This is a genomic window from Streptomyces sp. NPDC096013 (assembly GCF_044763565.1).
Classification (GTDB): domain Bacteria; phylum Actinomycetota; class Actinomycetes; order Streptomycetales; family Streptomycetaceae; genus Streptomyces.
Window position 1 is genome coordinate 132,198 of sequence record NZ_JBIWGK010000010.1, and the last position, 56,399, is coordinate 188,596.

50 protein-coding genes, 1 tRNA gene and 1 riboswitch (1 of these 52 only partly in view) are annotated in these 56,399 nt (G+C 70.7%); of the genes, 31 read left to right on the top strand and 20 right to left on the bottom strand.

Annotation, left to right across the window (positions count from 1 at the left end):
* Nucleotides 1–353: 353 nt before the first annotated feature.
* A complete protein-coding gene (locus ACIRB1_RS30410) occupies nt 354–1,292 on the bottom strand; it encodes a M56 family metallopeptidase (protein ID WP_352184936.1) in 939 nt (312 codons plus the stop codon).
* Between the two features lie 478 nt (nt 1,293–1,770).
* Nucleotides 1,771–2,985, bottom strand: coding sequence for a fumarylacetoacetase (fahA, locus tag ACIRB1_RS30415; protein ID WP_403467661.1), 1,215 nt, complete (start codon nt 2,983–2,985; stop codon nt 1,771–1,773).
* A 196-nt stretch (nt 2,986–3,181) separates the two neighbouring features.
* On the opposite strand from fahA, the gene ACIRB1_RS30420 reads away from it, so the two are divergent.
* The gene (locus ACIRB1_RS30420; protein ID WP_403467662.1) at nt 3,182–4,444 is read left to right on the top strand and encodes an ATP-grasp domain-containing protein; all 1,263 of its coding nucleotides are present in this window, start codon (nt 3,182–3,184) and stop codon (nt 4,442–4,444) included.
* Nucleotides 4,445–4,670: 226 nt separating this feature from the next.
* A complete protein-coding gene (locus ACIRB1_RS30425) occupies nt 4,671–5,879 on the top strand; it encodes an NAD(P)-binding domain-containing protein (protein WP_403467663.1) in 1,209 nt (402 codons plus the stop codon).
* Between the two features lie 329 nt (nt 5,880–6,208).
* Here ACIRB1_RS30425 and ACIRB1_RS30430 read toward each other — a convergent pair whose 3' ends face one another.
* A complete protein-coding gene (locus tag ACIRB1_RS30430) occupies nt 6,209–7,402 on the bottom strand; it encodes an arabinogalactan endo-beta-1,4-galactanase (RefSeq protein WP_403467664.1) in 1,194 nt (397 codons plus the stop codon).
* 657 nt (nt 7,403–8,059) lie between these two features.
* The gene (locus ACIRB1_RS30435) at nt 8,060–10,066 is read right to left on the bottom strand and encodes a beta-galactosidase (RefSeq protein WP_403467665.1); all 2,007 of its coding nucleotides are present in this window, start codon (nt 10,064–10,066) and stop codon (nt 8,060–8,062) included.
* Between the two features lie 199 nt (nt 10,067–10,265).
* On the opposite strand from ACIRB1_RS30435, the gene ACIRB1_RS30440 reads away from it, so the two are divergent.
* From ACIRB1_RS30440 to ACIRB1_RS30460, 5 genes are all read left to right on the top strand, one after another.
* On the top strand, nt 10,266–11,600 hold the full coding sequence (locus ACIRB1_RS30440; RefSeq protein ID WP_352184805.1) for a substrate-binding domain-containing protein: 1,335 nt from the start codon (nt 10,266–10,268) through the stop codon (nt 11,598–11,600).
* Entirely contained in the window at nt 11,597–12,586 is a 990-nt protein-coding gene (locus tag ACIRB1_RS30445; protein WP_403467666.1) for a carbohydrate ABC transporter permease, read from the top strand. Before ACIRB1_RS30440 ends, ACIRB1_RS30445 begins: the two co-directional genes overlap by 4 nt.
* Nucleotides 12,583–13,464, top strand: a complete 882-nt coding sequence (locus ACIRB1_RS30450; RefSeq protein WP_352184807.1) for a carbohydrate ABC transporter permease — start codon at nt 12,583–12,585, stop codon at nt 13,462–13,464. Before ACIRB1_RS30445 ends, ACIRB1_RS30450 begins: the two co-directional genes overlap by 4 nt.
* A gap of 72 nt (nt 13,465–13,536) precedes the next feature.
* Nucleotides 13,537–14,565, top strand: coding sequence for a LacI family DNA-binding transcriptional regulator (locus ACIRB1_RS30455; protein WP_403467667.1), 1,029 nt, complete (start codon nt 13,537–13,539; stop codon nt 14,563–14,565).
* 106 nt (nt 14,566–14,671) lie between these two features.
* Nucleotides 14,672–15,478 carry an HAD family hydrolase gene (locus ACIRB1_RS30460; protein WP_403467668.1) on the top strand — a complete coding sequence of 269 codons (807 nt, stop codon included), beginning with the start codon at nt 14,672–14,674 and terminating at the stop codon, nt 15,476–15,478.
* A gap of 114 nt (nt 15,479–15,592) precedes the next feature.
* Here the strand turns inward: ACIRB1_RS30460 and ACIRB1_RS30465 are convergent, their stop codons facing one another.
* The 3 genes from ACIRB1_RS30465 to ACIRB1_RS30475 form a co-directional block, all read right to left on the bottom strand.
* The gene (locus tag ACIRB1_RS30465) at nt 15,593–16,066 is read right to left on the bottom strand and encodes a transglycosylase SLT domain-containing protein (protein ID WP_352184810.1); all 474 of its coding nucleotides are present in this window, start codon (nt 16,064–16,066) and stop codon (nt 15,593–15,595) included.
* Between the two features lie 3 nt (nt 16,067–16,069).
* A riboswitch (cyclic di-AMP (ydaO/yuaA leader) is annotated at nt 16,070–16,271 on the bottom strand.
* A gap of 231 nt (nt 16,272–16,502) precedes the next feature.
* Nucleotides 16,503–18,497 carry a CocE/NonD family hydrolase gene (locus tag ACIRB1_RS30470; RefSeq protein ID WP_403467669.1) on the bottom strand — a complete coding sequence of 665 codons (1,995 nt, stop codon included), beginning with the start codon at nt 18,495–18,497 and terminating at the stop codon, nt 16,503–16,505.
* Between the two features lie 16 nt (nt 18,498–18,513).
* Entirely contained in the window at nt 18,514–20,019 is a 1,506-nt protein-coding gene (locus ACIRB1_RS30475; protein ID WP_403467670.1) for a peptide MFS transporter, read from the bottom strand.
* Between the two features lie 204 nt (nt 20,020–20,223).
* Between ACIRB1_RS30475 and ACIRB1_RS30480 the strand changes: the two genes are divergently transcribed.
* Nucleotides 20,224–21,234: a polyprenyl synthetase family protein gene (locus ACIRB1_RS30480; RefSeq protein ID WP_352184813.1), complete on the top strand. Its 1,011-nt coding sequence runs from the start codon at nt 20,224–20,226 to the stop codon at nt 21,232–21,234.
* Nucleotides 21,235–21,241: 7 nt separating this feature from the next.
* On the opposite strand, the gene ACIRB1_RS30485 is transcribed toward ACIRB1_RS30480, so the two are convergent.
* Nucleotides 21,242–21,772 carry a hypothetical protein gene (locus tag ACIRB1_RS30485; RefSeq protein WP_403467671.1) on the bottom strand — a complete coding sequence of 177 codons (531 nt, stop codon included), beginning with the start codon at nt 21,770–21,772 and terminating at the stop codon, nt 21,242–21,244.
* A 407-nt stretch (nt 21,773–22,179) separates the two neighbouring features.
* Between ACIRB1_RS30485 and ACIRB1_RS30490 the strand changes: the two genes are divergently transcribed.
* Genes ACIRB1_RS30490 through ACIRB1_RS30500 form a run of 3 tightly spaced genes read left to right on the top strand, consistent with a single transcriptional unit; the run spans nt 22,180 to nt 25,291 of the window.
* On the top strand, nt 22,180–23,397 hold the full coding sequence (locus ACIRB1_RS30490) for an outer membrane lipoprotein carrier protein LolA (RefSeq protein WP_403467672.1): 1,218 nt from the start codon (nt 22,180–22,182) through the stop codon (nt 23,395–23,397).
* Nucleotides 23,398–23,448: 51 nt separating this feature from the next.
* A complete protein-coding gene (locus ACIRB1_RS30495; protein WP_403467673.1) occupies nt 23,449–24,423 on the top strand; it encodes an ABC transporter ATP-binding protein in 975 nt (324 codons plus the stop codon).
* The gene (locus tag ACIRB1_RS30500) at nt 24,410–25,291 is read left to right on the top strand and encodes an ABC transporter permease (protein ID WP_403467674.1); all 882 of its coding nucleotides are present in this window, start codon (nt 24,410–24,412) and stop codon (nt 25,289–25,291) included. The genes ACIRB1_RS30495 and ACIRB1_RS30500 overlap by 14 nt, the downstream gene beginning before the upstream one ends.
* A 14-nt stretch (nt 25,292–25,305) precedes the next feature.
* Here the strand turns inward: ACIRB1_RS30500 and ACIRB1_RS30505 are convergent, their stop codons facing one another.
* Together ACIRB1_RS30505 and ACIRB1_RS30510 are read right to left on the bottom strand one after the other, a co-directional pair.
* The gene (locus tag ACIRB1_RS30505; protein WP_403467675.1) at nt 25,306–25,923 is read right to left on the bottom strand and encodes a flavodoxin family protein; all 618 of its coding nucleotides are present in this window, start codon (nt 25,921–25,923) and stop codon (nt 25,306–25,308) included.
* A gap of 183 nt (nt 25,924–26,106) precedes the next feature.
* Nucleotides 26,107–26,664 carry a DUF6668 family protein gene (locus ACIRB1_RS30510; protein ID WP_403467676.1) on the bottom strand — a complete coding sequence of 186 codons (558 nt, stop codon included), beginning with the start codon at nt 26,662–26,664 and terminating at the stop codon, nt 26,107–26,109.
* Between the two features lie 251 nt (nt 26,665–26,915).
* Here ACIRB1_RS30510 and ACIRB1_RS30515 point away from each other — a divergent pair, with 251 nt between their 5' ends.
* Nucleotides 26,916–28,313 carry a tetratricopeptide repeat protein gene (locus tag ACIRB1_RS30515; RefSeq protein WP_403467677.1) on the top strand — a complete coding sequence of 466 codons (1,398 nt, stop codon included), beginning with the start codon at nt 26,916–26,918 and terminating at the stop codon, nt 28,311–28,313.
* Between the two features lie 14 nt (nt 28,314–28,327).
* On the opposite strand, the gene ACIRB1_RS30520 is transcribed toward ACIRB1_RS30515, so the two are convergent.
* The 3 genes from ACIRB1_RS30520 to ACIRB1_RS30530 all read right to left on the bottom strand — a co-directional run bounded on the left by ACIRB1_RS30520 (nt 28,328) and on the right by ACIRB1_RS30530 (nt 30,937).
* The gene (locus ACIRB1_RS30520; RefSeq protein ID WP_352184821.1) at nt 28,328–28,810 is read right to left on the bottom strand and encodes a VOC family protein; all 483 of its coding nucleotides are present in this window, start codon (nt 28,808–28,810) and stop codon (nt 28,328–28,330) included.
* A 38-nt stretch (nt 28,811–28,848) separates the two neighbouring features.
* Nucleotides 28,849–29,838 (bottom strand): EamA family transporter RarD, encoded by a 990-nt coding sequence (gene rarD / locus ACIRB1_RS30525; RefSeq protein WP_352184822.1) that lies wholly within the window; start codon nt 29,836–29,838, stop codon nt 28,849–28,851.
* A gap of 244 nt (nt 29,839–30,082) precedes the next feature.
* Nucleotides 30,083–30,937 (bottom strand): SDR family oxidoreductase, encoded by an 855-nt coding sequence (locus ACIRB1_RS30530; RefSeq protein WP_403467678.1) that lies wholly within the window; start codon nt 30,935–30,937, stop codon nt 30,083–30,085.
* A 96-nt stretch (nt 30,938–31,033) separates the two neighbouring features.
* Here ACIRB1_RS30530 and ACIRB1_RS30535 point away from each other — a divergent pair, with 96 nt between their 5' ends.
* The gene (locus ACIRB1_RS30535; RefSeq protein WP_403467679.1) at nt 31,034–31,480 is read left to right on the top strand and encodes a winged helix-turn-helix transcriptional regulator; all 447 of its coding nucleotides are present in this window, start codon (nt 31,034–31,036) and stop codon (nt 31,478–31,480) included.
* Nucleotides 31,481–31,483: 3 nt separating this feature from the next.
* Here the strand turns inward: ACIRB1_RS30535 and ACIRB1_RS30540 are convergent, their stop codons facing one another.
* From ACIRB1_RS30540 to ACIRB1_RS30560, 5 genes are all read right to left on the bottom strand, one after another.
* The gene (locus ACIRB1_RS30540; protein ID WP_403467680.1) at nt 31,484–32,563 is read right to left on the bottom strand and encodes a 2-oxoacid:ferredoxin oxidoreductase subunit beta; all 1,080 of its coding nucleotides are present in this window, start codon (nt 32,561–32,563) and stop codon (nt 31,484–31,486) included.
* Nucleotides 32,556–34,484 (bottom strand): 2-oxoacid:acceptor oxidoreductase subunit alpha, encoded by a 1,929-nt coding sequence (locus ACIRB1_RS30545; protein WP_403467681.1) that lies wholly within the window; start codon nt 34,482–34,484, stop codon nt 32,556–32,558. Before ACIRB1_RS30545 ends, ACIRB1_RS30540 begins: the two co-directional genes overlap by 8 nt.
* A 296-nt stretch (nt 34,485–34,780) precedes the next feature.
* Nucleotides 34,781–35,440, bottom strand: coding sequence for a response regulator transcription factor (locus ACIRB1_RS30550; protein ID WP_323185555.1), 660 nt, complete (start codon nt 35,438–35,440; stop codon nt 34,781–34,783).
* A 290-nt stretch (nt 35,441–35,730) separates the two neighbouring features.
* A complete protein-coding gene (locus tag ACIRB1_RS30555; protein WP_403467682.1) occupies nt 35,731–37,071 on the bottom strand; it encodes a sensor histidine kinase in 1,341 nt (446 codons plus the stop codon).
* A 279-nt stretch (nt 37,072–37,350) separates the two neighbouring features.
* On the bottom strand, nt 37,351–38,571 hold the full coding sequence (locus tag ACIRB1_RS30560; protein ID WP_352184828.1) for a sensor domain-containing protein: 1,221 nt from the start codon (nt 38,569–38,571) through the stop codon (nt 37,351–37,353).
* A 315-nt stretch (nt 38,572–38,886) separates the two neighbouring features.
* Between ACIRB1_RS30560 and ACIRB1_RS30565 the strand changes: the two genes are divergently transcribed.
* The 15 genes from ACIRB1_RS30565 (at nt 38,887) to ACIRB1_RS30635 (ending at nt 53,747) form a co-directional block, all read left to right on the top strand.
* Nucleotides 38,887–39,333: an NADH-quinone oxidoreductase subunit A gene (locus ACIRB1_RS30565; RefSeq protein WP_403467757.1), complete on the top strand. Its 447-nt coding sequence runs from the start codon at nt 38,887–38,889 to the stop codon at nt 39,331–39,333.
* On the top strand, nt 39,324–40,085 hold the full coding sequence (locus ACIRB1_RS30570; RefSeq protein ID WP_403467683.1) for an NADH-quinone oxidoreductase subunit B: 762 nt from the start codon (nt 39,324–39,326) through the stop codon (nt 40,083–40,085). Before ACIRB1_RS30565 ends, ACIRB1_RS30570 begins: the two co-directional genes overlap by 10 nt.
* Entirely contained in the window at nt 40,082–41,857 is a 1,776-nt protein-coding gene (locus ACIRB1_RS30575) for an NADH-quinone oxidoreductase subunit C (protein ID WP_403467684.1), read from the top strand. The genes ACIRB1_RS30570 and ACIRB1_RS30575 overlap by 4 nt, the downstream gene beginning before the upstream one ends.
* Entirely contained in the window at nt 41,854–42,822 is a 969-nt protein-coding gene (locus tag ACIRB1_RS30580) for an NADH-quinone oxidoreductase subunit H (protein WP_403467685.1), read from the top strand. The genes ACIRB1_RS30575 and ACIRB1_RS30580 overlap by 4 nt, the downstream gene beginning before the upstream one ends.
* Nucleotides 42,822–43,613, top strand: a complete 792-nt coding sequence (locus tag ACIRB1_RS30585) for a NuoI/complex I 23 kDa subunit family protein (RefSeq protein ID WP_403467686.1) — start codon at nt 42,822–42,824, stop codon at nt 43,611–43,613. Before ACIRB1_RS30580 ends, ACIRB1_RS30585 begins: the two co-directional genes overlap by 1 nt.
* The gene (locus ACIRB1_RS30590; RefSeq protein WP_403467687.1) at nt 43,610–44,326 is read left to right on the top strand and encodes an NADH-quinone oxidoreductase subunit J; all 717 of its coding nucleotides are present in this window, start codon (nt 43,610–43,612) and stop codon (nt 44,324–44,326) included. Before ACIRB1_RS30585 ends, ACIRB1_RS30590 begins: the two co-directional genes overlap by 4 nt.
* Nucleotides 44,326–44,745 carry an NADH-quinone oxidoreductase subunit NuoK gene (nuoK, locus tag ACIRB1_RS30595; RefSeq protein WP_403467688.1) on the top strand — a complete coding sequence of 140 codons (420 nt, stop codon included), beginning with the start codon at nt 44,326–44,328 and terminating at the stop codon, nt 44,743–44,745. The genes ACIRB1_RS30590 and nuoK overlap by 1 nt, the downstream gene beginning before the upstream one ends.
* Complete coding sequence (locus tag ACIRB1_RS30600) at nt 44,742–46,736, top strand: NADH-quinone oxidoreductase subunit L (protein WP_403467689.1); 1,995 nt, start codon at nt 44,742–44,744, stop codon at nt 46,734–46,736. The genes nuoK and ACIRB1_RS30600 overlap by 4 nt, the downstream gene beginning before the upstream one ends.
* Nucleotides 46,737–46,742: 6 nt before the next feature.
* On the top strand, nt 46,743–48,341 hold the full coding sequence (locus ACIRB1_RS30605; protein WP_403467690.1) for a NuoM family protein: 1,599 nt from the start codon (nt 46,743–46,745) through the stop codon (nt 48,339–48,341).
* The gene (locus ACIRB1_RS30610) at nt 48,338–49,861 is read left to right on the top strand and encodes an NADH-quinone oxidoreductase subunit N (RefSeq protein WP_403467691.1); all 1,524 of its coding nucleotides are present in this window, start codon (nt 48,338–48,340) and stop codon (nt 49,859–49,861) included. Before ACIRB1_RS30605 ends, ACIRB1_RS30610 begins: the two co-directional genes overlap by 4 nt.
* Nucleotides 49,862–50,049: 188 nt before the next feature.
* Nucleotides 50,050–50,913: a zinc metalloprotease HtpX gene (gene htpX / locus ACIRB1_RS30615; RefSeq protein WP_352184838.1), complete on the top strand. Its 864-nt coding sequence runs from the start codon at nt 50,050–50,052 to the stop codon at nt 50,911–50,913.
* On the top strand, nt 50,910–51,302 hold the full coding sequence (locus ACIRB1_RS30620; protein WP_352184839.1) for a YccF domain-containing protein: 393 nt from the start codon (nt 50,910–50,912) through the stop codon (nt 51,300–51,302). The genes htpX and ACIRB1_RS30620 overlap by 4 nt, the downstream gene beginning before the upstream one ends.
* A gap of 12 nt (nt 51,303–51,314) precedes the next feature.
* Nucleotides 51,315–52,460 carry a barstar family protein gene (locus ACIRB1_RS30625; protein ID WP_403467692.1) on the top strand — a complete coding sequence of 382 codons (1,146 nt, stop codon included), beginning with the start codon at nt 51,315–51,317 and terminating at the stop codon, nt 52,458–52,460.
* A gap of 272 nt (nt 52,461–52,732) precedes the next feature.
* On the top strand, nt 52,733–53,299 hold the full coding sequence (locus ACIRB1_RS30630) for an SMI1/KNR4 family protein (RefSeq protein WP_403467693.1): 567 nt from the start codon (nt 52,733–52,735) through the stop codon (nt 53,297–53,299).
* Between the two features lie 181 nt (nt 53,300–53,480).
* On the top strand, nt 53,481–53,747 hold the full coding sequence (locus ACIRB1_RS30635; RefSeq protein WP_352184842.1) for a GlsB/YeaQ/YmgE family stress response membrane protein: 267 nt from the start codon (nt 53,481–53,483) through the stop codon (nt 53,745–53,747).
* Nucleotides 53,748–54,060: 313 nt separating this feature from the next.
* On the opposite strand, the gene ACIRB1_RS30640 is transcribed toward ACIRB1_RS30635, so the two are convergent.
* Nucleotides 54,061–54,549, bottom strand: a complete 489-nt coding sequence (locus ACIRB1_RS30640) for a YajQ family cyclic di-GMP-binding protein (RefSeq protein WP_352184843.1) — start codon at nt 54,547–54,549, stop codon at nt 54,061–54,063.
* A gap of 234 nt (nt 54,550–54,783) precedes the next feature.
* Here ACIRB1_RS30640 and ACIRB1_RS30645 point away from each other — a divergent pair.
* The 3 genes from ACIRB1_RS30645 to ACIRB1_RS30655 all read left to right on the top strand — a co-directional run bounded on the left by ACIRB1_RS30645 (nt 54,784) and on the right by ACIRB1_RS30655 (nt 56,172).
* Nucleotides 54,784–54,865, top strand: a tRNA-Tyr gene (locus tag ACIRB1_RS30645).
* A gap of 233 nt (nt 54,866–55,098) precedes the next feature.
* Nucleotides 55,099–55,902 (top strand): polysaccharide lyase family 7 protein, encoded by an 804-nt coding sequence (locus ACIRB1_RS30650; protein ID WP_403467694.1) that lies wholly within the window; start codon nt 55,099–55,101, stop codon nt 55,900–55,902.
* A 57-nt stretch (nt 55,903–55,959) separates the two neighbouring features.
* The gene (locus tag ACIRB1_RS30655) at nt 55,960–56,172 is read left to right on the top strand and encodes a hypothetical protein (RefSeq protein ID WP_033282563.1); all 213 of its coding nucleotides are present in this window, start codon (nt 55,960–55,962) and stop codon (nt 56,170–56,172) included.
* 96 nt (nt 56,173–56,268) lie between these two features.
* On the opposite strand, the gene ACIRB1_RS30660 is transcribed toward ACIRB1_RS30655, so the two are convergent.
* On the bottom strand, nt 56,269–56,399 hold the 3' portion of the coding sequence (locus tag ACIRB1_RS30660) for an NAD(P)H-binding protein (RefSeq protein WP_403467695.1). It continues 526 nt past the right edge of the window; only the last 131 of its 657 coding nucleotides appear in the window; the start codon falls outside the window, past its right edge; its stop codon occupies nt 56,269–56,271.

Sequence of the window (56,399 nt, forward strand, 5' to 3'; positions counted from 1 at the left end):
GGGTCCTCACCGGGTGAGTTCGACTCACCGGCACCGGCCCTGACTCGTCAGGCCGAGGTCCTCCCAGCCGACGTCAGTCCAGGGTCCTCACCCGGCGTCCTCGAATCACCGTCACCGGCCTTGACCCATCAGGCCGAGGTCCTCTCCGCCGCCGTCAGTCCAGGGTCCTCACCGGGTGAGTTCGACTCACCGGCACCGGCCCTGACTCGTCAGGCCGAGGTCCTCCCAGCCGACGTCAGTCCAGGGTCCTCACCCGGCGCTCTCGATCCACCGCCCTCACCCTGACCCGTAACGCCAGGTCCCTCCCCGCCGACGTCAGTCCAGGGCCTCCCGGCGCCCTCGATCCACCGCCCTCACCCCAACGCCGTCAGCCCAGGTGCGAACACGATCAGCAGGGGGAGCAGGGGGACCAACGTCGCGACCGTAGTCGTCAGGGCGCGGTGGCGGCGGCCCAGGCGGGGGCGGGGGTCCAGGAGGCGGTCGACGCGTTCGCCGAGGAGGCGGTGGCTGGAGGCGCAGGAGAGGACGCCTCGGTGGTTGTTCAGCTCGATGAGGGCCAACGCCGTCGTCAGGTGGCCGCACTGGCGCGAGGCGGTGTCGTCCGCGGCCAGTTCGACCAGGCGGTGGGTCTGGTCGCAGAAGTGGGCGAACAGCGGGACGTGCGGAAAACCGGAGGCCAGCGCCGTCGAGAGGTGGAGCAGCCAGTCGTGGTGGGCGCGGGCGTGACCGCGCTCGTGAGTGAGGACCGCGTCCAGCTGGTGGCCGGTGAGGCGGTGCAACGCGCCCGTGGTGACGACCAGTTGGGGCGGGTGGCCGGGCATCCACCAGGCGTCCGGGTACTCGTCCTCCAGCACCAGCAGGGGACCGCGCGCCGCGGGCAGCCCGGCCGGCAGATCGGGGGCGCGCTCCCGCAGCTGCGCCCGGGCCTGGCCGCGTCGGCGCCGTGCCTCGGCGAGTTCGCGGGCCAGCATCGCCGTCGTCCAGGCGGCTCCGCAGGCCAGTGACAGCGTCAGGGCGACCGCCCAGGCCGGGGCGGCGGAGAGGTCGTAGGCCGCGGTCACGGCGGGCGGAGCTGGGGCGAAGACATGGTCGCGGACCGTGTGGAAGACGGCGGCGGCACCCAGCACCAGGGCGGCGAGACAGCACAGCAGGACCGTTGCGACCAGGCACTGCCACACCCACAGGCCGACCACGGGTTCCCGTTCGGGCCACACGGCCCGGGTCAGCGCACGCGGGGCCGGCACGGCGGCCGAGAGGGCGACGACGCTCAGCAGGAGCAGGCAGACAGTCATGCCACGGGCTCCGGATCCTGGTCAGCGGAAGGAACGGAAGGTGCGGGAGGCGCGGAAGGAACGGGATGTGCGGGAGGAACTGGAGGTGCGGGAAGTGCGGGAGGTGCGAGACGCGTGGGTCGGACGGGGCGTGCAGGAAGTGCGGGTGGAGCACGAGGCGCGGGTGCGGCTGTACCCGGGGGCGGGCACACGGCATGTGCGTCGCCCGCCGCCAGTATGACGGCACGGACGACCGGCGTCAGGTGTACAACGACCACCGACCGCACCGGCCGCGCGTCCACCGACCGCCCCCGGCCTCGCGACCACCGGACGCCCTCGACCCCGACCACCGGACGCTCCCGCCCCCGACCATCGGACGCTCCCGCCCCCGACCACCGGACGCTCCCGCCCCCAACCACCAGGCGCGCGAGCACCGGACGCCCTCACCGGAAACCGCCGCCCGCACCACCCCGTCCGCAGCCGCCGACCCGCTACCACCTCACCCCCGCCCCACCACCCGCCCGGTGACCTCGCCCAGCCCCACTCGTGTTCCGTCTGTGCCCGGGGCCCACGCCGACAGGGTCACCTCGTCGCCGTCCTCCAGGAACGTCCGCTTGCCGGAAGGGAGTTCGAGGGGGTCGCGGCCGTTCCAGGTCAGTTCGAGCAGGGAGCCGCGCTCGCGTTCGAGCGGGCCGCTGACCGTGCCCGAGCCGTACAGGTCGCCGGTGCGGAGGGACGCGCCGTTGGCCGTCATCTGGGCGAGCTGCTGGGCGGCCGTCCAGTACATGGTGGAGAACGGCGGCTCGGAGACCGTGTGGCCGTTGATCGCGACGGTGATGCGGAGGTCGTAGCCGCCGGGTTCCTCGGCCGAGTCGTCCAGGTAGGGGAGGAGTTCGTGGGTGCGCTCGGGCGGGGCGACCCGGGAGTCCTCCAGCGCGTCCAGCGGGGTGATCCACGCCGACACCGACGTGGCGAAGGACTTGCCGAGGAACGGACCGAGGGGGACGTACTCCCAGGCCTGGATGTCGCGTGCCGACCAGTCGTTGAGGAGGCACAGGCCGAACACGTGCTCGCGGAAGTCGGCGAGCGGCACCGGCGTGCCCAGCGTCGACGGCGCGCCCACCACGAAGCCGACCTCCGCCTCGATGTCCAGGCGGACCGACGGGCCGAAGACGGGCGCGGGGTCGGCGGGGGACTTGCGCTGTCCGGACGGACGTACGACATCCGTGCCCGATACGACGACCGTGCCGGCGCGGCCGTGGTAACCGATGGGCAGGTGCTTCCAGTTGGGGGTCAGCGTGTCGGGGGCGTCGGGGCGGAAGATGCGGCCGACGTTCCGGGCGTGGTTCTCGGAGGCGTAGAAGTCGACGTAGTCCGCGACTTCGAAGGGGAGGTGCAGGGTCACCGACGAGAGGGGGTGGAAGTACGGGGCGATCGTGTCCTGGTGGGAGGGGACCGTCACCCACGCGGTCAGCGCGCGCCGGACGTCCGACCAGGCCGTGTGGCCGGCGGCGAGCAGCGGGCCCAGAGTCGGGTGCGCGAGGAGGGAGACGTAGGGCGAACCGAGGGCCTCCGCCGCCGCGCCCGCGTCGAGGACGTGGTCGCCGAGCCGGACACCGACGGTCCGCTCGTCCGAGCCGATGGGCGAGAAGACGCCGTAGGGAAGGTTGTGCGGGCCGAAGGGATCGCCCTCGGGAAGATCGAAGGGGGGCATGGGTGCTGCCTCACTCTCGTACGTACTCGCATGTGGCCGGGCCACACGTTACGGGTGAGTTGCGCGAACCGGCAGTGTCTAAAGAGTTCGCAATGTCCGAATAGGCCTTGTCGGAAGAGGCAATTCCGGCTTAGCGTCATTTGGGGGACACGGACGGGGTGGGTCCGGTCCGTAGGGGGGACACGTGGGGGGACCCGTGGCCAAGCGCTTCAGCAGCGTGCCTTTCGAGGCCGACCGCGAAGTGCCGGGCCTCATCGTCAAGTTCGGCGACTATCCGCTGCATCACGGCGGGGTGGGCGCGATCCGGAGTCTGGGGCGCCTCGGCGTGCCGATGTATGCGATCACGGAGGACCGTTACACACCGGCGGCCGCGTCCCGTTATCTGGAGCGCGCGTTCGTCTGGCCGACGACCGGCACGGAGGAACCCGGTCGACTGGTGGAGGGCCTGCTGCGCATCGGGCGCCATATCGGCCGGCCCACCGTCCTCATCCCGACGGACGAGGAGGCCGCCGTTCTGATCGCCGAGCATCAGGAGGCACTCGGCTCCCGTTTCCTCTTCCCGCGTGTGGAACCGAAGTTGCCGCGACACCTCGCGAGCAAACAGGGCCTGCACGAACTCTGTGCCGAACACGGCATCGCGAGCCCCACGGCCGCCTTCCCGCAGTCGTACGACGACATCGTCGACTTCGCGGAGAAGGCCCGCTTCCCGATCGTGGCGAAGAACAGGGAGGCGTTCGTACGGCGTTCCCAGCCGGCCGTGAACGGGACGACGAGGATCGCGACCCGCGAGGGGCTGCTCGCGCTGGCCCGGGACTGGGGGGAGCAGCCCGGGGTGATCCTCCAGGAGTACCTGCCGAGGGAGGAGGCCGAGGACTGGATCGTGCACGCCTACTTCGACCAGGACTCCACGCCGCTCGCCATGTTCACCGGCGTCAAGGTGCGCTCCTGGCCGCCGCACGCGGGTATGACGGCGAATGCGTACGTGGTCGACAATCCGGAACTCGCGGACATCGCCGCACGTTTCATCAAACAGATCGGCTTCACCGGCGTCATCGACCTCGACCTGCGCTTCGACCGGCGCGACGGCCAGTACAAACTGCTCGACTTCAACCCCCGCATGGGCGCCCAGTTCCGGCTCTTCGAGAGCGAGTCGGGGGTGGACGTCGTCCGCGCCATGCACCTCGACCTGACCGGCCGCCCCGTCCCCGAGGGCGAACAGCGCGCCGGCCACCGGTACATCGTGGAGAACATCGACCTGCCCGCCCTCCTCGCCTACCGCCGCAGCGGCTATACGACGCCGCACGCGCCGGCGCGGGCGAGCGGGACGGAGCTGGCCTGGCTCGCGGGTGACGACCTGCGGCCGTTCTTCACGATGCTGGCCCGCTTCGTGCGGCCGGGCGCGAGGCATCTGTACCAGCTGTGGCGCACCAACCGGCGCGGCAGCGGCACCAAGCCGTAGTCCAAGCAACGTGATTCCAGCCGTGGTTCGCGCAGTGCGACTTCGGCTGTAGTCCAAGCCGTTTGACGCCGGCAGCAGTTCAGGCAGTGGCTCCAGCAGCGGGCACTGGCTCTGGCGGCACCGGCGGCTCCAGCAGGTGCGGCTTTAGCGGGTGCGGTTCCAGTGAGCGGCTCCGGTGAGCGGTTCCTGTGCGAAGTGACGAATTGACGTCCTGGGGAGGGACTTCGTGATTCAACCGGTAGCAGTCATCGGCGCCGGGCCGTTCGGCCTGTCCACCGCCGCCCATCTGCGGGCACGCGGCATTCCGGTCCGTGTCTTCGGCGAGCCCATGGTCAGCTGGCGCGACCACATGCCCGCCGGGATGCTCCTGAAGTCGACCCCGGCCGCCTCCAGCCTCGACGCCCCGCAGCCCGGCCACACCCTCGCCGACTACTGCGACGCGGCCGGCATCCCCCGCCTGGTCACCGACGAGGACATCATCCCGGTGGAGACCTTCATCGACTACGGCGAGTGGTTCCAGCAGAAGCTGGTGCCCGAGCTGGAGCGGGTACGGGTCGTCTCCGTCGACCGGAAGAAGGGCGGTGGCTTCGAACTCAAGCTGGACTCGGGGGAGTTGTTCACAGCCCGGGCGGTCGTGGTCGCGACCGGCCTCTACGGCCTCGCCCACCTCCCCCCGGAGCTGGCGGCGGCGGTGATCGACGGCCCCGCACCCACCGCCCCCGTCTCGCACAGCTCCCAGCACCACGACCTGAGCGGGTTCAAGGGCAAGGAGCTGATCGTCGTCGGCGCCGGTCAGTCCGCCCTGGAGACAGCGGCGTTGGCGGCCGAGGCGGGCGCCCAGGTCCGGATCGTCTCGCGCGGACACGGCCGGGTGGCGTTCGGCGCCGCGCCGTGGGAGCAGCCCAAGCTGCGTCCCGAGTCGCCCTTCGGACGAGCCTGGTCCCTATGGGCCCTGAGCTACTACCCCCATCCGTACCGCTACCTCCCCGCCCGGACCCGGCACTACCTGGTCCGCCGGGTGCTCGGCCCGCTCGGTGCGTGGTGGCTGCGCGAGCGGTTCCAGGGGAAGGTGCGGGTCAGCGAGGTCGAGCGGATCGTACGGGCGGAGGCGGGTCCGGCGAACTCCGGCCCGACGCTCACCGTCGCGACCCCGGGCGGCGGCACCGAGCGACTCACCGCCGACCATGTCATCGCCGCGACGGGCTACCGCGTCGACATCGCGGCGATGGACTTCCTGGGCCACGAACTCCGCACCCAGCTGGCGGTGAGCCGCGGCACCCCGAAGCTCGGCGCCGGCTATGTGTCGTCCGTCCCGGGCGTCTACTTCACCGGCCTCCCGGCCGCGTCGTCGTACGGACCGGTGATGCGGTTCGTGTGCGGCACGGAGTTCGCGTCACCACGGCTGGCGAAGCATCTGGCGGCGGCGCACGGGTAGGCGACAGGTCACCTGGGCGTACTGCTCCCGAGTGATGGGGAGGGCGCCGAGGCGGAAGGGGTTGAGGCGGAAAGGGGCGAGGCGGAAAGGGCCGAGTCGCCGTTGCCGCGGGTCCCAACCGGGGCCGTTCGCCGCGCTGTTGAGGGCGCTACGACCTACACCGCTCCGGCGCCCTCACCCCCAGCACCGCCCCAGCGTCCCTGCCCCAACGCCACCCCGGCGTCCCCGCCCCCGACACCACCCCAGCGTCCCTACCCCCAGCACCACCCCGGCGTCCCTACCCTTAACGCCACCCCGGTGCCCTCACCCCCGACACCGCCCCGACGTCCTCAACCCCGGTACCCCCCAAGCGTCTTCAACCCCGGCAGTGCCCGGTCCCGGAAGTCGAACAGGGCCAGGTTCTCCCACGCGTTGCCGGATGTCGGGTCGGTCGGGTCCCAGCCGTCGCCCGCGCGGTACGTCCACACGCCCTCCCAGTAGCAGTAGCCCAGGCCCTTGTCGCCGGGAACGTTCGCCATCAGGTCCGCCACCGTCCGCAGCCATGCCGCCTGGCCCGCCGGGGTCGCCGGGTAGCCCGAGGTCAGTTGGGAGGGGTCGTACATGATGTCGTTCGTGGCGTCCTCGCTCTCCAGCGTGAACGGGTACGCCGTCTCGGCGATCAGGACCGGCTTGTCGTAACGGGACGCCAGGTCGGCCAGGTTGGCGGCCGCCGCGTCCGGGGTGCCGTGCCAGAAGGGGTAGTAGGACTGGGCGATGACGTCGAAGTCGACGCCGTCGGCGACCACGTTGTCGTACCACCAGCGGGACGTGCCGTTGTCGCCGCCCGACGCGATGTGGAGCATCGTGCGGATGCGCGGGGTGGTGTCCTGGGCGGCGTTCAGGCCCGCCTTGAGGAAGGTCGTCAGGTTGGCCCAACCCCCGGCGTCGTCACCCCAGTTCTTGCCGGTGGGCCAGAGCAGGCCGCCGTTGATCTCGTTGCCGATCTGCACCAGGTCGGCCGGGGTGCCCTGGCGGCGCAGGGCGCCCAGGACGTCGGCGGTGTGGTCGTAGACCGCCCGCGTCAGGCCCGCCACGTCCAGGTCGGCCCAGGCGGCCGGCTTGGTCTGGTGGGACGGGTCGGCCCAGGTGTCGGAGTAGTGGAAGTCGACCCAGATGCCGATGCCCGCCCGGCGCAGCCGCTTGGCCAGCGGCAGGATGTGCTTCTTGTTGTTGTAGCCGTCGGCGGGGTTCACCCACACCTTGAGGCGGGCGTGGGTGACACCCGCGTCGGCCAGGATGCGGATCGGGTCGTCCCGGCGGCCGTCCGCTCGGCGGTAGACCGCCCCGTGCGCCTCGTCCTTGGGGAGCGACGAGATGTCCATCCCCCGGATCTCCAGCCGGCGCCGGTCGGGCACGCCCCCGCTCGAACCCCCGGTCGACGTACCGGTACCGGTGCTCGCCACCGCCGGGGTCGCACCCAGCACCGGCAGCGCGAGTGCCGCCGCCCCCGCCGCCGCCGCCGTAAGAACACTGCGTCTGCGCATCACGAAGTTCCCTTCACCGAAAGAAGCAACAGAAGTAACTGAGTCCCACCGCACAGGAGTTGGTGGGGCCGACCGGAGCAGCTGGCCCCGGCGGGCTGGTTGGTGAGGCCGGTCGGAGCACCTCGGCCCGGCAGGTTGGTTGTGAGGCCGGTCGGAACATCTCGGCCCGGCAGGTTGGTTGTGAGGCCGGTCGGAGCACCTCGGCCCGGCAGGTTGGTTGGTGTGGCCGGTCGGAGCACCTCGGCCCGGCAGTTTGGTTGGTGTGGCCGACCGGAACATCTCGCCCCGGCAGGCTGGTTGGTGAGGCTGACCGGAGCCTCGCCCCGACAGGCCAGTTGGTGGAGCCGGTCGGAACATCTCGCCCCGACTGGCCAGTTGGTGACGCCGACCGGAGCACCTCGCCCCAACAAGCCGGTTGATGACGCCGACCGGAACACCTCGCCCCCACAAGCCGGTTGGTGACGCCGACCGGAACACCTGCCCCCGGCAGGCTGGTTGGTGAGGCCGACCGGAGCACCTCCCCCCCCCCACGGGCCGGTTGGTGACGCCGACCGGAACACCTCCCCCCGACAGGCCAGTTGGTGACGCCGACCGGAACACCTCCCCCCAACAAGCCGGTTAGTGACGCCGACCGGAACACCTCCAACACCTGAGTCGTCACCGCCGGTCCCGGAACACCTCCACCCCGCCCGCCGGCACCGCCGCCCGACTCCCGTCCGGCAGCACCACCTTCACCTCGGCTCCGGTGTGGTTCACCGCGAAGCGAAACGTTCCCGACTCGCCCTCCCGTACGACGAGTTCGACATCGCGCGGCAGCCCGGCCGGAGTGATCCCGGCGTCCGCGAGGGCGAGGTCCACCACGGCGGCGAGGTCGTCGCCGGTGAGGCGCGTGGCCAGGTACCAGGCCGCCCCCGACCCCACCGCGCGCCGCGTCAGCGCCGGGCCGCCCGACCTGCGGCCACCCTCGAACCGGGCCAGGACCTCGCAGCCGTCGCCCGGCACCACGACCTCCGTCCACAGATCCGCCGTGTAGGAGGCGCCGTCCGCCGCCCGGACCGACACCGTCTCGCCCGGCAGCAGCGGGTCGAACTCCTCGACGGTCAGGCCGAGTACGTCCCGCAGCGCTCCCGGATACGCGCCCGGATGCAGCGTGTCGTTCTCGTCGGCGATCCCGGAGAAGAAGGAGACCAGCAGGGTCCCGCCCGCCGACACATACCGTTCCAGCTCGGCGCCCACCCCGAGCGGCGCCGCGTACAACTGCGGTACCACCAGCAGCGGATACCGCTCCGGGTCCAGGTCGCCGAGCCCCGTCGGCGGCACGAAGTCCACCGTCAAGTGCCGGTCGTACAGGGCCTCGTAGAAGGAGTCCAGCCGCTCGCGCGCGTCCAGGTCCTGGCTCGGCCGCCACTCCAGGCTCTGTGCCCACCAGGAGTCCCAGGACCACACCATCGCCACGTCACCGCGGGTCCGGGTGCCGCGCAGCCCGGCCCGGCTCAGGTCGGAGACCCGGCGCCCGAGTTCGGTCACCTCGCGCCAACCCCGGTTGTCCGTACCGGAGTTCGCCAGCATCGCGGTGTGGAACTTCTCCGCGCCCGACTGCGACTGCCGCCACTGGAAGAACATCGCGCCCTCGGAACCCCGCGCCACATGCCCGAGCGAGTTGCGGGCCATCTCACCGGGACGCTTCGCGGGGTTGTACGGCTGCCAGTTGACCCCGGACGTGGCGTGTTCCAGCAGCAGCCACGGGCCGCCGCCCGCCACCGAGCGCGTCAGGTCGGCGGCCAGCGCCAGGTTCACGTGCGTACGGCGGCCGTCGGTCATCAGGTAGTGGTCGTTGGTGACGAGGTCGACCTCCTTCGCCCAGGCCCAGTAGTCGACGCCCTGGCCCTGGCTCGGCGCGACCATGAAGTTGGTGGTGACGGGGACGCCGGGGGAGAGGCGGTGCAGGATGTCCCGCTCGGCGGTGAAGTTGGCGCGGGCCTGCGCGTCGGCGAAGCGCCGGTAGTCCAGCTGCTGGGTGGGATTGCATACGGACGGGGTCGCGCGGGGCGGGGTGATCTCCTCCCAGTCGCCGTACTGCTGGCCCCAGAACGCCGTTCCCCAGGCGTGGTTTAGGGCGTCGAGGGTGCCGTGGCGCTCACGCAGCCAGTCCCGGAAGGCCGCCGCGCAGATGTCGCAGTAGCAGGCGAGGACGGGGGCGCCGTACTCGTTGTGGACGTGCCAGAGGACCACGGCGGGGTGGCTGCCGTAGCGCTCGGCCAGCGCGGTCGTGATCGTGGCCGCCGCCGCCCGGTACTCGGGGTGGGAGTGGCAGATCGCGCCCCGCGAGCCGAAGGCGAGGCGCACTCCCTCGCGGGTCACGGGCAGCGCGTCGGGGTGTGCGCGGTAGAACCACGCCGGCGGTACGACGGTGGGTGTGCCGAGGTTCACGGAGATCCCGGCCGTGTGCAGCAGGCCCATCACCGTGTCGAGCCACTCCCAGTCGTAGGCGCCGGGGCGCGGCTCCAGGCGGGCCCAGGAGAAGACGCCGAGGGAGACCGCCGTGACACCGGCCTCCCGCATCAGCCGTACGTCCTCTTCCCAGACCTCCCGCGGCCACTGCTCGGGGTTGTAGTCACCACCGAAGGCGAGCGGCAGACGGTCGTGCGGGGCGGGGGACGGCATGGGTTCACTCCCGGGGAATCGACGACTTGGGCGACTGAAATGCTGCTGATTCTGTGATCGTGCACATGAACGATTGTGGCGTCCATCCGTCAGCAACAAGTAGGTAACCCCAGGGTTCATCCATTGACAAGGGTCCGAAACAATTCTCTACTGTGCACGGTCACAGAGCCGGTGACCGGCTCGCACCCAGTCAGGGGAGATGAAGATGTCGATCCACCGCCACCAGTTCAGCAGGCGCAGCATCCTTGCCGGGGCGGCAGCCGTAGGCCTCACGGGCACCCTCGCCGCCTGCGGCGGTTCCGGCGACGACTCCGGCAAGAGCAGCGGGCCCGTCAAGCTGACCTACTGGTCCTGGGCGCCGAACATGGACAAGGTCGCCGCGATCTGGAACAAGAAGAACCCGGACATCACGGTCACCGTCTCCAAGCAGGCCGCGGGCAAGGACATCGTCTCCAAGCTGATCACCGCGAAGAAGGCGGGCAACGCCCCCGACCTCATCCAGGTCGAGTACCAGTCGCTGCCGACGCTGGTCTCCAACGACGTGCTCGCCGACATCTCGAAGTACGCGAAGTCCACCAAGTCCGAGTTCGCCGAGGGGCTTTGGGCGATGGTCACGCTCGGCACCGACGCGGTCTACGCGATACCGCAGGACTCCGGGCCGCTGATGTTCTTCTACCGCGAGGACCTGTTCAAGCAGCACAACCTGACCGTCCCGGCGACCTGGGACGACTTCGCGAAGACCGCCCGCGCCGCCAAGAAGGCCCTGCCGAACGCCTACTTGACGACCTTCTCCTCCAACGACCCCGGCCTGTTCGCCGGGTTGGCGCAGCAGGCCGGTGCCAAGTGGTGGACCGTGGAGAGCGGCGGCAAGTGGACCGTCGGCATCGACGACGCGGCCACGAAGAAGGTCACCGACTTCTGGGGCGGGCTCGTCCAGGAGGGCGCGATCGACAACCAGCCGATGTACACGCCGGCCTGGAACAACGCGCTGAACAAGGGCACCCACCTCGGCTGGGTCTCCGCCGTGTGGGCGCCCGGTGTGCTGGTCAGCTCGGCCCCCGACACCAAGGGCAAGTGGCGCATGGCCCCGCTGCCGCAGTGGAGCGCGGGCGAGGACGTCACCGGCAGTTGGGGCGGCTCCTCCACCGGCGTCTCCACCGACTCCAAGCACGCCGAGGCCGCGACCAAGTTCGCGAACTGGCTGAACACCGACCCCGAGGCGCTCGCCGCCCTGGTCAAGGAGGCCGGCATCTACCCGGCGGCCACCAAGGGCCAGTCCGGCTCGGTGCTCACCACCCCCGCCTTCTTCCCGAACCAGACCGACTTCTACGACACGGCCGCGAAGATCGCCGCGACCACGGCCGCCTCCGCCTGGGGCCCGAACGTCCAGGTCGCCTACGACACCTTCAGCGACGCGTTCGGCTCCGCCGCCAAGGCGAAGAAGGCGGCGCAGTTCGACACCGCGCTGGCCACCATGCAGGCCAAGACCTTCAGTGACATGAAGAAGCAGGGCTTCAAGGTGACCGAGGCATGACCAGCACGCCGCTCAAGGGCTCCGACCGGCTGTCGGCCGGGCCCTTGGCGGACGGCACCGCCACACCCGTCCGCCCCCACCGCGTCCGCCGTCGTGGCCGCAGCGCGCCGTACTGGTTCCTCGTACCGGCCGTGCTCCTGTTCGCCGCCTTCACCGTCGTACCCATCGGGTACGCGGTGTGGCTCAGCCTCCACAAGGTCCAGGTCAAGGGCATCGGCCTCGGCAAGGGTGCCCGACAGCAGGTCTGGAACGGCATCGGCAACTACACCGCCGTCTTCGAGGACTCCGAGTTCGGCCACAGCGTCCTGCGCGCCTTCGGCTACGGCCTGATCGTCATCCCCACGATGCTCGGTCTCGCCCTGGTCTTCGCGCTGATGCTGGACACCCCGCAGGCCCGCAGCGCCAAGTTCGCCCGCCTCGCGATCTTCCTGCCGTACGCCGTCCCCGGCATCATCGCCGCCCTGATGTGGGGCTTCCTCTACCTGCCGACGGTCAGCCCCTTCTACTACCTGCTCCGCGAGTTCGGCCTCCCGCAGCCCGACCTGTTCGACGGCGGCAACCTGTACCTCTCCTTCGCGAACATCGCGGTGTGGGGCGGCACCGGCTTCAACATGATCGTCATCTACACCGCGCTGCGCTCGATCCCGCCGGAGATCTACGAGGCCGCCCGCATCGACGGCGCCTCCGACCTGAAGATCGCCCTGCGGATCAAGATCCCGATCGTGATGCCGTCCCTCGTGCTCACGTTCTTCTTCTCGGTCATCGCCACGCTCCAGGTCTTCACCGAGCCCATGGCCCTCAAGCCGCTGACCAACGGCCTCTCCAGCTCCTGGAGTCCGCTGATGGCCATCTACGACGCCGCCTTCCTCAGGTCGGACATCTACGGCGCCTCCGCCACCGCCGTGGTGCTGGCCCTGGCGACCTTCGCGCTCTCCTTCACCCTGCTGCGCGTCTCCGACCGCTACACCCGGGAGGACCGGGCATGACCCCCCTCACCCTCACCGCCACCGACGCCCGCCCGGGCCTCGCCCGGCGGAAGCGCACCGCGTGGGTGCCCACCCTCGTCCTGATCCTCGGCTCGCTGTACTGCCTGATCCCCGTGGTCTGGGTGGTCATCGCCGCCAGCAAGGGCCGCGGCGAACTCTTCTCCACGTTCACCTTCGCGCCCGGCACCGGCTTCCTCGACAACCTCAGGCAGCTCAGCTCGTACCGGAACGGCATCTACTGGCAGTGGATGGTCAACTCCCTCTTCTACGCGGGCGGCGGCGCCCTCCTGTCCGCCGCGGTCTCGGCCGCCGGCGGCTACGCGCTCGGCCGGTTCGCCTTCAGGGGACGGGAGTTCGTCTTCAAGCTGATGCTGGCGGGCGTCCTCGTCCCGAGCATCGTGCTGACCGTCCCCCAGTACCTGCTCCTGTCGAAACTGGGCCTGGCCGACTCGTACTGGTCGATGCTCCTCCCGTCGATCCTCTCCCCCTACGGCGTCTACCTCGTCCGCATCTACGCGGCCGCCTCCGTCCCCAATGAACTCCTCGAAGCCGCCCGCATGGACGGCGCGAGCGAGTGGCGGATCTTCTCGCGGATCGCGGTGCCGATGATGATGCCCGGGCTCATCACGGTGTTCCTGTTCCAGTTCGTCGGCATCTGGAACAACTTCCTGCTGCCGTACGTGATGCTCGCCGACGACACCAAGTTCCCGCTCACGCTGGGCCTTTACACCCTGCTCAACCAGGGCGCCTCCCAACCCGCGCTCTACACCCTGGTCATCATGGGCTGCTTCCTCGCGATCCTCCCCCTGATCGCGCTGTTCCTGGTGATCCAGCGCTTCTGGTCCCTGGACCTCCTGAGCGGATCGGTCAAGGCCTGAGATGTGCGTCCCGAGGTGTCAGCACTGAGCCGCAACTCCCCCCACCGCAGCCGAACGGGCAGAACGAGGACCATGACCACCAGTCCGAACGGACGCCGCAAACCGCCCACCATCCACGACGTGGCCCGGGAGGCAGGAGTCTCCCGGGGGACCGTCTCCCGGTTCCTGAACGGCGGCCACTACGTCTCACCGGCCGCCCGCACCGCGGTGGAGACGGCGATCAGGAAGACGGGCTACGTCGTCAACCGGCACGCCCGCTCCCTGAGCACCGGCCGGTCGGACTCGGTGGCGTTCCTCCTCACCGAGCCGCAGGAGAAGTTCTTCGAGGACCCCAACTTCAATGTCCTGCTGCGGGGTTGCACCGAACACCTGGCCCGTCACGACATCCCGCTGCTGCTGATGCTGGCCTCGTCGAAGGACGACCGCCGCCGCCTCACGCGGTACATCACCTCGGGCCACGTCGACGGCGTCCTCCTCGTCTCCAACCACAGCGGCGACCCGGTGGCGGCCGAACTCCGGTCCGCGGGCATCCCGTTGGTGGCCTGCGGCAAACCCCTGGGCACCGCCTCCACATACAGCTACGTGGCAGCGGCCGACCGGGAGGGCGCCCAGGACATGGTCCGCCACCTCCTCGCCCGAGGCCGCCGCCGCATCGCCATGGTCACCGGCCCGCTGGACGCCCCCGGCGGCCCCGACCGCCTGGCGGGTTACCGGGACGTCCTGACGGAAGCGGGCCTTCCGCACGACCCGGCCCTCGTGGTGGAGGGCGACTACCGCCGCACGGGCGGCGAGGAAGCGGCACGGCGCCTTCTCGCCCAGGCCCCCGACATCGACGCGGTCTTCGTGGCCTCGGACCTGATGGCCCTCGGAGTGGTCGACACCCTCCAGAAATCCGGCCGTTCGGTCCCGGATGACATCGCTGTCGGAGGCTTCGACGACTCGGCCGCGGCCACCTCCATCACCCCGGCCCTCACGACCATGCGCCAGCCCTACGACCGCATCAGCGCCGAAATGGTCCGCGTGCTCCTCGCCCAGATCGCCGGCGAGGACACGGCCGGCGTGATCCTGCCCACCGAACTGGTGATCCGGGACTCGGCATGACGGCCGTTTGTGTCCAACCAACCGGAACACGGGTCAACGCATGTGAAGGCAGCAGCCGTCCGGTTCGTGTCGAGTCGGTGGGGCTTTCCATCCGTATTCTCTGATCATGGCCGCACCCCTCGCATATGCACTGATCGCCACCGACCTGGACGGGACGCTGCTGCGCGGCGACGACACGCTCTCCGACCGGTCTCTCGCCGTGCTCGCGCGGGTGGCGGCGGCCGGTGCCCGGCATCTCGTCGTCACCGGCAGGCCCGCGCCGAGGGTGCGGCCCCTGCTGGACGTCCTCGGCTCCAAGGGGCTCGCGGTGTGCGGACAGGGCGCGCAGTTGTACGACGCCGGCGCGGACCGTCTGCTCTGGTCGGTCACCCTGGACCGGGAGTTGGCGGAGACGGCGCTCGGCAAGATCGAGGCGGAGGTGGGCCAGGTGTACGCGGCGGTCGACCAGGACGGCGTCGACGGCCTCACGCTCATCGAGCCCGGCTATCTGATGCCGCACCCCACCCTCCCCGCGGTACGGGTGGGCCGGCGGGACGACCTCTGGTGCGAGCCCATCAGCAAGGTGCTGCTCCGTCACCCGGCCCTGGCGGACGACGAGTTGGCGGCCACGGCCCGCTCGGTGGTCGGTTCCCTGGCCTCGGTCACCATGTCGGGCCCCGGCACCGTCGAACTCCAGCCACTCGGCATCACCAAGGCGACGGGCCTCGCCCTGGCCGCCCGGCACCTGGGCCTGACCCCCTCCGACACCATCGCCTTCGGCGACATGCCGAACGACATCCCGATGTTCGACTGGGCGGCCCACGGAGTGGCGATGGCCAACGCCCACCCCGAACTCAAGGCGGTGGCCGACGAGGTGACAACCTCGAACGAGGACGACGGCATCGCGGTGGTACTGGAGAGACTCTTCGGCTGAGGCGCCCCAAAGGGGCGCGGCGCTGTGTCCTTGTGCGGCTCCGCCGCGCGGGCGCGACCAGCCACGACGGCGGTGTCACTCACCACCCGGCCGTCGTGGCTGATCCAACGGTTCCTAGTAGGCGCCGTAGACGTTGTCGATCGAGCCGTACACCGCCGCCGCGTAGTTGCAGGCCGCGGTGATGTTCGCGACCGGGTCGTACGGGTCGAACGAAGTCCCGGCCACGTGGTACGCGTTGAACGTCGGGTCGATCACCTGGAGCAGCCCCTTCGACGGCGTACCGGCCGCCGCGTTGGAGTCCCAGTTGTTGATCGCGTACTGGTTGCCGGACGACTCACGGATCACGTTCCGGTAGATCCCGTTGTACGTACCCGGAATCCCCTTCTGCGCCATGATCGCGAGCGACTCCCGGATCCACCCGTCAAGGGTGTTGGGGTACCCGGCGAGAGTGGTCGAGCTGGTCGACGTGGTGGCCGCGGACGCGGTGGTCGCACCGACGACGGGCAGGGCCAGGATCGCCGCACCGGTGCCGGCGATGACGGCACGGCGGACGAGGCGGGCACGGCGGGACTGAGTGGTTGCACGCATGGCGAGGTTCCTCTCCGTCGCCTGCGAGGTGAGCTGTCGGGTTCGGGCTGGGAGGTGCCCGGCCGCGTCCTCGGACGTGGCTTAACCCCGAGCCGTCCCGGTCGTGACGACCGGTCCGGCGACTTACCTGGTTCCCCCGCTCCTGCCGTGCGAGAAGTTCGTGACTGGGATGCCGGGCGGCGGCAGGATTCGGCGTTCCGCTCGACAGGCCGGGAAACTATGCGAGAGCACATGTCCGGAACAAGTGGCGGAATCACACCTAACCCCTATTGACCTTGGTCTGAGGCGTATGGGGCACTTGATCCTTTGCATGAGCCAAGGGTCAACTGTCAATTGCCGCAAGGGGAAATGGGGACAGGCCGGGACACAGGTCGCGCACAGAAACGCGTGACCCAACTCACGAGAAGATAAAGAACGGCAAATCGGGCATTCAACCTCAACTGGCAGTTCTCGGAATCCTTTTCTCCCAGGTGTGATGGAAGATCACTTCTCCACCCTCGGTGCAGATCACCTCATTTGAGGTGAGAAAGTCCGTTTCGTCGCACGTGATCTCCGACCGGGTCCGCACCCTCGCGTCCCAGCCGAGCTCCGGCCGGTGCAGCCGGATCGACCACTCCGAGAGGGTGCGCGCGGACAGCGGATCGGACTCGTCGATCGTGTACGTCTCCAGCGCGTCCTCGGTGAACTCCAACCCGTCGGGATACACGCGCGTGCCGCCGTACCGGGGGTCCACTTCGAGCCGCCACTCGCCCTTCGCCACGTCCCGCACGACGAGCCGCTCGGGCCGCGGTTCGTCCAGCGTGGCCGGGTGGTTGACCCCGAGCGGCGCGGCCTCCTCGGGCTCCTCGAAGCGGATGTCGTCCGTCAACTCCTGCTCCCGCACCGGGAGTTCGAGCGCGCTGCCCTCGGGGTCCAGCGTGAAGCCCGCCGCGGACCCCGGCTGCGGCCAGATCCACGGCCAGTACGCCGACGACACCGCGAGCCGGATCCGGTGCCCGGGCGGGAACGCGTGCCCGATGCCGTTCAGCTCGAAGGTGACGTCCTCGGTGGTCCCCGGCGTCCAGGGCACCGCCCGGTCCCGCCCGTGCCGCGCCGACAGATTGAGCACGCCCCGGGTGACCAGGGTCGAGGAGCCGTCGGGGGCGACGTCGCAGAGCCGGGCGATCACCTGCCCGCGCGGCACCTCGCAGGTCAGCCGCAGCCGTACCCTCGGCCGTCCCAGCACCCAGGTCTCGGCCGGCACCTCGAACTCGAAGCACGCCGACCGCGCGTCCTCGTCCCGCTGGTCCGGCGGCAGGTCGGCGTCGTTCCCGAAGGGGAAGAACCGGCCCGCGTCCACCCCGGTGTGCATGGGCGAGCGGACGACCACGGGGGCGCCCCGGAGGCCGTACGTCGTCGTCTTCACGTGCGGCGAGGGCCACGCGGGTTCGCCGACCCAGCGGCCCGGGAGGGTGTCGTAGACCGTGGCCGGGGGATGCGAGTCGCTGACGTAGGCCCGTAGGAGGGGGTCCGTCATGACGCCCGTGTCGATGCCCTTGAGGTGCTGGTCCCACCAGCGGAGGGTCTCCTGGAGGAAGCCGATCGCCGGGCCCGGCGGGAGGCCGCGGTCGGGGTACTGGTGGGACCAGGGGCCGATCAGGCCGCGTACGCGGTCCGGCGGGAGGTGTTCGACGAGCCGGAGGACCGTGTCGCGGTACGGGTCGTGCCAGCCGCCGACCGCGAGGACGGCCGCGTCGATCGCGCCGTAGTCCTCGCAGACGCTGCCGTGCTTCCAGTAGTCGTCGCGGAGTTGGTGGGCGAGCCAGGTGTGGATGAACGGGTCGATCTCCGCCAGGCGGCCCAGCCACATGTCGCGCCAGACGAGGCCCGTGTACTGGGGGTCCGGCGGCCGGGCGACGAAGGCGAGCATGGTGGCCGCCCAGGCGTGCAGGTCGACGGCGAGGGCCGAACCGCCCATGTAGTGCACGTCGTTGTCGTAGCGGTCGTCCGTGGAGCAGACGGTGACGATCGCCTTCAGGGGCTCGGGGGCCAGCGCGGCGATCTGGAGGGAGTTGAAGCCGCCCCAGGAGATGCCGAACATGCCGACCTTGCCGGTGCACCAGGGCTGTGCGGCAAGCCAGTTGACGACCTCGACGCCGTCGGCGAGTTCCTGCGCGTCGTACTCGTCGCCGGGCAGGCCCTCGCTGTTGCCGTGCCCGCGCACGTCGACGCGGACGGAGGCGTAGCCGTGGCCCGCGTACCAGGGGTGGCGCTGGGCGTCGCGGGGCGCGGTCCAGTCGGTCAGCCGGTACGGGAGGTACTCCAGGAGCGCGGGGACCGGTTCGTCCGTCACCGGGCGCCACACGCGCGCGTAGAGCCGTGTGCTGTCCGACAGGGGGATGCGGATGTCCTCGTGGAACGTCTCGTGGGGGAAGGACGTACGGATGCGCATGAGGGACCCCGCAGGTTCAGTGGACCGGGTGCATGGTGCGGCGCAGCCAGGGCGCGGCGGCCATCACGGCGAGGCCGGCGGCCACCGCGATGGCTCCGTTGACGCCGAAGTAGGCCGGTTTGGAGACGTCGTCGTAGAGCTTCACGGTCTGGGCCTGGATGCCGTTGGCGAGGGCGAGGGACAGGAACCAGAGGGACATGGTCTGGCTGGCGAAGGCGGCCGGGGCGAGCTTGGTGGTGGCCGACATGCCGGAGGTCTCCAGGAGGATGTCGCCGAGGCCGAGCAGGAAGTACGAGCCGACGATCCACCAGGCCGACATGCGGTAGGCGTCGCCGGTGTGCCCGCTGGTCGGCAGCACCATCAGCAGGAAGGACAGGCCGCCGAGTACGACGCCTATCGCGATCTTGTTGGAGGCGTGCGGCTGGCCGCGGCCCATGCGGACCCAGAGCGCGGCGACCACGGGCGCGAGCCCGACCTCGAAGGCGCCGAGCGCGCTCGCGTACCAGCCGGCGGGGAAGTCGAAGCCGAGGATGGTGGTCTCGGCGTTCGACGCGGCCAGCAGCATCATCGTCGAATACGCCTGGAACAGGATGAAGTTGAAGACCGTGGAGGCCAGGAACAGCACGACGTACGGGCGCAGCCGCCCGCGTTCCTCGGCGCTCACCCGGGGGCTCATGAACATCACCGCGAAGTACACGGCCGGCGCGATGACGGAGACGACCGTGAGGAGGTCGACGAAGCGCCCCATCGTGAGCCAGCCGGCGCCTGCCAGCAGGACGGCGAGTACGGCGGCGGCCAGGATGCCGACGACGATCAGCCGGACCGCGCGGCGCATCGCGTCCGGCGCGAGCGCGAACTCGGCGGTGTTCCCGCGTCCGGCCAGGTGACGGCGGCCCGCGACGTACTGGATCAGCCCGAAGGTCATGCCGACCGCGGCCGCGGAGAAGCCCCAGTGCCAGCCTTTGTGGTCGCCGAGCCAGCCGGTGATCAGCGGGCCCGCGAAGGCGCCGATGTTGATCGCCATGTAGTAGAGCGCGAAACCGGCGTCCCGGCGCTCGTCGTCGGTGCGGTAGAGCTTGCCGACCATGGTGGCCACGTTGGGCTTGAGCAGACCGGTCCCGCCGCTGATGAGGCCGAGGCCCGCCCAGGTCATCGTGGGGGTGGGCACCGCCATCGCGTAGTGGCCACAGGCGATGAGGATGCCGCCCCACAGCACCGCGCGGTACGAGCCGAGGATGCGGTCGGCGAGCCAGCCGCCCGCGACCGAGACGAGATAGACCAGCGTTCCGTAGGCTGCCGACACGGACGCGGCCGTTCCGGACGACATGCCCATGCCGCCGTGCGCGACGGTATCCGCGAAGTAGAGGACGAGGATGGCCTGCATGCCGAGGAACGAGAACCGCTCCCAGACCTCGAGCCCGGAGAGCGTGAGCAGCCCCTTGGGCTGGCCGAAGAAGGCGTGGTCGTCCTCGGGAGGCGGTTCGCTTGCGGGCTGGGCTTCGAGCGCGGTTCGAGACACCATCCACTACTTCCGCGTAAGTCGATAAATATCCGTTCTTATCAGGTGATCAAAAACATACCGGTCGTGATCCGATACCGCCCGTGCTGGACGGGTGGGCGGCATGGGTGATCGAAAGCCGACCGGATACGCTGACTTGAGTGATGGCAGCGACCTATCGACAAACCGTGTGACCGCCCAGGGACACCAGCAGACAGGAGACCCCTCGTGACCGTCGTCGGGCCGTTCGGGCTGAGCGTGCGGGACCAGGCTCTGGAAGCCGATGTCCAGGCCGGATTGGCGGCAGTCGAGGAGGGTCTGCTCGAAGCCACCAAGAGCGAGGTCCCCTTCATCACGGAGGCCGCCCAGCACCTCGTGCGCGCGGGCGGGAAGCGGTTCAGGCCGCTCCTCGTGATGCTCGCCGCCCAGTTCGGCGACCCGTACGCGCCGGGTGTCGTGCCCTCGGCGGTCGTCGTCGAGCTGACCCACCTCGCCACGCTGTACCACGACGACGTCATGGACGAGGCGGCCGTACGGCGCGGGGTGGAGAGCGCCAACGCCCGCTGGGGCAACTCGCTCGCGGTCCTCACCGGCGACTTCCTCTTCGCGCGCGCCTCGCACACCCTGGCCGACCTCGGCCCCGAGGCCGTCCGCGTGCAGGCCGAGGCGTTCGAACGGCTCGTCACCGGCCAGATCCTGGAGACCGCGGGACCGTCCGACGGGCGCGACCCGGTCGAGCACTACCTCGACGTGCTCGGCGGCAAGACCGGCTCCCTGGTCGCGGTCGCCTGCCGCTTCGGCTCGATGATGGCCGGCTGCGACGACACCGTCGTGGACGTCCTCACCCAGTACGGCGAGCGGCTCGGCGTCGCCTTCCAGCTCGCCGACGACGTCCTGGACATCGCCTCCGACGGCCACGAGTCCGGCAAGACCCCGGGCACCGACCTGCGCGAGGGCATCCCCACGCTCCCGGTGCTGCGGCTGCGCGAGCGGGCCGACCGGCTCGGCCTCGCCGAGGACATCGCCCTGTGCGAGCTGCTCGACTCCGACCTCACGGACGATGCCCGGCACGCCGAGGCCCTCGCCCGGCTGCGCGCCCACCCGGCCCTGGAGCAGGCCCGCCGCGACACCGTGCGGTACGCGGAGGACGCCCGCTCGGCCCTCGCCCCGCTCCCGGAGTGCGACGCGAAGGTCGCCCTCCTGGAGATGTGCGACGCGGTGGTGCACCGGGCGGGCTGAGCCCCGTTCAGTAGCCGCCTCCCCCGGATGAGCCGGAGGCGGCGCTCGTCATGGCCTTCGCCCCGCTGGGCGTCACCGCCCACCAGGTGCCGTCCACGCCCTGGCCGTGGGCCTGCTTCGGCTTGGTGTCCTTGTCGTACCGGTACAAAGGCCACCCGGCCAGCGTGAGCTGCGAGCCCCCGCCGGTGCGCTTCACCGTGGAGACGAGGCTCTTGTGGATGCCCTTCACGGTCACGGAGCCCTTGACGGTCGCCGCGGGCCAGACCACGGCACAGGTGCCGTAGCAGCTGACCTTCGTGGGGTGCGCGGAGTCCGCGTCGAAGCGGTAGAGGACGTACCCCTTGCCGTCCGTCACGACCGTGCCGAGCTTGGCGACCTTCGCGGTCATGAGGGTCGTCCCGGAGGTGGCCGCGGCGGGCGTCGCGGCCGGGGCGCCGCTCGCGCTGCCGCCGCCGCTTCCGCAGCCGGCGAGCGTGAGGGTGAGGACCGCGACGCCCGTGGCCGCGTATTCGGTGAGGTGCTTGGTGGTGGCGTGCATGGCGACCCCTTTGGTCGATGCGATGGGTCCGCGTGGTGTGTCGGCGCGGTGTGGTGCCACCTGTTTGTACGTATATAAGGGGTATGCGACTCGATGTGATGCGCATCACTTGGCGGAGGGTGCGGGTCCGGTTGTTCCGGCCTCGCCGTGATCCGATCGGGTGGCCGCGGCCTCCTCACCTCGTGCTGCGGGGAACCCCTACGGGTCGGGGGAGTTGGCGGCTCCGGGTGTCATACCGCAGGAGTACATGGAGTTGCCTCCGGGGTCTGACGCTTATGGGTGGCGGATTTGGTCAGATGGAGAACACGGAAAACACCACTCCTCACCGATTCGGGTGAGAATGGCGGCTCAGGGTGGGACGAGTACAGGACGGACCGGCCGCCGCCGACGACGGAGGTAAGGCAGACATGGCACCGTACGAAACCGACGACAGCACGGACGCCGGCGAGGTCGAGGACCTCCGGTCCGGGCGGCGCAGGGCGGCGCGGTACATCGTCCCGGTCACCGTGGTGGGGGTGGCGGCGGCGACCATCGGACTGGTCCCCGCGCTCGCCGACTCCGGCGACCCGAATCTCCCGAAGGTCACCGCGCAGCAGCTCCTCGACAAGATCGCCAAGTCGGACGTCCAGCAGCTGTCCGGCACCGTGAAGATCAGCACCGACCTCGGCCTGCCCGACCTCGGCGGCCTGGAGAGCAGCATGCTGTCCGGGGCCACGAAGTCCGGCGACGGCTCCTCGGCCGACCCGTCCGCCAAGCTCACCGAGCTGGCCACCGGCACCCACACCCTGCGCGTCGCGGCCGACGGCCCCGACCGGCAGAAGGTCTCCCTGCTGGAGAACGCGGCGGAGTACAGCCTCATCCACAACGGCAAGGACGTCTGGGGCTACGACAGCAAGTCGAACGAGGTCTACCACGGCACGACCGCCGCCGGCGCCGCCAAGAGCGACGAGACCCGGGCCACGCCCAAGGGCCTCACCGACGAGGCGCTGAAGTCGGTCGACGACACCACCTCGGTCACCGTCGACGGCACCGAGCACGTCGCGGGCCGCGACGCCTACAAGCTGCTGATCAAGCCCAAGCAGTCCGGTACGACGGTCGGCACGATCAGCGTCGCGGTGGACGCCAAGACCGGCCTGCCGCTCAAGTTCACGCTCACCCCGGCGAGCGGCGGCGCGGCCGTCGTCGACGTCGGCTTCACCCAGCTCAGCCTCGCCAAGCCGGCCGCCTCGACCTTCGACTTCAAGACGCCCAAGGGCGCGAAGGTCACCACGGAGGACGGCGCGACGAAGGAGACCCCGGACCACGCGGCCCCGTTCGGTGGGCACGACAAGGCGGACAAGGGCCTCGGCAAGAGCGCCGACGCCCCCACGGTCATCGGCAAGGGCTGGAACTCCATCGCCACCTTCGACACCGGCGGCCAGGGCGTCCCGACCGGCTCCTCGGCCGGCGGCGGCGACCTCAGCGGCTTCCTCGGCTCGCTCGGCGACCAGGTCAAGGGTGACTTCGGCAAGGGCACGGTCTTCTCGACCCGCCTTGTCAACGCCCTGGTCACCGACGACGGCAAGGTCTACGTCGGCGCGGTCACCAAGAGCGCGCTGGTGAAGGCGGCGGACGCGGCGAAGTGACCACCGGCGGTTGACCGACCGCCGCAGGGGGACGAGGAATTGAGGGAGCCGATGGGCGAACCGTCCGCCGAGGTGCGGGACCGGGGAGACGCGGGCGGCGCTGTCATCGCCACCCGCGGGCTCACCAAGCGCTTCCGCGGCGGACAGCTCGCCGTGGACGGTCTCGATCTGACCGTCCCGGCGGGCAGCGTCTTCGGCTTCCTCGGTCCCAACGGCTCCGGCAAGACCACCACCATCCGCATGCTGATGGGCCTCATCGAGCCCACCTCCGGCACGGCCCGCGTCCTGGGCCGCCCCATGCCGAAATCGGTCCGCACGGTCCTGCCGCACGTCGGCGCCCTGATCGAGGGCCCCGCCCTGTACGGCTTCCTCTCCGGCCGCGACAACCTCCTGCGCTACGACGCCGCCGACCCGACCGCCGACCCGCGCACCCGGCGCGCCCGCGTCGCCGCCGCGCTGGACCGGGTGGGTCTCACGGCCGCCTCCGGGAAGAAGGCGAAGGCGTACTCGCTGGGGATGAAGCAGCGGCTCGGGCTCGCGTCCGCCCTGCTCCAGCCCCGGCAGCTGCTCGTCCTGGACGAGCCGACCAACGGGCTCGACCCGCAGGGGATGCGTGAGATCCGTTCCCTGATCCGGGAGTTGGCGTCCGACGGCACGACCGTCTTCCTCTCCTCCCACCTCCTCGACGAGATCGAGCAGGTCTGCACACACGCGGCCGTGATGGCACAAGGGCGGCTGATCACCCAGGGTCCGGTGACCGAGCTGGCCGCGGGGACAAGGGGGCGGCTGTTCGTGGCGACCCCCGACACGGCGGACGCGGCGCGGGTGCTGAAGGAACTGGGCCTGGCCGACGTGGTCGCAGCGGACGAGCGGGTGACCGCGGAGCCGCCCGATCGTGAACTCGCCGAGGTGAACAAGGCGTTGGTGACCGCCGGGGTGCGGGTGCGGGGGTTCGGGGTCGAACGGGCGTCCCTGGAGGACGCGTTCGTGGCGCTCACGGGGGAGGGCTTCGATGTCGCAGGCTGAACTCGCCGTGCGGGCACCGCGGATGATCTGGACGTTCGGGCTGCTGCGGAGCGAGCTGGTGACCACGTTCCGGCGGTGGCGCACGCTGGCGTTGCTCGGCGTGCTGGCCGCCGTGCCGATCCTGGTCGGGATCGCGGTCAAGGTGGAGACGCGGGACGGATCGTCCGTCGGGCGGGGGAACGGCGGCGGGGGCGGGGGGCCCGCGTTCATCGCCGAGGTCACCAACAACGGGCTGTTCCTGGTGTTCACCGCGCTGGCCGCGACCCTTCCCTTCTTTCTGCCCATGGCCATCGGAGTGGTCGCCGGTGACGCGATCGCCGGGGAGGCCAGCAGCGGCACTTTGCGGTATCTGCTGGTGGCTCCGGCCGGGCGGACGCGGTTGCTGCTCACCAAGTACGCGACGGTGATGACGTTCTGCGTGGTGGCGACGCTGGTCGTGGCGTTGTCGGCGCTGACCGTGGGCGCGCTGTTGTTTCCGCTGGGGGATCTGACGACCATCTCCGGTACCCAGATCAGCTTCGCCGAGGGGCTGGGGCGGGCGCTGCTGATCGCGCTGGCCGTGGCCGCGTCCCTTGTCGGGATCGCGGCTCTGGGGCTGTTCGTCTCGACCATGACCAGCAGCGGCATCGCGGCGATGGCGACCACGGTGGGACTGCTGATCACCGTGCAGATCCTCGACCAGATTCCCCAGCTGCACGCGCTCCAGCCGTACTTCTTCTCCCACTACTGGCTGTCCTTCGCCGACCTCATGCGCGAACCGGTGTACTGGGACGACCTGGTGAAGAACCTGGGCCTTCAGGCGCTGTACGCGGCGGTGTTCGGGTCGGCGGCGTGGGCGCGGTTCACGGCGAAGGACATCACGGCGTAGGCGGTGCCGCGCGGTTACGCGGGGACGTTCTCGTAGGGGAAGCGGGCGAGGGGGGCTTCCTGGGTGAAGAACGTCTTCGCCCGGGTCAGGGCCTCGGAGTCCTTGAGCACGTCGCCGGGGGCGCTGCCGTTGCCGAGGAGGACCCCGCCGAAGCGCATCTTCAGGTACGCGGCCGAATTGTTGAGCGTGCCGATCAGCGGGTCGGCCACCACGAACTGGTCGTGGGCGAGGGCGGAGACGCCCCAGAGGGTCCGGCCGGCCATCGTCGCCCTGAAGTCGGCGCCGGGGACGCGCAGCCAGTCGGACCAGTAGTCCAGGTAGCGCTTGGTGAGGCCGGACAGGGAGTACCAGTACACCGGTGAGGCGATCACGATGTCCGTCGCGGCGAGGGTGGCGTCCAGGAGGTGCCGGACGGTGTCGTTCTCGTCGGGCCTGACCGCGCCGACGACTCCGTCGGTCGCGTCGGTTCCGTCGTGGCGGATGTCCAGGAAGTCGGGGAGGGGGTGGTCGGCGAGGCGGATCCACTCCTGCTCGGTGCCGGGGGGCAGTTGTTCGGCGGCCCTGCGGGCCAGGAGTTCGGTGTTGCCGTCCAGGCGGGCGCTGCCCAGGACGAACAGAAAACGGCGAGTCATGGGTCCCCCAGGGGTAATCGGCGCGCGGTGGTTATAGCTGTGTGCATTATATGCATGCGCAACTGTCTGTCCATGGGGCCGGGTTCGGGGTGGTGGACTGGGTCGTGTGCGGGGTGCGGGTGCGTCGTGGCTGGTCGCGCAGTTCCCCGCGCCCCCTAGGGGCGTCCACGCGGCGGAGCTGGGTCAGAAGGTGGGGATGGTGCCTGTCAGGCGCGACAGGGGGGCTGTCTCCCGGGGTGGGGGCCCGGTCAGGTCGCCCAGGCGCCAGGACGGGACCCAGGGGACTCGGTAGACGTCGATCACCGACTCGATGGACTTGATGTACTGGGCGAGCTGGCGGGGGAGCCGGCCGGGGGCGTCCGCGACCAGGACCACGGCGTCCAGGTCCAGGCCCGGTGGCGCCTCGCCGCGCCGGAAGACCTCCACGGCGCGGGTCACCGCGGCCAGGCCCGCCGCATGGGTGCGGGCGACCAGCAGGACCGACGGCGGGTCCTGCGGGGTCGGCCAGTCACGGCCGCAGTCCTGGCCGCCGTAGACGGAGGCGAGGGTGGTGACGCCGGTGCCGCCGTGGGTGGCCACCCAGGAGAAGCGGCGGGGCGAGGCGGGGCGATGGGCGGGGACGCCGACGGGGATACTGGAGGGGCGCTCGGGTGTTTCCGGTGCCCCCGCGTGCGGACCGTCGTCCAGCGACACCGGTCCGCGGAGCCAGATCTCCGGGCCCTGCCGTCCACCTGTCTGCATCACCGAGCTCCTCCCTCGTGACCCCGCCGATCCTCGTGGCGTTCTCAGGGTCGCGCGACTCGTCGGGAACTCCTGGGACGAGGCTGTGACGTCGCGGTGACCTGAGAACCGGAAGGGAGCGGAGAGACTCAACAGTACGCGTAGGAACGGATCTTGACGCTGGGGAGTTCGTGCCCGTCGGCGGTGGGGAGCACCATGGGAACCGCAGCCGTCGCCGGCCGACTCTCCGACGCATGCGAGTGAGGGAACCGATGACTCGACTCAGCCGCGAGAAGAAGCGGGAGCAGAAGCGCACCGCACGCTTGGCACCCGCGGCGTCACCTTTCGAGGTACGCGTACCTGTTGACGGCCCGGGCGCCGGCGGCGCGTCGATCGGCGGGGTACCGGTCGCGGTGGCCGCCGGCGAGGAGATCCAGCAGGCGGTCCTCAGTCACCTCCATCGCATCGCCACGGCCACCGGTCATCCCGTGCACGCGACCGTCCACGACGCCCGTATCGGGTACGTCGTTCCGCTGAAGATCGATCCCGACGGCTCCAGCCATTTCTCGGCCGAGCCGTGGGCGATGGGCGGGGGCGGCGGTCGTAGTACGGCTGCGGGGGAGCGGGCCGGGACCGACGCGGCGTCCGCCGGTGCCCCGGCCGGGTTTCCGCCACCGCCGCCGCAGCTTCCGCCCGCGGTCGCCGCGGCGCCGGAACCGGAATCGACGTCGGCGCCCGAGGACCGGCGCCCGAGCGGTGACCCGGCCACCCACAGGCTCCGGCCCGTACCGGAAGCGGAACAGGGCGAGGCCGTGGTCCCCACCTTCCCGCTGCGTGCCGTACCCGAGTCGGCCGGGGAGTCGGCACCCACGTTCCCCCTGCCCGCCGTACCGGAGTCCGCCCGCAACGACACCCCCCTCGGCCAGGTCCAGCCGCCCACGGGAGCGTTCGGCCCACCGCCGGCGATGGATGGCTCGCCGGTCGCGGACGCGAGGCCGACGGCGACGGACGCACCGGAGACCGCGCCCGCACCCCGCGACGAGCCCAGGCCCCTCACCCCCCTCGCGGCACCTGCCCCGGCCCCGGCCCCCATCCCCGACCTCGTCCTCACCGCTCCCGAACCCGACGCCAAGCCCACCCCGGCCCGCGGGTTCGACGCCGTGGCCGAGGCCGTGCTGGGGGACGACCCGGTGACGACCGACGGAGCCGGTACGGCGTTCCTGGTCGAGCCGATGGTGCGGATCAACGACGCGGTCAAGGCGGGCCGCATCGAGGAGGCGGCCGGGCTCGCGGAACGCACCGTGACGGACGCGGTGAACGCGCTCGGCGCGGAACACCCCGAAGCCCTCCGGCTGCGTGAACTCGCCGCCTACATCGCCTACTTGGCCGGCGACCCGCTCCGCTCCTTCCACCTCTCCCTCGATCTCGCCCGCATCCGCCACCGCGCCCACGACGCGGAGTCGGCCTACGGCAACGTCCAGAGCGCGGCCACCGCCTGGCGTGCCGTACGCGACCCGGAGCAGGGCCTCGCCCTCGGCCGCGACCTGATCGACCTGTGGACCGGACTCGCCGCCGAGGACGGTCCCGCGGCCGACGACATCGAGGAACTGGAGTCCGCCCGCGCCCGCATGGGCCGCCTCACCGAACGCGCCCGCAAGGCCGGCAACTGAGCCCTGCCCGCCGTCTAGGCGACGCAGAACTCGTTGCCCTCGGGGTCCGTCATCACCACCCACGTCCCGGCGGGCTCCGACACCCGCCGCAGCAGGCTCGCGCCGAGCCCGGTGAGCCGCTCCACCTCGGCCTCGCGCCGCTCCGGGCCGGGGTGCAGGTCGAGGTGCAGGCGGTTCTTGACCGTCTTCGGCTCCGGTACGCGCTGGAAGAGGATGCGGCGGCCGAGACCGGTGCCGCGCTGCCTGTCGTAGGGGTCGTCGGGATGCCGTACGGCCATCAGGTCGCGGAACGCCGGGCGGCCGTGGAAACGGACGGTCGCCGCCGCGGGCAACGCGCCCATTTCCAGGAGCTGTTGGACCAGGGAGCTGTTGTCCTCGGCCTCGTAGTGGAGCGCGGCGGCCCAGAAGTCCGCCTGGGCGTGCGGGTCCGCCGCGTCGATGACCAGTTTCCAGTGCAGGGGCGTGGTGGGCTCGGCCGGTTCGGGCGTCTGTGTCATGGCCCTCACTCTGGCACCGGAGCGGCGCTCGCGCGGGGCTACGCCTCGACCGTGTCCGCCGGGCTCGCCGCGCCCGCCGCGTCCGCCGGGGTCGTGGCCGCGCTGGTACGCCGTAGCGCCGCCGCCGTGGCCCTGTCCCGTCGTGCCGTCCGCCACGCGTCCGTCGTCAGCAGGGCCAGGGCCAGCCACACCAGGGCGAAGCCCGCCCAGCGTGCGGGCGGCATCGACTCGTGGAAGTACAGGATGCCCAGCAGGAACTGGAACACCGGTGCCAGGTACTGGAGCAGGCCGAGGGTCGACAGCGGGACCCGGATCGCCGCCGCGCCGAAGCAGACGAGGGGGAGGGCGGTGACGATGCCGGTGGAGGCGAGGAGGGTGGCGTGGCCCGCGCCCTCCTCGGCGAAGGTCAGGGTGCCGTGGGCGTTGAGCCACAGCAGGTAGGCGAGCGCGGGGAAGAACTGGATCGCGGTCTCCGCGGCCAGCGACTCGATGCCGCCGAGGTTGACCTTCTTCTTCACCAGGCCGTACGTGGCGAAGGAGAACGCGAGCGTGAGGGAGATCCACGGCGGCCGGCCGTAGCCGACGGCCAGGACGAGGACGGCGGCGAGTCCGACGCCGACCGCGGCCCACTGCGCGGGGCGCAGCCGTTCCTTCAGGAGCAGGACGCCCATCGCGATGGTGACGAGGGGGTTGATGAAGTAGCCGAGGGACGCCTCGACGACATGGCCGCTGTTCACGGCCCAGATGTAGACGCCCCAGTTGACGGTGATGAAGGCCGCGGCGATCGTCACGAGGCCCAGCTTGCGCGGCTGGCGCAGGAGTTCACCGGCCCAGGCCCAGCGCCGGATCACCAGGAGCGCCACGGCGACGAAGGCGAGCGACCACACCATCCGGTGGGCGAGGATCTCGGCGGCGCCGGCGGGCTTCAGCAGCGGCCAGAACAGCGGGACCAGGCCCCACATGCCGTAGGCCGCGAAACCGTTCAGCAGTCCTATGTGGTGCTGGTCGCCCTTCGGCCTCCCGCTCACGGGCCCCTCCTTCGCACGTGCCCCGCTCGGCCGCGTCGGCGCGGCCAGCACGAAGGTAGCGCCGAGCGGGCCCGGCTGTCATGTCCGTATCGCCATACGGTCATGACGCCGCCCGGGAAGGAGCGGCACCTCCGCGTCCGGCACGCGCCCCCCGAGGTGGGCCGACGCGGCCTGAGCGGGGCCGGCGCGCAGGCCGGAACCCCGGAACAATCCCGGTCATCACGCCGTGAGGACCGGGAGGCGGTCAGCCCTTGAGCGCGAGGGCGATCGACTCGCTGATCGGCGTGGTCGGGCGGCCCGACAGACGGGACAGGTCGCCGGAGGTGACGACCAGTTCGCCCTTCTCGATGGAGGCGTCGACACCGGCGAGGATCGCGGCGAACGGCTCGGGCAGACCGGCGCCGGTGAGGATGCCGACGAGCGTCTCGCCGGGGACGCTGTTGTAGGCGATCTCCTTGCCGGTCTGGCGGCTCAGCTCGGCCGCGTACTCGGCGAAGCTCCACGCCTCGTCGCCGCCCAGCTCGTAGATCTGGTTCTCGTGGCCCTCGCCGGTCAGCACGGCGACGGCGGCAGCGGCGTAGTCGGCGCGCGAGGCGGCGGAGATCCGGCCGTCACCGGCGGCGGCCACGACGGCGTTGTGCTCCAGCACGGGGGCGAGGTTCTCGGTGTAGTTCTCGTTGTACCAGCCGTTGCGGAGCAGGGCGTACGGCACTCCGGACGCGAGCAGCGCCTTCTCGGTGCCGCGGTGGTCGTCGGCCAGGGCGGCGGTGAGGGTGCCGGGGGCGCTGGTGTAGGCGAGGAGGGCGACACCGGCGGCCTTCGCGGCGTCGATGACGACCTGGTGCTGGCCGACGCGGCCCTTGTCGAACTCGTTGCCGGAGATCAGCAGCACCTTGTCGCCCGCGGCGAAGAGGGTGTCGAAGGTCTCGGGGGCGTTGTAGTCCGCGACGGCGATCTTCACGCCCCGCTCCGCGAAGTCGGCGGCCTTCTCCGGGGTGCGGACGACGGCGGTGATCCGGTCGGCCGGAACCTTCTCCAGCAACTGCTCCACTACGTGGCGGCCGAGGTGTCCGGTGGCTCCGGTGACGACGATGCTCATGGTGATGACTCCTTGAAGGGGTGTGCGGTGCGTGTCACTAACCATAGGGGTGGCGCTAACTCTTGGAAAGTACCCACTTTGAAGTAAGGTACCGGCATGGCAGTAAGCGCAGAGATGTCCAGCAGCCGCGTCACGGCCGAGGCCGAGGCGATGTGTCCGCACCGCCTGGTCATGGAGCACGTCACGTCCCGCTGGGGCGTCCTCGTCCTGATCGAACTCCTCGACCGCCCCTACCGCTTCAGCGAACTCCGCCGCGCGATCGGCGAGGTGCGGCAGGTGAGCGAGAAGATGCTCGCGCAGACCCTCCAGACCCTGGAGCGGGACGGCCTGGTCCACCGCGACGCCCAGCCGGTGATCCCGCCGCGCGTCGACTACTCCCTGACCGACCTGGGCCGCGAGGCCGCCGAACAGGTGCGGGGCCTGGCCCAGTGGACCCAGGACCGGCTGGGGAAGGTGCTGGAGGCGCGCGAGGCGTACGACACGGCGAAGGGGCGGGCCGGCACCGACGAGGTGCTCGAACCCGCCCCTTCCGCGCGGTCGTAACGGTCAGCCCACGACCGTCCAGGTGTCCCCGCCGGCCAGCAGCGCGGCCAGGTCGCCCTTGCCGTTCTGCACGATCGCCGTGTCGAGCTGGTCGGCCATCTGCGTGTCGTAGACCGGCCGCTGCACCGACCGCAGCACCCCGATCGGGGTGTGGTGCAGGGTGTCCGGGTCGGCCAGCCGGGACAGCGCGAAGGCCGTGGTCGGGGAGGCCGCGTGGGCGTCGTGGACCAGGATTCCGGCCTCGTTCTCCGGGGTCACGTCGACCACCTTCAGATCGCCGCTCGCCGCATCCCGTACGACACCCCGCGCACCGTCGGCGCCGAAGCGGATCGGCTGGCCGTGCTCCAGCCGGATCACCGCCTCCTCGGCCTGCTGGCGGTCCTTCAGGGCGTCGAAGGCGCCGTCGTTGAAGATGTTGCAGTTCTGGTAGATCTCCACGAGGGCCGTGCCGGGGTGGGCGGCGGCCTCGCGCAGCACCTGGGTGAGGTGCTTGCGGTCCGAGTCGATCGTCCGGGCCACGAAGGACGCCTCCGCGCCGATCGCCAGCGACACCGGGTTGAAGGGCGCGTCCAGGGAGCCCATCGGCGTCGACTTGGTGATCTTCCCGACCTCGGAGGTCGGCGAGTACTGGCCCTTCGTCAGGCCGTAGATCCGGTTGTTGAAGAGGAGGATCTTCAGGTTGACGTTGCGGCGCAGGGCGTGGATCAGGTGGTTGCCGCCGATCGACAGGGCGTCCCCGTCACCGGTGACCACCCACACGCTCAGGTCCCGCCGGGACGCGGCCAGTCCGGTCGCGATCGCGGGCGCGCGGCCGTGGATCGAGTGCATGCCGTACGTGTTCATGTAGTACGGGAAGCGGGACGAGCAGCCGATGCCGGAGACGAAGACGATGTTCTCCTTGGCGAGGCCCAGTTCCGGCATGAAACCCTGCACCGCCGCGAGGATCGCGTAGTCACCGCAGCCGGGGCACCAGCGCACTTCCTGATCGGACTTGAAGTCCTTCATGGACTGCACGGCCTCGGCCTTGGGGACGAGCGAAAGTGCCTCGATCGTGCCCGTGCCTTCCGTGGACGTCTCAGCCATCGATGGCCTCCTTGAGAGCCGTGGCGAGCTGCTCAGCCTTGAACGGCATGCCGTTCACCTGGTTGTACGAGTGTGCGTCCACCAGGTACTTCGCCCGCACCAGCGTGGCGAGCTGACCGAGGTTCATCTCGGGGATCACCACCCGGTCGTAGCGCCCCAGGACCGCGCCGAGGTTGCGCGGGAAGGGGTTGAGGTGACGCAGATGCGCCTGCGCGACGGACTCGCCGGACGCGCGCAGCCGCCGTACCGCCGCCGTGATCGGTCCGAACGTCGAACCCCAGCCCAGGACCAGCGTGCGCGCCCCGTGCGGGTCGTCGACCTCCAGATCCGGTACGTCGATGCCGTCGATCTTGGCCTGGCGGGTGCGGACCATGAAGTCGTGGTTGGCGGGGTCGTAGGAGATGTTGCCCGTGCCGTCCTGCTTCTCGATGCCGCCGATGCGGTGTTCCAGGCCGGGGGTGCCGGGGATGGCCCACGGGCGGGCCAGGGTCTGCGGGTCGCGCTTGTACGGCCAGAAGACCTCGCTGCCGTCGTCCAGGGTGTGGTTGGGGCCCTGGGCGAACTGGACGGTGAGGTCCGGGAGTTCGTCGATGTCGGGGATGCGCCAGGGCTCGGAGCCGTTGGCCAGGTAGCCGTCCGAGAGGAGCATCACCGGGGTGCGGTAGGTGAGCGCGATCCGGGCGGCCTCGATCGCCGCGTCGAAGCAGTCGGCCGGGGTGCACGGGGCGACGATCGGGACCGGCGCCTCGCCGTTGCGCCCGAACATCGCCTGGAGCAGGTCCGCCTGCTCGGTCTTGGTCGGCAGCCCGGTGGAGGGCCCGCCGCGCTGGATGTCCAGGACGAGCAGCGGGAGTTCCATGGACACGGCGAGCCCGATGGTCTCGCTCTTCAGGGCGACACCCGGGCCGGAGGTCGTCGTCACCGCGAGGGAACCGCCGAAGGCCGCCCCCAGGGCCGCCCCGATGCCCGCGATCTCGTCCTCGGCCTGGAAGGTGCGGACGCCGAAGTTCTTGTGCCGGCTCAGCTCGTGCAGGATGTCCGAGGCCGGCGTGATCGGGTACGAGCCCAGGAACAGCGGGAGGTCCGCCTGCCGGGACGCGGCGACCAGGCCGTAGGACAGGGCGAGGTTCCCGGAGATGTTGCGGTAGGTGCCGGTCGGGAACGCGGTCGCGGCCGGCGCGACCTCGTAGGAGACCGCGAAGTCCTCCGTCGTCTCGCCGAAGTTCCAGCCCGCCCTGTACGCGGCGATGTTGGCGGCCGCGATCTCGGGCTTCTTCGCGAACTTCGACTTGAGGAACTTCTCGGTGCCCTCGGTCGGCCGGTGGTACATCCACGACAGCAGGCCCAGCGCGAACATGTTCTTGCTCCGCTCGGCCTCCTTGCGCGTGAGGCCGAACTCCTTGAGCGCCTCGACGGTGAGGGTGGTGAGGGGGACGGGGTGCAGGCTGTAGCCGTCCAGGGAACCGTCGTCGAGCGGCGAGGCGGAGTAACCCACCTTCTGCAACGCCCTCTTGGTGAACTCGTCCGTGTTGACGATGATCTCCGCACCGCGCGGAACATCACCGATGTTCGCCTTCAGGGCGGCCGGGTTCATCGCGACCAGAACGTTCGGCGCGTCCCCCGGGGTGAGGATGTCGTGGTCGGCGAAATGCAGCTGGAACGACGAAACCCCCGGCAGGGTGCCTGCGGGGGCGCGGATTTCGGCCGGGAAGTTCGGCAGTGTGGAGAGGTCGTTCCCGAAGGACGCCGTCTCCGAGGTGAAGCGGTCGCCGGTGAGCTGCATACCGTCACCCGAGTCACCGGCGAACCGGATGATCACCCGGTCCAGGCGTTGGACGTCCTTCACCCCCGCCGGTTTGCGCTGTTCCCCTACGACGGCTCCGTCGGCCTGCTCCGCTGGGCTACTGACCTGGCTGGTCACTGAACTGGACCTCCTCTTCGAGGACGCTGTCCGGGCATGGTCGTACCGCCGACCCTCCCAGGATCAACCCTACGTCTGTAAGGGTCACCTTCCTGCGGCCGTTCGCATGATGGATGCTGTTTTGAGACGGCCTGACACCCTGACTTGTCATGATTTCCTGCCCCCCGGCACTTCCCTAGGCGACGCTCCCGTGCATTGTCCGGTTCTCGAAACCCACTGACGGTGGACTGACAGTGGACTGACGGCGATGAACAGCCGCCGGTCGGCGACCGGACGGCTGACACAGTGTCAGTTTGTCAGGAGTTGAGGTACGTGAGGACGGCCAGAACACGCCGGTGATCCCCGTCACTCGGTGACAGTCCCAGCTTCAGGAAGATATTGCTGACGTGCTTCTCGACCGCGCCGTCGCTCACCACGAGCTGCCGGGCTATCGCGGAGTTCGTCCGCCCTTCGGCCATCAGCCCCAGCACCTCGCGCTCACGGGGGGTCAGTCCCGCCAGCACGTCCTGCTTACGGCTGCGCCCGAGCAACTGCGCGACGACCTCCGGGTCGAGGGCGGTACCCCCCGAGGCGACCCGCACCACCGCGTCCACGAACTCCCGTACCTCGGCGACCCGGTCCTTCAGCAGATAGCCGACGCCGTGCGTGGAACCGGCCAGCAGTTCGGTGGCGTAGCGCTCCTCCACGTACTGCGACAGCACCAGGACGCCGAGACCGGGATGCGCCTTGCGCAGCTCCACCGCGGCCCGCACGCCCTCGTCGGTGTGCGTCGGCGGCATCCGTACGTCGGCCACGACCACGTCGGGCAGTGCGCCCTGCGCGGCCAGCTCGGTGATCGTCTTCACCAGCGCGACCCCGTCGCCCACCCCGGCCACCACGTCGTGCCCGCGGTCGGTCAGCAACCGGGTCAGGCCCTCCCTGAGCAGCACTGAATCCTCGGCGATGACCACCTGCACCCTGTCCTCCACGATGTTCGGCCCCCCATTGCCACCCTGCCCGGCCCACGTCGACCCGCGTCCGTCCACAGGACAGGTCCAGCATTCCAGGGTTCGCGCCGCGGTGCGGGCGGGGGAGGGAATCGGGGGGTGGGGGTGGGTGGTGGAGGCTGGGGGTAAATCTAACCGGTTTCGGGTGTGATGGGTGGTTAGGCTGAGACCCAGCCTGTTGGGGGTGGCTGAGGCCCAGCCTGTCGGGGGGTGGGGGACGCCGCCTGTCCGGCAAGTGAGGACGAGGCCCCCTCAGGCCCTCAACCCCGCCAGGGCAGCTCCGCCGTGATCCGGGTCGGCCCGCCCACCGGCGAGTCCACTACCAGAATCCCGTCCACCGCGTCCAGCCGCCCGGCAAGACCCGCCAGCCCGGAACCGCCGGACGGGTCCGCCCCGCCGACCCCGTTGTCCACGACCTGCAACATCAGCCGGTTCTCCACCCGCCACACATCCACGGCGACCCAGGTCGCCCGCGCGTGCTTGCTCACGTTCTGAAGCAGCTCGGAGACGGTGAAGTACGCGATCCCCTCGATCGCCGCCGCGGGCCGCGCGGGCAGATCCACCTCCACCTGCACCGGCACCGTGCACCGCGACGCGACGGAGGAGAGCGCGGCGTCGAGCCCCCGGTCGGTCAGCACCGCCGGATGAATCCCCCGCGCCAGATCCCGCAGCTCCTGCAACGCCGTCTTCACCTCACCGTGCGCCTCGCCCACCATCCGCGCCGCCGCCTCCGGGTCCTCCGTCAGCTTCTCCTTCGCCAGCCCCAGATCCATCGCCAGCGCCACCAGCCGGGCCTGCGCCCCGTCGTGCAGGTCGCGCTCGATCCGCCGCAGGTCCGCCGCCGCCGTGTCGACCACGACACCCCGGTCCGACTCCAGCTCCACGACCCGCGTCGCCAGCGTCGACGGCCCGAGCAGCCCCCGCACCATCACCCGGTCCACCATCGTCAGCGCCCGCACGATCCACGGTGTGGCCAGCGTGAACAGCAGTCCGATCAGCGCGGTGACGGTGATCTCGAAGGGGTTGTCCAGATAGACCTGGTGGTGCTGGTCGCCGTAGAGCTGAAGGCCGCCCTGGCCGGCGTAGACCGGGAAGACCCAGAACCACAGCGGGTACGTCAGTAGGGCCCAGCCGTAGGACCAGAAGCTGAGGGCGACGACGAAGGAGAAGACCGCCCAGGGGAAGTGGAGCACCGCGTACAGCAGGTGGCGCCAGGACGTGCCGCTCTTGAGGACCGCGCCCATCCAGCCCATCGGGCCGTTCTTCTTCAGGCGCAGCGGCTCGGGGTCGGCGATGTCCAGGCCGAGCAGCAGGCGGGCCCGCCCCCGCTCCAGCGCGCCGAAACCGCGGCAGCCGGCCAGCGCGCCCGCCAGGACCGGCACACCGAGGAACGTGATCAGCAGGCCCGCGCCGAGCGACACCATCGTGACGGCGTAGGTGAAGAGCAGGATGCTGATCGGCAGGCTCAGCAGGACATAGCCCAGCTCGCGCCAGCTGCGTGCCTCGACCGGTGCGCGCAGCGCGGCCGGCAGCCGGCGCCGCGTCCGCTCCTCGGCGACCGTCCCGTGCATTCCGTACCCCTGCCCGTACTCCGTGGCCATCGGTGTCGTCCCGTTCTACTCGTATCCGCAGCCGTGCTGTCCTATCTCCAGACTGGTCGACGGGCGCCCGGGGAACCATGGAGTCCGTCGGCGTCCCGGGCGGGGGGTTTTCCCTACCCCGCGACCTCTCGTCGCCGCCTGCTGCCTGCCGCTTGCCGCTTGCCGGTGACGGACACGCCGACGACCGCGCCGGTGCGGGCGGCGGGGCCGCGCGTGCCGGAGCGGTCGGGGTGACGGGGTGACGGGCTTATGGGGGGCCTCGGCGAGGGTGGAGGGGCGTTAGCGCCGGCTCCCCGCCTCGTCGGCGGTGCGTTCGCGCCAGGGCAGTTCCGCCGTGACGGTCGTAGGGCCGCCCGGAGGGGAGTCGAGGACGAACAGGCCGTCCACCGCGCCCAGCCGCTCCGCGAGGCCGCGCATGCCGGTGCCGCCGTCGAGGTTGGCGCCGCCGCGGCCGTCGTCCCAGACCTGGATCAGCAGCCGGTCCTCGGCCCGCCACACGTCCACCGACGCCGTACGGGCACCGCTGTGCTTGCTGATGTTCTGGAGCAGCTCCGAGACGGTGAAGTACGCGATGCCCTCGATCGCCGCGGCCGGGCGCTCGCCGATGTCGGCGGTCACCTTCACCGGCACCGTGCAGCGAGAGGCGACGGAGGACAGGGCGGCGTCGAGACCGCGGTCGGTCAGCACCGCCGGGTGGATGCCACGCGCGAGATCCCTCAACTCCTGGAGCGCCAGCTTCACTTCACCGTGCGCCTCGTCGACCATCGCGGCGACATGCTCGTCGGCCTGGCCCTCCAGCAGCTTCTCCTTGGCCAGCCCCAGCCCCATCGCCAGATTGACCAGCCGGGCCTGCGCCCCGTCGTGCAGATCGCGCTCGATCCGCCGCAGGTCCGCCGCCGCCGTGTCGACCACGACACCCCGGTCAGACTCCAGTTCGGCGATACGGCGTTCCAGCTCGTCGGAGGGGGAGAGGAGGCCGCGCACCATCGCGCGGTCCACGTTGGCCAGCCCGCGCGCAATGAACGGCAGTACGGGCCAGAGCACGAACAGCGAGGTCAGCGTGACGGTGAAGGTGACGATGCCCCACGGCAACCGCATCCCGTCGTACAGCACCGTCCGCCAGGCCACCGGGTCCTTCAGCGCCATCCACACCCGCTGCACGAGCCCGCCGCCCTTGCGCCACGGCAACGGGCTCGGCTCGTCGATCCGCACCCCGAGCAGCCGCCGGGCCCGGCCGCGCTCGAACTTCCCGATCAGCCGCGCGCCCATCAACGCCAGCGCGAGCAGCGGGAATCCGACCACGGTGATGGTCAGCCCGGCGCTGAGGAACAGCGTCGTCGCCACATAGACGAAGCCGAACACCGATATCGGCAGATTGGCCAGGAGATGCGCGATCTCCTTCCAGGTGTGCCGGTCGTAGGCGAAGCGGGCCGGTGGCAACGGCTCGTCCAGCTCGCCACCGGGTGCCGCCGGATCGGCGTAGGGGATGCGTACGGTCATACGGGCCAGCGTGCCGCCTCACGCGCCCCGGCGCCATGAGGTCCGCCGCCCGGGTCTCCTGGGGAAAACCCCACCATGCGTCTCCGACACCTCCGCGATGGCCCTCCGGTGTATCCCCACGCGCGACGGACTGCTTACGGTCCTTTTAACAGGGCCTAGACTCCCGTGCGTACGGATCGTCGAACACAGCGGTCACATGCGTCACCGGGGTAGCGCGGGCATCAGCGCGGGTATCGGGCGGAGGAGGGGTCGGACGTGCGGGAGATGGTCCAGGGGGCCTTGCCGGCGACTGTGCGGGAGTCCTTGCCCGCATCCATGTCGGCGGCCGTACGGGATTCCGTGCCGGGAGGTGTGCCGTCGGGCCTGCGGGAACCGACCGTGGTCGTCGCCGCGGCGGACTACTTCCGGTCCTACTCCGTCGTCGGACTGCTCGCCGTCGTCGGCGTGCTCTTCGTCGCCGTGGCCTTCGGCGCGGGCCGCCTGCTGCGCCCGGTGGTCCCCACCCCCGAGAAACTCCTGACGTACGAGTGCGGGGTCGACCCGGTCGGCGAAGGCTGGGCGCACACCCAGGTCCGGTACTACGTCTACGCGTTCCTGTACGTCGTCTTCGCCGTCGACTCGATCTTCCTCTTCCCCTGGGCCACGGTCTTCGCCGCGCCCGGCTACGGCGCGACCACCCTCGTCGAGATGTTCATCTTCCTCGGCTTCCTGGCCGTGGGCCTGCTGTACGCATACAAGAAGGGCGTCCTGGCATGGACGTGACGACACCGGACTCCGACGGGCAGCCGGTTGAGCCGGTGTACCTCCCCGAGCCGAAACGCCTGGGCGCCCTCGCCCGCCTCGCCCCCGAACCCATGAAGGTCGTCCTCAACTGGGGCCGCCGCTACTCCCTCTGGGTCTTCAACTTCGGCCTCGCCTGCTGCGCGATCGAGTTCATCGCCGCGTCCATGGCCCGCCACGACTTCATCCGCCTCGGCGTGATCCCCTTCGCCCCGGGCCCACGCCAGGCCGACCTGATGGTCGTCTCCGGCACGGTCACGGACAAGATGGCCCCCGCCGTGAAACGCCTCTACGAGCAGATGCCCGAGCCCAAGTACGTCATCTCCTTCGGCGCGTGCAGCAACTGCGGCGGCCCGTACTGGGACTCCTACTCGGTCACGAAGGGCGTCGACCAGATCATCCCGGTCGACGTCTACGTCCCCGGCTGCCCGCCCCGCCCCGAAGCGCTCCTCCAGGGCATCCTCAAACTCCAGGAGAAGATCGCCCGGGAATCGCTGGGGGAACGGTACGGAGCGAGCACCGCCCGGCCTTCTACGGCCGCGCTACAGAGCGGGTTGATTGCGGCGCCGGTGCGGGGGGCTGCGCCGGGCGCGGGCCGGGGCGCGGGGGCCGACGCTGGTGCTGGTGCTGGTTCCGGCTTGTCTTCTGACTCGGGGTCAGGGGCAGGGTTGGGGCCCGGTTCGGAGTCACGGCCGGAGTCGGGGCCGGAGTCGGAGTCGGGGGATGCCCGATGACCGCCGTCGGCTGGCTGCCCGCCCCGGTTGAGGAACTGTTCGGTACGGAGGCCACGGCCGAGGAGTCGTACGCACTCCTCACGGTCGACGTACCCCCCACCACCTGGCTCGCCGCCCTCCGCACCGCCCGCGACGCCCTGGGCTGCACCTACTTCGACTGGCTGAGCGCGGTCGACGAACCGGGCACCGGCTTCCGCGTCTCCGCCCACGTCGTCGCACTGTCCCCGGTACGCCGACTCCTCGTCCGGACGACGGTCCCGCACGAGACCCCGGCACTCCCGACCGCCGTCGACGTCTACGCGGGTGCCGCCTGGCACGAGCGCGAGACCCACGAGATGTTCGGCGTCGACTTCGAGGGCCACCCGGCACTGGACCACCTCCTCCTCCCGGAAACCTTCGAAGGCCACCCCCTCCGCAAGGACTTCGTCCTCGCCGCCCGCGTGGCCAAGGCCTGGCCCGGCGCCAAGGAACCCGGCGAGTCCGACCACGGCGCCCCCAAACGCCGCCAGATGCTCCCCCCAGGCGTCCCCGACCCGAACGAATGGGGCCCGCTGAAGGGCCAACTCCCCGCAGCCCCGGCCCGCCCCGCACGAGGCGCGGGACGCGCTGCGGGCGAGCGTCCGGCCCGCGCGGGGGGTGAGGGTCCGGCCCGTGCGGCGGGTGACCGCCCTGTACGGCGAGGGCGTTCCGCTTCGGAGGGGTCCGCGAGTCAGGGGAGCACGGCTGGGGGTGCGGTGCCGTCGGGCGACGGTGCGGTGCCGTCAGGCGACGATGCGATGCCATCGGCCGGGAACGAAGTGCCGTCGGCCGAGAGGGCAACGCCGGCGGGTGAGAGCGCGACGCCGTCGACCGAGGGCCAGGGCCAGGGCCAGGGCCAGGGCCAGGGCCAGGACCAGAACCAGGGCCGGGCCCAGCGAACCGGTGCTGACCGCGCGGAACAGAGCTCGGGAACCCCGGCCGCGCCCCGCCGCACCCGCAGCGCCTCGGAGGGCTCGGCGAGTCAGCAGGGGACGGGTGCAACGCCCCCTCGCCGCTCCCGCAGCGCGAGCGACGGCTCCGCGTCACAACAGGCACCGGCACCTGCACCTGCGGTGGAATCGGGATCAGCACCTGGGCCAGAACAGGCACAGGCGCAAGAGAGCAGCACCCCCCAGCCCCCCACCGCCCCCCGCAACACGGACGCCCCGTGGCACAACGCCCGCCCCGCCTTCGCGGAGCCGGAGCCGGAGCCCGAGTCGGAGGCCAAGCCCGAGGTGGAGTCGGCGCCGGAGTCTGAGCCCAAGCCTGCGCCCGATGCCAAGGCGGCATCCGGACCCGCGCCGGTAGCTGAGGGCCGGCCCGAGTCTGAACCCGCGCCGGTGTCTGAGGCCAGGCCCGAGTCTGAACCCGCGCCGGTATCGGAGGCCAAGCCGGAGTCCGAACCCCCGCCGGTGTCCGCAGCCAGGCCCGAGTCCGAACCGAAGCCGAGCCCCGCCAAGGAGTCGGCCGCCGGATCACCGACCGAAGCCGACTCGCCCGCAACCAAGCCGGACTCTCCCGCACCGAGTCCGGACTCTCCCGCACCCGGACCGGATTCACCCTCCTCCGAACCGTCCGCGGGCGGCGACCCCGAGCCGGACCCAGACGCCCCCAGGCCGGCTCCGGACGCAACTGCGCCTACCCCGCCCGCAGTTGAACGGACCGAACCGCCCCCGCCCTCCGAGGACCCCACCTCGGAGAACCCCGCGCGCCAGGACCCAACTCCCGACACCCCCACAGGAGGCCCGCAGTGAACGACGCGCTAGACGTCGCCCTGCGACTCCTGATCGTCTTCGTCGTCTTCCTCACCTTCCCCCTGATCGTCGGTCAGACCGAGCACAAGGTGATGGCCCACATGCAGGGCCGCCTCGGCCCCATGTACGCCGGCGGCTTCCACGGCTGGGCCCAACTCGTCGCCGACGGCGTGAAGTTCGCCCAGAAAGAAGACATCGTCCCGGCGGACGCGGACCGCCGTGTCTTCCAACTCGCCCCCGCCGTCGCCCTCCTCCCGTACCTCCTCGTCCTCCTCGCCATCCCGATCGGCCCGGGCGAGGGCGCCGTCGGCCAGGTCCTGGACGCGGGCATCTTCTTCGTCCTCGCGGTGATGGGCGTGAGCGTCCTCGGCTCACTCATGGCCGGCTGGGCCTCCGCCAACAAGTTCTCCCTCCTCGGCGGCCTCCGCACCGCCGCACAGCTCCTCGCCTACGAACTCCCCATGCTGCTCACCGCCGCCTCCGTGGCGATGGCGGCCGGCACGGTCTCCCTCCCCGGCATCCTCGACGCCTTCCACTGGTGGTGGCTGCCCTGGCAGATCGTCGGCGCGATCGTGTTCTTCATCGCCGGCCTGGCCGAACTCCAACGGCCCCCCTTCGACATGCCCGTCGCCGACTCCGAGATCATCTTCGGCGCCTACACCGAATACACCGGTCTCCGCTTCGCCCTCTTCCTCCTCGCCGAGTACGCCGGAATCGTCGTCCTGTGCGGCCTGACCACCGTGCTCTTCCTGGGCGGCTGGCACGGCCCCTGGGGCGCGGACGGCCTCGGCTGGGTGTGGACCCTGCTGAAGACCGCGGTCCTCGCCTTCGTCGTCATCTGGCTCCGCGTCACCTATCCCCGCCTGCGCGAGGACCAGCTCCAGAAACTCTCCTGGACCCTCCTCGTCCCCCTCTCCCTCGCTCAGATCGCCCTCACCGGCGTCGTGAAGGTGGTGTTCCTCTGATGGCCCCGATCCCCGGCTCCGGCCTGGCCAAGGGCCTGGCCGTCACCCTCCGCACGATGACGAAGAAGACCGTCACCGAGCAGTACCCGGACACTCAGCCCGACCTCCCGCCCCGCACCCGCGGAGTCATCGGCCTGTTCGAGGAGAACTGCACGGTCTGCATGCTCTGCGCCCGCGAGTGCCCCGACTGGTGCATCTACATCGACTCCCACAAGGAGACGGTCCCTGCGGCGGCCCCCGGCGGTCGCGAGCGCAGCCGCAACGTCCTCGACCGCTTCGCCATCGACTTCTCCCTGTGCATGTACTGCGGTATCTGCATCGAGGTCTGTCCTTTCGACGCGCTGTTCTGGTCCCCGGAGTTCGAGTACGCCGAGACCGACATCCACGAACTCACCCACGAACGCGACAAGCTCCGCGAGTGGATGTGGACGGTCCCCGCCCCACCCGCCCTCGACCCCGCCGCCGAGGAACCCAAGGAGATCGCCGCCGCCCGCAAAACCGCCGAAAAGCTGGCCGCGACACAGGCCGCGGAGGCAGCACAGGCTGCGGAGGCAGCGCAGGGTGCGGAAGCAACCGAGGCCGTGGAAGCAGCACAGGCCGCGGAAACCACGGACGCCGTGGAGGCTACGCAAGCTGCAGAGCCGGTAGAGCCCCCGCAAGCCACAGCGGCCACCGAGCCTCCGAAGCCGGCCAAGCCCGCGCAGCCCGCCGAGCCCGCGCAGCCCAACCCCACCGAGGCCCCGTCCGCCACCCCCGTCGACCCCGCCGAGCCGCCGGAGGGCCAGTCATGACCCTCGCCGCAACCGTCACCACCGCCGCCGCCACGGCAACCGCCGCTACCAGCCACCCGCACGGCTTTCTCTCCCCGACCGGCGTCGAGATCGCCTTCCTCCTCGTCGGCCTGGTCACCTTCGGCGCGGCCCTCGTCACCGTCACCACCAAGCAGCTGGTGCACGCCGCCCTGTGGCTCGTGGTGGCCCTCGGGGGTGTGGCCGTCGAATACCTCCTGCTCACCGCCGAGTTCATCGCCTGGGTGCAGGTCCTCATCTATGTCGGTTCCGTCGTCGTCCTCCTTCTCTTCGGGCTGATGCTCACCAAGGCCCCCATCGGCCGCTCACCGGACGCCGACTCCGGCAACCGCTGGGCCGCCCTCGCCGTGGCCGTCGCCGCCGCGGCGGCCCTGGTCTGGGTCGTCGTCGACGCCTTCCGCTCGACCTGGATGGACCTGGACGGTCCGGCCGCCGGCTCGACCGCGGTGACCGGCGCGAGCCTGTTCCAGAACTGGGTCCTCCCCTTCGAGGCCCTCTCCGTCCTCCTCCTCGCGGCACTGGTCGGCGCGATCGTCCTGTCCCGCAAGGCGAAGGCTGAGTCGAGCTCTCCCCCTGTGAACTCCCGACCGCCGACCGGTAGTTCCCCATCCGTCCCGGATTCCCGTAATCACACGTTCGGGCGAAATAGCCCGTCTCAAGGCAACGATCCGACCGAGCAGAAGGGAGCCCGCTGATGCACCTCGTCTATCCCGCCGTGCTCGCCGCCCTCCTCTTCTGCACCGGCATCTATGGGGTTCTCGCCCGCCGCAACGCGATCCTCGTCCTCATGTCGGTCGAGCTGATGCTCAACGCCGTGAACCTCAACCTCGTCGCCTTCGACGTCTGGCTCAGCCGGACCGCCGAGGAGAAGCTGCACTCCGGCCAGGCGCTGACCCTGTTCACCATCGCCATCGCCGCCGCGGAGATCGGCATCGGCCTGGCGATCGTGCTCGCCGTGTACCGGGCTCGCGGTACCTCGGACATCGACAAGCTCCGCGACACGGCCGAGGGCCACGAGTCCGACGGCCCGGACGGAACTGACGGCCCGGACGACAGCGGCAACGACAACGGCCCCCAGCCCCCCACGGCCAAGAAGGCTGAGGCCACCGCGTGACCACGACCACCCTCGCCGTCCTCGTCCCCCTCCTCCCGTTCCTCGGCGCCGCGGCCGGCCTGCTCCTGGGCCGTACCGCCCCCGGGTTCGTCCGCCCGCTCGCCGTCCTGCCGTCGCTCGGCGCGCTCGCGCTGGCCGCGGTCGTCGCCGTACACCAGGGCGGTAACGCGGCCGTCGACGCCGCCACCGAACTCACCCCCACCGGCTCGGTCCCCGTCGAACTCGCCCTGCACATCGACGGCTTCGCCGCCCTCGTCGCCGTACTCGTCGGCTTCGTCGCCACCTGTGTGCAGATCTACTCGACGGGATATCTGCGCGACGACCCGCGCTACCCGTCGTACGCCGCGCTCGTCTCCCTCTTCACCTCCGCGATGCTCCTCGTCGTCTACTCCGGCGACCTGATCGTGCTGCTGGTCGGCTGGGAAGCCATGGGCATCTGCTCGTACTTCCTCGTCGGCCACTACTGGGAGACCCCAGAGGCGCGCGCCGCCTCCATCAAGGCATTCCTCGTCACCAAACTCGGCGATGTCCCCTTCCTGATCGGCCTGTTCGCGCTCGCCACCGACGCCGGGTCCTTCCGCATCACCAAGGTCCTGGACACCGTCGCGCACGGCGGGCTGCACCACCCGACGCTGATCGCGCTGCTGCTTCTGGCCGGCGTGGCGGGCAAGTCGGCGCAGTTCCCGCTGCACACCTGGCTCCCCGACGCGATGGCGGGCCCGACACCCGTCTCCGCGCTGATCCACGCCGCGACGATGGTCGCCGCCGGCGTCTACTTCGTCGCCCGGCTCCTCCCGGTCTTCGAGGCCTCCTCGGCCGCCATGGTCGTCCTCGCCGTCATGGCCGCCGTCACGATGGCCGGGTCCGGTCTCGCCGCGCTCGCCCAGGACGACATCAAGCGCGTCCTCGCCTACTCGACCATCGGCCAACTCGGCTACATGACCGGTGCCCTCGCCGTCGGTGACCGCGGTGCCGCCGTCTTCCACCTCCTGTCCCACGGCGCCTTCAAGGCGCTGCTCTTCCTCGCGGCCGGCGTCGTCATCCACGCCACCGGCACCAACTCGCTCGCCGCCATGTCGCGCATGGGCAACCTCCGCGCCCGCGTCCCCGACGCCTTCTGGACGATGACCGTGGCGCTCCTCGCGCTCGCCGCGATCCCGCCCTTAAGCGGCTTCTTCTCCAAGGAGTCCGTCCTCGGCGCCGCCGAACACGCGGCCACCGGAGACACCGCGCACATCCCCGGCGCCGCGGGCTGGATCGTCCTCGTCGCCGGTCTGCTCGCCGCCCTCCTCACCGCCGCGTACGCGACGCGTCTGTGGCTGCTCGCCTTCCACGGCAGGGGAGTTGAAGCCCCCGACCACGGCAGGCAGCCCGTGACGATGAACGCCGTGCTGTGGGTGCTCGCCGTCCCGTCCCTCGCCCTCGGCGGACTCGCCTACCGCGTGCTCCCCGACTGGTTCGACGGCCGCGACCTCACCCCGACGCTCACCACCTCGGTGCTCGGCACGGGCGTCGCCCTCGTCGGCGTCGTCGTCACCTACGGCGCCTGGCGCCAGACCACCGCGTTCGCGGCCGGCGCACCCCTGGGCGCGGTCGCGGCCCACCCGGAGGGCGACGCGGGACTCGTCGAGGCCGAGGCCATCGCGAGCCATACGCCCGCCTACGGAGACGTCGCCTCGGCATCCGACCCGGCGGACCCGGGCCGCCTCCTGCTCGGCCCGCTGCACCGCCACGCGGCCACCGGCTTCCACCTGGACGCCGTCTACGGGGCGCTGTTCGTCCGCCCCGTGCTGGCGGCGGCGGATCTCGTCCGGTTCCTCGACCGCGAGGTCGTCGACACCTACGTACGCGGCGCGGGCACCCTGCCCCGCCTTCTCGGAGCCGCCGTCAGGCGCGCCCAGACCGGCAATCTTCAGACCTATGTGAGCGCGCTGCTCGCCGGCACCGTCGTCCTGACGGTCGCCGTCCTCCTCGTCGCCACGGGAGCGTGAGCAGGCGTGATCGATATCAACGAGTCCGTGATGCAGGTCCTTCTGGCGTTCATCGTCGTCGGCCCGCTCCTGGGAGCCGTCGCGGCCCTGCTGCCGGCCCCGCCCGGACTGAAGGGGAAGTCGCCCGAGCAGGCCGTACTACGGCACGGCGTGACCGTGACCGGCGTGATCCTCATCGCCGCGATCGTCCTCGCGCTCGGCTTCGACCACGACCACCCGTCGAAGATGCAGGCCACGACCGACATCAGCTGGATCCCCGCACTCGACGTGCGCATCCACCTCGGCATCGACGGCATCTCCCTCCCCCTCCTGGTCCTGACCGCGCTGCTGACCTTCCTCTGCGCGCTCTACTCCTACTTCAGACAGCAACATCAGCGACTGGCGCCGGGGGCCGCTGGCCCGTCCCCGAAGGCGTTCGTCGCCCTGATCCTCGTCCTGGAGTCCGGCACCCTCGCCACCTTCGCCGTCCTCGACCTGATCCTCTTCTTCCTCGCCTTCGAGACCGTCCTGATCCCGATGTACTTCCTCATCGCCCGCTGGGGCGGCGCCCAACGCACCCAGGCCGCCTGGAAGTTCATCCTCTTCACGCTGCTCGGCTCCGTCGTCATGCTGCTCGGCCTGCTCCTGATCGGGATCAAGGCGGGCACATTCGACATGGTGGCACTCGCCACTGACAACGGCCGGTCGCTGACCACATCCGTGCAGGTCATCGCCGTTCTGGCGATCGGGATCGGGCTCGCGGTCAAGACCCCGATGTGGCCCCTGCACAGCTGGCTGCCCGACGCCCACACCGCCGCCCCGACCGTCGGCTCGGTCCTGCTGGCCGGTGTGCTGCTGAAGATGGGCACGTACGGGTTCGTCCGCATCCTGCTGCCGGTCGCCCCCGACGGCATGCACACCTTCGCGCCGTACCTCGCCGCCTTCGCCGTCGTCGGCATCATCTACGGCTCCCTGGCCTGCCTCGCCCTCGCGAAACGAGGCGCGAAGGGCGACCTCAAGCGCCTCATCGCGTACTCCTCCGTCGGCCACATGGGCTTCGTCCTGCTCGGCATCTCGACGATGAGCCCGACCGGCGTGAACGGCGCGCTGTTCGCCAACATCGCCCACGGCCTCATCACCGGCCTGCTGTTCTTCCTCGTCGGCGCCCTCAAGGACCGCACCGGCACCACCGACCTCGACACCCTCGCCGAGGAGACCGGCGCGGCCCTCTACGGCAAGGCCCCGCGCCTCGGCGGCCTCCTCGCGTTCGCCGCCGTCGCCTCGCTCGGACTGCCCGGACTCGCCGGATTCTGGGGCGAGATGCTGGCCCTGTTCGGCGCGTTCAAGCCCGCCGCCGACCTGAGCCGCCCCGCGTTCCTCACCTTCATGGCGATCGCCGCCTTCGGCACGCTCCTGACCGCCGCGTACATGCTCGCCGTGGTCCGCCGCGTCTGCATGGGCGCCGTGGCGCAGGAGGCCCCGAAGCTCGCCGACGTCCAGACGTACGAGTTCGCCGCGTGGACCCCGCTCGTCGCCCTCACCGTCGCCGCCGGCCTGTGGCCGAAGGCACTCCTCGGCCTGACCGACCCGGCCGTGCAGCAGCTCCTCTCAGGAGGCACCCGATGAGCGCCCTGGCCCAGCCTCTCGCGGAGTCGACGGTCCAGTCCGTCGACTGGCTCGCGATCGCACCGCCCACCCTCACGGCGGTCGTCGGCCTGGTGGTCCTCGTCGCCGACCTGTTCCTCCAGGAGGCCAGGAAAGCGCTCCTGGGCTGGGTGTCGGTCGCGGGCCTGGCGGCCTCCGCCCTGATGCTGCTGCCCCTCCTGGACGGCGACCGCGCCACCTTCTGCCTCACCGGCGACGCGACAGCATGCAGCTATACGGCGGACCGCTTCACCCTGGTCATCCAGTTCCTGGTCCTCGGCGGCGCCCTCCTGGCGGCCCTCCTGTCGATCACCACCCTGAAGGACGCCGACAGGGGACTCCCCGAAGGGGAGTACTGGTTCCTGCTGCTGTCCTCCGCCGCGGGCGCCACCCTGCTGCCCGCCTCCCGTGACCTCGCGACCCTGATCGTCGCCCTGGAGGTCGCCTCCCTGCCCGCCTTCGCCCTCGTCGGCATCCGGCAAGGCGACAGGAAGTCCGCCGAGGCAGCCCTGAAGTTCTTCCTGTCCTCGGTCACCGCGACCGCGGTCAGCCTGATGGGCGTCAGCTTCGTGTACGCCACCACAGGCACCCTGTACCTCACCCGGATCGCCGACCGCATCCAGCACGTCGACGGCCAGTTCCACACCCTCGCCCAGACCGGCGTCGTCCTCACCCTCGTCGGCTTCGCCTTCAAGACGGCCGCCGTCCCCTTCCACTTCTGGGTACCCGACACCTACGTAGGAGCGCCCCTCCCGATCGCCGCCTACTTGTCGGTCGTCGGCAAGGCGGTCGGCTTCTCCGGCCTGATCCTCGTCACCGTCGTCGCCTTCCCGTCGTACGCCGACGTGTGGGGCCCGGCACTCGCCGCCCTGGCCGCCCTGACCATGACAGTCGGCAACCTGGGTGCCCTGCGCCAGCAGGCCACGCGCGCGTACAGTGCGGTACGGCTGCTCGCCTGGTCCTCCGTCGGCCAGGCCGGCTACCTCCTGGTGCCGATCGCCGCCGCCGCGTACTCCAAGGACGCCCAGAAGTCGATCGGCTCCACCGTCGCCTACGCCCTCATGTACGCCGCCGTGAACCTCGGCGCCTTCGCGGTGGCCGCACTGGTCGGCCGTAGCAGGGCACTCAACCGGATCAGCGACTACCGCGGCCTGTACGCGTCGAACCCGGTGGCCGCCCTGCTCCTGGCGTTCTTCCTGCTGTGCCTGGCCGGGCTGCCGCCGGGAATCATCGGGCTCTTCGCGAAGGTGACCGTCTTCTCGGCGGCCGTCGAGGCGGGTCTGGGATGGCTCGCGGTCGTCATGGCCGTCAACGTGGTGATCGCGCTCTTCTACTACCTCCAGTGGACGGCACTGCTGTTCCGCGCACCCGAGAGCGAGCCCGCCAAGCACCGCGTCCCCGCACCCCTCACCGCCGCGATCGCCCTCACCGGCGCCCTCGGGATCGCCCTTTCCGGAGCACCCCAGTTGGTGCTCCGCTTCGCCGGCACCGGGCTCTTCTGAGCCACCGGCACATACCACAGTCCTCACCCGGACGGCCCACGCCCGCCTCCGCACGCACAAGGGAACTAGTGGCCCTCGCCTGGCGTTGACCAGTGCGGAAGGGTCCACTGGACGTGCACCGCGAGACCAGTGGCATCAGAGATCAGCAAGCAAAGGGTTCCCCTGCTGCATGATTTGGAGGGCGTACCGTGCACCGCCGGCACAACGGGCTCAGGACCGCAGTTCTCCTCGGGGGACTGTCGGCACTCATCATCGTCATCGGCAGCTTCTTCGGCCGCACGGGCCTCCTCGTAGCGGTCGTGATCGCGCTGGGCACGAACGCGTACGCGTACTGGAACAGCGACAAACTGGCGCTACGCGCGATGCGCGCCCGCCCGGTGAGCGAGTTCGAGGCCCCGGCCCTGTACCGGATGGTCCGCGACCTCTCCACCCAGGCCCGCCAGCCCATGCCCCGCCTGTACATCTCGCCCACGGAGGCCCCCAACGCCTTCGCGACGGGCCGCAACCCGCGCAATGCCGCCGTGTGCTGCACCGAAGGCATCCTGCGCATCCTGGACGAGCGCGAACTGCGCGGAGTCATCGGGCACGAGCTGAGCCATGTCTACAACCGGGACATCCTGATCTCGTCGGTCGCCGGCGCCCTCGCCTCGGTGATCATGTTCCTGGTCAACTTCGCCTGGCTGATCCCGATCGGCCGCTCGAACGACGACGACGGCCCCGGCATCCTGGGCATGCTGATGATCATGATCCTGGGTCCCCTCGCGGCCAGCCTCATCCAACTGGCCATCAGCCGCTCCAGGGAGTACGAAGCCGACGCCTCGGGCGCCCAGCTGACCGGAGACCCCCTCGCCCTGGCGAGCGCCCTGCGCAAGCTCGACGCGGGCACCAAGCAGCTTCCGCTGCCCCCGGAGCCACGGATCGAGACCGCGAGCCACATGATGATCGCGAACCCCTTCCGCCCGGGCCAGGGACTCTCCAAGATGTTCTCGACACACCCGCCGATGGCGGAGCGCATCGCCCGGCTCGAGAAGATGGCAGGTCGCCCTCAGTGAAAACCGTCCTGAACGTCATTTGGCTCGTCCTGAGCGGCTTCTGGCTGTTCCTCGGGTACCTGCTCGCCGGCGCGCTGCTGTGCATCACCATCATCGGCATCCCTTTCGGGATCGCCGCCTTCCGCATCGGCGTCTACGCCCTGTGGCCCTTCGGGTACACGACGGTCGAGCGCCGGGACGCGGGCGCCCCCTCCTGCGTCGGCAACGTCCTGTGGCTGGTCCTCGCGGGCTGGTGGCTGGCCCTCGCGCACATCGTCACCGGCATCGCCATGTGCATCACGATCATCGGCATCCCGTTCGGCATCGCCAACTTCAAGCTGATCCCCGTCTCGCTGTTCCCCCTGGGCCGCGAAATCGTGTCCACGGACCAGCCGTTCGCCGCCCGCTGACGGCGGCCCGCGGTGGGGGCGCCGAAGTACGTCCTGCTGTCGTACGACGAAGGAGCCGAGGCCACCGGCGAGCACGGCCACGAGCAGACCTGGGCCCTGTGCCAGGACGCCGACGACCTCTTCGCCGACCCGCCCCCACCCGTGCGGGAGACCTACGAACTCCTCGGCTGCACACCTGAGCGCGCCCTGCGAACGGCCCTCGCACACGCGCGTGCCGACGGTCCGGCGCCGCTCGGACCGCTCACCCTGGAGACCCTCGACAAGCGCGGCGGGGGAGTGGGCGAGTGGCGGCTGGAGGACGTACGCGTCGTGGGCGACCGCCCGTGCGCCCGTGATCTGTCGCTGAGGGACGTCACCGTCGAGGGCAGCCAGTCCGACGACAACCCCCACGACTATCCGCAGCGCCCGCCCCTGTCCCCGGGCTACCGGTTACGGGGCGCAAGCGGCGAACCCTGGGGCAGCTGCCGGGACCTGGCCCGCATCCCGGAGGAACGCCCCGAACAACTGGAGCCCCCGTTGCGCCTGTTGGGCTGCTCCCCGCGCGGCGCGCTGCGGGGGGCACTGGACGCCGGGGAAGAGGACCTGGGCCACGTCAAGGTGGTCCGCGTGGACTCGTCCGGTCGACCTGTACAGGCTGCCGCCGAGGGCGAGTTACGGGCCTGGATTCCCTCCGCGCGCGGCCCGGGCCTGGTCGACCTCACCCTGGACCCATGGTCGGAACGGCCTCCACTCGCGGCCCGGGAGGTATGGGACCTCTGGAGCGAGGGCCGCCCCTCCGAGCCGAACCGCTGGGCCGGCTGCGACGCCGCAGGCCGCCGGTTCTGGCTCGACACGGCCCTGGCGAACCACCCCCACACCCTCCCGGACCGCCCACCGGGCACCACCTACCACCTCGACGGCAGCCACATCACCGACCCGCCCGGCTTCCTCTGCGCCCTGGGCGAGGCGGTCAACGGCCCCGCCGGATACTTCGGTCGGAGCCTGGACGCCCTGAACGACTGCCTGCGCGGCAACTGGGGAGCGGCCCCGCCCTTCACCCTCGTCTGGCACGACGCCGCCGTCGCCCGCGCCTGCCTCCGGCCCGCTCCGCACTCACCCACGTTCGAGGAAATCCTCGCCCTGCTCGCAGAACGGCACGTCGACGTCGGCCTGATCTGATCCGACCTGGCCTGATCCGACCTGGCCTGATCCGACCTGGCCTGATCCGACCAGGCCTGATCCGACCAGGCCTGATCCGACCAGGCCCGACCCAACCTGGCCCAGCCCGACCCGACCCGACATGGCCTGACCGTCCGTCACCGCACCGCACCGCACCACGCCGCCACCGAGGCGTAGGACCAGCACGTTTTCCACAGCCGCCAGGTTGTCCACACCCAGCGGGTTGTCCACAGCCCGGCCCGGCTGTCAGAGGCGCGCGGCACCATGAACCCATGACCGAGAACGAGCAGCGACTGTTGACCCGGGTGGCCGCCGAGGCCCGCAACACCCGCCCGTGGGGCTGGACTTCACTCCCGGCGCCCGTGGACGAGACCGCGGTGACCCGCGCTGAGGCCGCCCTGGGCTTCCGCCTGCCCCCGCTGCTCGCCGCGCTCTACACGCGGATAGGGGACGGCGGATTCGGCCCGGAGTACGGCCTGTTGCCCTTGCTCGACAACCCACCGGCCGGCGAGCCCGCCGCCGTCGCGCAGTACCTCGCCCACCGCGCGAGCGGCGACAAGGACCCCGACTGGCCCTGGCCCGAGGGCGTCCTGCCGATATCCCACTGGGGCTGCGCGATGTACGCGTGCGTGGACTGCCGTTCCCCGCAGGCCACGGTCCTCCTCTACGAGCCGAACGCCGACGAGGCCGATCACGCGTGGTACGTCGACGCGCCCAGCCTCGCCGACTGGCTGCGCGCCTGGCTCGACGGCACGGGCTGGTACGCGGACCGTGTCGACGCCCCCGAACCGACACCGTGGCCCGACTTCCGCATACGCACCACGGCACGGGCGTCCTGAGGGATCGTCGCAGGCCACCGATGCCTGCAACCACCACACGCACCCGTGACGTCCTGTTCATCAGCACGGCCGAACATTGCGGCGACAGGCCGTGCGCAAGGACCGACGAACACAGCCTGGACGGACGGAATTCACAGCTCCGGATCAGTGCAAGCACAGCGGGAGAGGGCAGGTTCACGGCATGGGCATCATCAGCTGGATCATCCTGGGACTGTTGGCCGGAGCCATCGCCAAATTCCTGCTGCCGGGACGCGACCCGGGCGGCTTCATCGGCACGACGATCATCGGCGTCGCCGGCGCGTTCATCGGCGGCTGGATATCGGCCCGTTGGCTGGACCACCCGGTCGCGAAGAACTTCTACGACGGCGCCACCTGGGCCTCGGCGATAGGCGGCGCCCTCGTCCTCCTGATCGTCTACCGCATCCTGTTCGGCAACTCACGCAGCTAGGGCCTGCCCGGCGGCTCCTGTCGCGGATGCGGATGCCGGGTGTGGCACGCCCGCCCTCATTGCCAGAGGCGTGGGGGCCCTCCTCGCGTCGTCCGGTCCGGCAGCCGCCGATGCCAACGCTCCCCGCCCCCAGCCGTAAGGGGGCCCCTGGAATTCGCCGCCGTAAATGGGGCCCGTGCCGTAGCGGCTGGACGAAATGGGCGCCCCGTGCCGTAGCAGGCAGACGAGAAGGGTGGGCACCGACGGTCGCCCACCCTTCCCCGTATCCCATCCCCGTACCCGCGCGCGATGCCGCGGGAGGCCGGTTCCGGTTCTACCGGTAGTTCACGAACTGCAGCGCGAAGTCGAAGTCCTTGCCCTTGAGCAGGGCCTGCACGGCCTGGAGGTCGTCGCGGCTCTTGGAGCTGACCCGCAGTTCGTCGCCCTGCACCTGGGCCTTCACGCCCTTGGGACCCTCGTCGCGAATGATCTTCGCCACCTTCTTCGCGTTGTCCTGGGAGATGCCCTCCTCGATCGACGCGAAGATCTTGTACTCCTTGCCGGAGAGCTGCGGCTCACCGGCGTCCAGCGCCTTCAGCGAGATGCCGCGCTTGATCAGCTTGGACTGGAAGACGTCGAGGATCGCCTTGACCCGCTCCTCGGAGTTCGCCTCCATGAGGATCTTCTCGGCGTTCCAGGAGATCGAGGCACCCACGCCCTTGAAGTCGTAGCGCTGGGAGATCTCCTTGGCGGCCTGGTTGAGGGCGTTGTCGACCTCCTGCCGCTCGACCTTCGAGACGATGTCGAAACTGGAGTCGGCCATGTCCTGTGGCTCCTTGTATCGGGGTGCGAATCGATGCGTGTCACTGCGTATCGGCGTGCGTCGGGGCAGCCGCCGAGCCCGGTGTAGGCCCCGGGCCGCATCCGCATAAGCCTAGCCACCCCCTCCCCTCCGAGCGCCGGTCAATCGGGTGGCGAAGCACCCCTGTGCATCGGGTATCGTTTACGTCGTTGCCACGGAGCACCGCCGAAAATCGGTGCGAGAGGCAGCAACCCCGGCGGTGTGCCCGAGTGGCCAAAGGGAGCAGACTGTAAATCTGCCGGCTTAGCCTACCCAGGTTCGAACCCTGGCGCCGCCACACGACCGAAAGGGTCTGTGATCAGCAGCAATGCTGATCACAGACCCTTTCGTCGTTCCCGGGGTCATCTCCCAGGCGTTCCGCGGCGCCCACCCGCTCTGCCGCCAATCTTGACGTGCCCGTGCCACAGCCCTACTGTCGCGACACCGCGTTCATGTTGAAACACAAAGTTCACACACATGAACACGCGCTCCGCCAACCGAGTCCCCAGAGCAGACAGGAAGGCACCCCCCATGCGCATGCGTACGCTGCTCACCTCCCTGGTCACCGTCGTCGCCGTCACCGGCGGCCTCGCCCTCACGGCCCCCGCCGCGTCGGGCAGTACCGGTGTCGTCGCCTCCCCCCAGGCGGACCCCTCCGTCGCACCCGGCGGCAACTTCGACCTGTCGGTCTGGCAGCTCCAGGAGCCGATCGGTTCCCCCGGCTCGCCCACGACGATCTCCTCGTCCCGGCTCCAGGGGGCAAACGGCTTCCAGGACTCGTACTTCTACACGGACACCCGCGACGGAGCGATGACCTTCTGGGCGCCGGAGAAGGGCGTCACCACCCCCAACTCGAACTACGCCCGCTCCGAACTGCGCGAGATGAATCGCAGCGGCAGCGCCGCCGACTGGTCGCTCAGCGGCACCCACACGATGAAGGCGACGCTGCGGGTCGTCTCCGTCACGTCGAACGTCTGCGTCGGCCAGATCCACCTCGGCAGCGGCGGCAGCTCCACCAAGCCGCTGCTGGAGCTGTACTACCGCTCCAGCGGCGACATCGTGCTCGGCACCGAGAACTCCCCCTCGGGCGGCCAGACCCTGCACACCGTGGGCAACGTGCCGGTCGGCAAGACGTGGAGCTACACGATCGGCGTCTCGGGCGGGAACACCATCAACCTGACGGTCAACGGAAGCACCACGCACTACGCCATCCCGTCGTCCTTCAACGCCTACAAGCAGTACTTCAAGGCCGGTTCGTACAACCAGTCGTCCTCCGACAGCACCACCAAGGGCGCCCGCGTCGCGTTCTACGGCCTCACCGTCGCCCACAGCTGAGCGCACCCGAGCGAGCCTCGACAGCCGACCCGGCCCACGTCGGGGCAGACTGATGACATGTCGTCACGCCGCAGAAGCTGCCCCGAGTGCCGTCGTGAAATCGCCGTCGTGGCCGGACGGTTCGCGCGCCACGACCCGCCCGGAGCCCGGGAGACCGGCGACCTCGTGTCCTGCCCCGGGTCCCGCCGCCAGGCGGAACTCGGGGCCGCACAGCCCGCGTTGGACGGCTACGTGGTCCCGGAGTTCCCCGGCCAGATGCCCCTCTTCTAGTCCTCTGGCCGGCGGGCCTCCACCCGGCAGGCCTCCACCTGGCGGGCTGGCAGCCGGCAGAGAACCACCCGGCAGGGAACCCCGTGACCCGGACCCTCAGTTCCCCGCCACCGACTTGACCGCCACCGACACCGGCGCGGACCCACTGATCAGCTCCAGCGTCAGCCCGGCCGTCGCGGGAGTCTCCACCAACTCCGCGATGACGGCGGCCACATCGTCCCGAGGAA

Bases quoted from the DNA above. Each gene is read 5' to 3' on its own strand.
- ACIRB1_RS30410 (WP_352184936.1), bottom strand. From the start codon at position 1,292: ATGACTGTCTGCCTGCTCCTGCTGAGCGTCGTCGCCCTCTCGGCCGCC.
- fahA (WP_403467661.1), bottom strand. From the start codon at position 2,985: ATGCCCCCCTTCGATCTTCCCGAGGGCGATCCCTTCGGCCCGCACAAC.
- ACIRB1_RS30430 (WP_403467664.1), bottom strand. From the start codon at position 7,402: ATGCGCAGACGCAGTGTTCTTACGGCGGCGGCGGCGGGGGCGGCGGCA.
- ACIRB1_RS30435 (WP_403467665.1), bottom strand. From the start codon at position 10,066: ATGCCGTCCCCCGCCCCGCACGACCGTCTGCCGCTCGCCTTCGGTGGT.
- ACIRB1_RS30440 (WP_352184805.1), top strand. From the start codon at position 10,266: ATGAAGATGTCGATCCACCGCCACCAGTTCAGCAGGCGCAGCATCCTT.
- ACIRB1_RS30445 (WP_403467666.1), top strand. From the start codon at position 11,597: ATGACCAGCACGCCGCTCAAGGGCTCCGACCGGCTGTCGGCCGGGCCC.
- ACIRB1_RS30450 (WP_352184807.1), top strand. From the start codon at position 12,583: ATGACCCCCCTCACCCTCACCGCCACCGACGCCCGCCCGGGCCTCGCC.
- ACIRB1_RS30455 (WP_403467667.1), top strand. From the start codon at position 13,537: ATGACCACCAGTCCGAACGGACGCCGCAAACCGCCCACCATCCACGAC.
- ACIRB1_RS30460 (WP_403467668.1), top strand. From the start codon at position 14,672: ATGGCCGCACCCCTCGCATATGCACTGATCGCCACCGACCTGGACGGG.
- ACIRB1_RS30465 (WP_352184810.1), bottom strand. From the start codon at position 16,066: ATGCGTGCAACCACTCAGTCCCGCCGTGCCCGCCTCGTCCGCCGTGCC.
- ACIRB1_RS30470 (WP_403467669.1), bottom strand. From the start codon at position 18,497: ATGCGCATCCGTACGTCCTTCCCCCACGAGACGTTCCACGAGGACATC.
- ACIRB1_RS30475 (WP_403467670.1), bottom strand. From the start codon at position 20,019: ATGGTGTCTCGAACCGCGCTCGAAGCCCAGCCCGCAAGCGAACCGCCT.
- ACIRB1_RS30485 (WP_403467671.1), bottom strand. From the start codon at position 21,772: ATGCACGCCACCACCAAGCACCTCACCGAATACGCGGCCACGGGCGTC.
- ACIRB1_RS30490 (WP_403467672.1), top strand. From the start codon at position 22,180: ATGGCACCGTACGAAACCGACGACAGCACGGACGCCGGCGAGGTCGAG.
- ACIRB1_RS30495 (WP_403467673.1), top strand. From the start codon at position 23,449: ATGGGCGAACCGTCCGCCGAGGTGCGGGACCGGGGAGACGCGGGCGGC.
- ACIRB1_RS30500 (WP_403467674.1), top strand. From the start codon at position 24,410: ATGTCGCAGGCTGAACTCGCCGTGCGGGCACCGCGGATGATCTGGACG.
- ACIRB1_RS30505 (WP_403467675.1), bottom strand. From the start codon at position 25,923: ATGACTCGCCGTTTTCTGTTCGTCCTGGGCAGCGCCCGCCTGGACGGC.
- ACIRB1_RS30510 (WP_403467676.1), bottom strand. From the start codon at position 26,664: ATGCAGACAGGTGGACGGCAGGGCCCGGAGATCTGGCTCCGCGGACCG.
- ACIRB1_RS30515 (WP_403467677.1), top strand. From the start codon at position 26,916: ATGACTCGACTCAGCCGCGAGAAGAAGCGGGAGCAGAAGCGCACCGCA.
- ACIRB1_RS30520 (WP_352184821.1), bottom strand. From the start codon at position 28,810: ATGACACAGACGCCCGAACCGGCCGAGCCCACCACGCCCCTGCACTGG.
- ACIRB1_RS30530 (WP_403467678.1), bottom strand. From the start codon at position 30,937: ATGAGCATCGTCGTCACCGGAGCCACCGGACACCTCGGCCGCCACGTA.
- ACIRB1_RS30535 (WP_403467679.1), top strand. From the start codon at position 31,034: ATGGCAGTAAGCGCAGAGATGTCCAGCAGCCGCGTCACGGCCGAGGCC.
- ACIRB1_RS30540 (WP_403467680.1), bottom strand. From the start codon at position 32,563: ATGGCTGAGACGTCCACGGAAGGCACGGGCACGATCGAGGCACTTTCG.
- ACIRB1_RS30555 (WP_403467682.1), bottom strand. From the start codon at position 37,071: ATGGCCACGGAGTACGGGCAGGGGTACGGAATGCACGGGACGGTCGCC.
- ACIRB1_RS30560 (WP_352184828.1), bottom strand. From the start codon at position 38,571: ATGACCGTACGCATCCCCTACGCCGATCCGGCGGCACCCGGTGGCGAG.
- ACIRB1_RS30565 (WP_403467757.1), top strand. From the start codon at position 38,887: ATGTCGGCGGCCGTACGGGATTCCGTGCCGGGAGGTGTGCCGTCGGGC.
- ACIRB1_RS30570 (WP_403467683.1), top strand. From the start codon at position 39,324: ATGGACGTGACGACACCGGACTCCGACGGGCAGCCGGTTGAGCCGGTG.
- ACIRB1_RS30575 (WP_403467684.1), top strand. From the start codon at position 40,082: ATGACCGCCGTCGGCTGGCTGCCCGCCCCGGTTGAGGAACTGTTCGGT.
- ACIRB1_RS30585 (WP_403467686.1), top strand. From the start codon at position 42,822: ATGGCCCCGATCCCCGGCTCCGGCCTGGCCAAGGGCCTGGCCGTCACC.
- ACIRB1_RS30590 (WP_403467687.1), top strand. From the start codon at position 43,610: ATGACCCTCGCCGCAACCGTCACCACCGCCGCCGCCACGGCAACCGCC.
- nuoK (WP_403467688.1), top strand. From the start codon at position 44,326: ATGCACCTCGTCTATCCCGCCGTGCTCGCCGCCCTCCTCTTCTGCACC.
- ACIRB1_RS30610 (WP_403467691.1), top strand. From the start codon at position 48,338: ATGAGCGCCCTGGCCCAGCCTCTCGCGGAGTCGACGGTCCAGTCCGTC.
- ACIRB1_RS30630 (WP_403467693.1), top strand. From the start codon at position 52,733: ATGACCGAGAACGAGCAGCGACTGTTGACCCGGGTGGCCGCCGAGGCC.
- ACIRB1_RS30635 (WP_352184842.1), top strand. From the start codon at position 53,481: ATGGGCATCATCAGCTGGATCATCCTGGGACTGTTGGCCGGAGCCATC.
- ACIRB1_RS30640 (WP_352184843.1), bottom strand. From the start codon at position 54,549: ATGGCCGACTCCAGTTTCGACATCGTCTCGAAGGTCGAGCGGCAGGAG.
- ACIRB1_RS30650 (WP_403467694.1), top strand. From the start codon at position 55,099: ATGCGCATGCGTACGCTGCTCACCTCCCTGGTCACCGTCGTCGCCGTC.
- ACIRB1_RS30655 (WP_033282563.1), top strand. From the start codon at position 55,960: ATGTCGTCACGCCGCAGAAGCTGCCCCGAGTGCCGTCGTGAAATCGCC.